Origin of the sequence: Rubrobacter aplysinae, assembly GCF_001029505.1 — a bacterium.
GTDB lineage: Bacteria > Actinomycetota > Rubrobacteria > Rubrobacterales > Rubrobacteraceae > Rubrobacter_A > Rubrobacter_A aplysinae.
On record NZ_LEKH01000004.1, the window covers coordinates 114,667 to 170,642 of the forward strand.

59 protein-coding genes (1 of these 59 running past the window's edge) are annotated in these 55,976 nt (G+C 66.0%); 28 read left to right on the plus strand and 31 right to left on the minus strand.

Features of this window, described 5'->3' with window-relative positions:
• The 9 genes from ABD53_RS05825 to sufU all read left to right on the plus strand — a co-directional run.
• Positions 1–1,494 carry the 3' portion of a xanthine dehydrogenase family protein molybdopterin-binding subunit gene (locus ABD53_RS05825; protein ID WP_047864817.1) on the plus strand. It extends 876 nt beyond the left edge of the window, so the window shows 1,494 of its 2,370 coding nt (coding positions 877–2,370); the start codon falls outside the window, past its left edge; the stop codon is at positions 1,492–1,494.
• Complete coding sequence (locus ABD53_RS05830) at positions 1,494–2,345, plus strand: FAD binding domain-containing protein (RefSeq protein ID WP_047864818.1); 852 nt, start codon at positions 1,494–1,496, stop codon at positions 2,343–2,345. Before ABD53_RS05825 ends, ABD53_RS05830 begins: the two co-directional genes overlap by 1 nt.
• 16 nt (positions 2,346–2,361) lie before the next feature.
• Entirely contained in the window at positions 2,362–3,321 is a 960-nt protein-coding gene (locus tag ABD53_RS05835; RefSeq protein ID WP_053057736.1) for an AAA family ATPase, read from the plus strand.
• A complete protein-coding gene (locus tag ABD53_RS05840) occupies positions 3,314–4,486 on the plus strand; it encodes a vWA domain-containing protein (protein WP_047864819.1) in 1,173 nt (390 codons plus the stop codon). Before ABD53_RS05835 ends, ABD53_RS05840 begins: the two co-directional genes overlap by 8 nt.
• On the plus strand, positions 4,483–5,610 hold the full coding sequence (locus ABD53_RS05845) for an XdhC family protein (RefSeq protein WP_047864820.1): 1,128 nt from the start codon (positions 4,483–4,485) through the stop codon (positions 5,608–5,610). The genes ABD53_RS05840 and ABD53_RS05845 overlap by 4 nt, the downstream gene beginning before the upstream one ends.
• Positions 5,603–6,160, plus strand: coding sequence for a nucleotidyltransferase family protein (locus ABD53_RS05850; RefSeq protein ID WP_047864821.1), 558 nt, complete (start codon positions 5,603–5,605; stop codon positions 6,158–6,160). The genes ABD53_RS05845 and ABD53_RS05850 overlap by 8 nt, the downstream gene beginning before the upstream one ends.
• Positions 6,161–6,184: 24 nt before the next feature.
• Positions 6,185–6,640: an SRPBCC family protein gene (locus ABD53_RS05855; RefSeq protein WP_053057737.1), complete on the plus strand. Its 456-nt coding sequence runs from the start codon at positions 6,185–6,187 to the stop codon at positions 6,638–6,640.
• A 111-nt stretch (positions 6,641–6,751) separates the two neighbouring features.
• Positions 6,752–7,516 carry an SRPBCC family protein gene (locus tag ABD53_RS05860; protein WP_047864822.1) on the plus strand — a complete coding sequence of 255 codons (765 nt, stop codon included), beginning with the start codon at positions 6,752–6,754 and terminating at the stop codon, positions 7,514–7,516.
• Positions 7,517–7,520: 4 nt separating this feature from the next.
• On the plus strand, positions 7,521–7,940 hold the full coding sequence (gene sufU / locus ABD53_RS05865) for a Fe-S cluster assembly sulfur transfer protein SufU (RefSeq protein ID WP_047864823.1): 420 nt from the start codon (positions 7,521–7,523) through the stop codon (positions 7,938–7,940).
• Positions 7,941–7,950: 10 nt separating this feature from the next.
• Here sufU and ABD53_RS05870 read toward each other — a convergent pair whose 3' ends face one another.
• From ABD53_RS05870 to ABD53_RS05895, 6 genes are read right to left on the minus strand one after another with little or no spacing between them, the layout of a single operon-like run.
• On the minus strand, positions 7,951–8,772 hold the full coding sequence (locus ABD53_RS05870) for an urease accessory protein UreD (protein ID WP_047864824.1): 822 nt from the start codon (positions 8,770–8,772) through the stop codon (positions 7,951–7,953).
• Positions 8,744–9,394: an urease accessory protein UreG gene (gene ureG / locus ABD53_RS05875; protein ID WP_268778272.1), complete on the minus strand. Its 651-nt coding sequence runs from the start codon at positions 9,392–9,394 to the stop codon at positions 8,744–8,746. The genes ABD53_RS05870 and ureG overlap by 29 nt, the downstream gene beginning before the upstream one ends.
• 38 nt (positions 9,395–9,432) lie before the next feature.
• On the minus strand, positions 9,433–10,122 hold the full coding sequence (locus ABD53_RS05880) for an urease accessory protein UreF (protein ID WP_047864826.1): 690 nt from the start codon (positions 10,120–10,122) through the stop codon (positions 9,433–9,435).
• Entirely contained in the window at positions 10,122–11,828 is a 1,707-nt protein-coding gene (ureC, locus tag ABD53_RS05885) for an urease subunit alpha (protein WP_047864827.1), read from the minus strand. Before ureC ends, ABD53_RS05880 begins: the two co-directional genes overlap by 1 nt.
• Positions 11,828–12,202 (minus strand): urease subunit beta, encoded by a 375-nt coding sequence (locus tag ABD53_RS05890; RefSeq protein WP_047864828.1) that lies wholly within the window; start codon positions 12,200–12,202, stop codon positions 11,828–11,830. Before ABD53_RS05890 ends, ureC begins: the two co-directional genes overlap by 1 nt.
• A 37-nt stretch (positions 12,203–12,239) precedes the next feature.
• A complete protein-coding gene (locus ABD53_RS05895; protein WP_047864829.1) occupies positions 12,240–12,542 on the minus strand; it encodes an urease subunit gamma in 303 nt (100 codons plus the stop codon).
• Positions 12,543–12,802: 260 nt separating this feature from the next.
• Here ABD53_RS05895 and ABD53_RS05900 point away from each other — a divergent pair, with 260 nt between their 5' ends.
• Complete coding sequence (locus tag ABD53_RS05900; protein ID WP_047864830.1) at positions 12,803–13,804, plus strand: aldo/keto reductase family protein; 1,002 nt, start codon at positions 12,803–12,805, stop codon at positions 13,802–13,804.
• Positions 13,805–14,023: 219 nt separating this feature from the next.
• On the opposite strand, the gene ABD53_RS05905 is transcribed toward ABD53_RS05900, so the two are convergent.
• The 3 genes from ABD53_RS05905 to ABD53_RS05915 form a co-directional block, all read right to left on the minus strand.
• A complete protein-coding gene (locus ABD53_RS05905; RefSeq protein ID WP_047864831.1) occupies positions 14,024–14,236 on the minus strand; it encodes a hypothetical protein in 213 nt (70 codons plus the stop codon).
• A gap of 154 nt (positions 14,237–14,390) precedes the next feature.
• Positions 14,391–15,254: a metallophosphoesterase family protein gene (locus ABD53_RS05910; RefSeq protein WP_047864832.1), complete on the minus strand. Its 864-nt coding sequence runs from the start codon at positions 15,252–15,254 to the stop codon at positions 14,391–14,393.
• Positions 15,255–15,325: 71 nt separating this feature from the next.
• Positions 15,326–16,123: an alpha/beta fold hydrolase gene (locus tag ABD53_RS05915; protein ID WP_047864833.1), complete on the minus strand. Its 798-nt coding sequence runs from the start codon at positions 16,121–16,123 to the stop codon at positions 15,326–15,328.
• Positions 16,124–16,251: 128 nt separating this feature from the next.
• Between ABD53_RS05915 and ABD53_RS05920 the strand changes: the two genes are divergently transcribed.
• Both ABD53_RS05920 and ABD53_RS05925 read left to right on the plus strand, forming a co-directional pair.
• Positions 16,252–17,124 (plus strand): DMT family transporter, encoded by an 873-nt coding sequence (locus ABD53_RS05920; RefSeq protein ID WP_047864834.1) that lies wholly within the window; start codon positions 16,252–16,254, stop codon positions 17,122–17,124.
• 251 nt (positions 17,125–17,375) lie between these two features.
• The gene (locus ABD53_RS05925) at positions 17,376–18,122 is read left to right on the plus strand and encodes an iron transporter (protein WP_053057738.1); all 747 of its coding nucleotides are present in this window, start codon (positions 17,376–17,378) and stop codon (positions 18,120–18,122) included.
• 110 nt (positions 18,123–18,232) lie between these two features.
• On the opposite strand, the gene ABD53_RS05930 is transcribed toward ABD53_RS05925, so the two are convergent.
• The 3 genes from ABD53_RS05930 to ABD53_RS17220 all read right to left on the minus strand — a co-directional run bounded on the left by ABD53_RS05930 (position 18,233) and on the right by ABD53_RS17220 (position 20,226).
• Entirely contained in the window at positions 18,233–18,868 is a 636-nt protein-coding gene (locus ABD53_RS05930; RefSeq protein WP_053057739.1) for a YqaA family protein, read from the minus strand.
• A gap of 125 nt (positions 18,869–18,993) precedes the next feature.
• A complete protein-coding gene (locus ABD53_RS05935) occupies positions 18,994–19,815 on the minus strand; it encodes an ion transporter (RefSeq protein ID WP_047864835.1) in 822 nt (273 codons plus the stop codon).
• Positions 19,816–20,022: 207 nt separating this feature from the next.
• A complete protein-coding gene (locus ABD53_RS17220) occupies positions 20,023–20,226 on the minus strand; it encodes a DUF2795 domain-containing protein (RefSeq protein ID WP_160309636.1) in 204 nt (67 codons plus the stop codon).
• A gap of 183 nt (positions 20,227–20,409) precedes the next feature.
• Here ABD53_RS17220 and ABD53_RS05945 point away from each other — a divergent pair, with 183 nt between their 5' ends.
• Together ABD53_RS05945 and ABD53_RS05950 are read left to right on the plus strand one after the other, a co-directional pair.
• A complete protein-coding gene (locus tag ABD53_RS05945; protein ID WP_047864837.1) occupies positions 20,410–21,006 on the plus strand; it encodes a cysteine hydrolase family protein in 597 nt (198 codons plus the stop codon).
• Between the two features lie 437 nt (positions 21,007–21,443).
• Positions 21,444–22,148: a TerC family protein gene (locus tag ABD53_RS05950; protein ID WP_047864838.1), complete on the plus strand. Its 705-nt coding sequence runs from the start codon at positions 21,444–21,446 to the stop codon at positions 22,146–22,148.
• A gap of 41 nt (positions 22,149–22,189) precedes the next feature.
• Here the strand turns inward: ABD53_RS05950 and ABD53_RS05955 are convergent, their stop codons facing one another.
• Positions 22,190–23,539 (minus strand): putative sensor domain DACNV-containing protein, encoded by a 1,350-nt coding sequence (locus tag ABD53_RS05955; protein WP_053057740.1) that lies wholly within the window; start codon positions 23,537–23,539, stop codon positions 22,190–22,192.
• 197 nt (positions 23,540–23,736) lie between these two features.
• Here ABD53_RS05955 and ABD53_RS05960 point away from each other — a divergent pair, with 197 nt between their 5' ends.
• From ABD53_RS05960 to ABD53_RS15785, 4 genes are all read left to right on the plus strand, one after another.
• On the plus strand, positions 23,737–25,326 hold the full coding sequence (locus ABD53_RS05960) for a lactate racemase domain-containing protein (protein ID WP_047864839.1): 1,590 nt from the start codon (positions 23,737–23,739) through the stop codon (positions 25,324–25,326).
• A 72-nt stretch (positions 25,327–25,398) separates the two neighbouring features.
• Positions 25,399–25,707 (plus strand): hypothetical protein, encoded by a 309-nt coding sequence (locus ABD53_RS05965; protein WP_047864840.1) that lies wholly within the window; start codon positions 25,399–25,401, stop codon positions 25,705–25,707.
• Between the two features lie 86 nt (positions 25,708–25,793).
• The gene (locus ABD53_RS05970; RefSeq protein ID WP_047864841.1) at positions 25,794–26,591 is read left to right on the plus strand and encodes an SDR family NAD(P)-dependent oxidoreductase; all 798 of its coding nucleotides are present in this window, start codon (positions 25,794–25,796) and stop codon (positions 26,589–26,591) included.
• A gap of 61 nt (positions 26,592–26,652) precedes the next feature.
• Positions 26,653–27,267: a hypothetical protein gene (locus tag ABD53_RS15785; RefSeq protein ID WP_053057741.1), complete on the plus strand. Its 615-nt coding sequence runs from the start codon at positions 26,653–26,655 to the stop codon at positions 27,265–27,267.
• 25 nt (positions 27,268–27,292) lie between these two features.
• Here ABD53_RS15785 and ABD53_RS05980 read toward each other — a convergent pair whose 3' ends face one another.
• The 4 genes from ABD53_RS05980 to ABD53_RS05995 form a co-directional block, all read right to left on the minus strand.
• On the minus strand, positions 27,293–28,342 hold the full coding sequence (locus ABD53_RS05980; RefSeq protein WP_235401385.1) for an LLM class flavin-dependent oxidoreductase: 1,050 nt from the start codon (positions 28,340–28,342) through the stop codon (positions 27,293–27,295).
• A 198-nt stretch (positions 28,343–28,540) separates the two neighbouring features.
• Positions 28,541–30,139, minus strand: a complete 1,599-nt coding sequence (locus tag ABD53_RS05985; protein ID WP_047864842.1) for a solute symporter family protein — start codon at positions 30,137–30,139, stop codon at positions 28,541–28,543.
• Between the two features lie 6 nt (positions 30,140–30,145).
• Positions 30,146–30,478: a DUF485 domain-containing protein gene (locus tag ABD53_RS05990; RefSeq protein WP_047864843.1), complete on the minus strand. Its 333-nt coding sequence runs from the start codon at positions 30,476–30,478 to the stop codon at positions 30,146–30,148.
• 200 nt (positions 30,479–30,678) lie between these two features.
• Positions 30,679–32,877 (minus strand): molybdopterin oxidoreductase family protein, encoded by a 2,199-nt coding sequence (locus tag ABD53_RS05995; RefSeq protein ID WP_235401402.1) that lies wholly within the window; start codon positions 32,875–32,877, stop codon positions 30,679–30,681.
• 294 nt (positions 32,878–33,171) lie between these two features.
• Between ABD53_RS05995 and ABD53_RS06005 the strand changes: the two genes are divergently transcribed.
• Positions 33,172–34,587 (plus strand): L-lactate MFS transporter, encoded by a 1,416-nt coding sequence (locus ABD53_RS06005; protein WP_047864845.1) that lies wholly within the window; start codon positions 33,172–33,174, stop codon positions 34,585–34,587.
• A gap of 77 nt (positions 34,588–34,664) precedes the next feature.
• Positions 34,665–34,775, plus strand: coding sequence for an MFS transporter small subunit (locus ABD53_RS17925; protein WP_407690107.1), 111 nt, complete (start codon positions 34,665–34,667; stop codon positions 34,773–34,775).
• A gap of 54 nt (positions 34,776–34,829) precedes the next feature.
• Here ABD53_RS17925 and fdhD read toward each other — a convergent pair whose 3' ends face one another.
• Positions 34,830–35,648, minus strand: a complete 819-nt coding sequence (fdhD, locus tag ABD53_RS06010; RefSeq protein WP_047864955.1) for a formate dehydrogenase accessory sulfurtransferase FdhD — start codon at positions 35,646–35,648, stop codon at positions 34,830–34,832.
• Positions 35,649–35,870: 222 nt separating this feature from the next.
• A complete protein-coding gene (gene fdhA / locus ABD53_RS06015) occupies positions 35,871–37,082 on the minus strand; it encodes a formaldehyde dehydrogenase, glutathione-independent (protein WP_047864846.1) in 1,212 nt (403 codons plus the stop codon).
• A gap of 575 nt (positions 37,083–37,657) precedes the next feature.
• On the opposite strand from fdhA, the gene fdh reads away from it, so the two are divergent.
• Genes fdh through nrfD form a run of 4 tightly spaced genes read left to right on the plus strand, consistent with a single transcriptional unit; the run spans position 37,658 to position 43,026 of the window.
• Positions 37,658–40,726, plus strand: coding sequence for a formate dehydrogenase (gene fdh / locus ABD53_RS06025; protein ID WP_456114848.1), 3,069 nt, complete (start codon positions 37,658–37,660; stop codon positions 40,724–40,726).
• Positions 40,723–41,106 (plus strand): hypothetical protein, encoded by a 384-nt coding sequence (locus ABD53_RS16850; RefSeq protein WP_152670613.1) that lies wholly within the window; start codon positions 40,723–40,725, stop codon positions 41,104–41,106. The genes fdh and ABD53_RS16850 overlap by 4 nt, the downstream gene beginning before the upstream one ends.
• Entirely contained in the window at positions 41,103–41,942 is an 840-nt protein-coding gene (locus tag ABD53_RS06030) for a 4Fe-4S dicluster domain-containing protein (RefSeq protein ID WP_047864957.1), read from the plus strand. Before ABD53_RS16850 ends, ABD53_RS06030 begins: the two co-directional genes overlap by 4 nt.
• A gap of 7 nt (positions 41,943–41,949) precedes the next feature.
• Positions 41,950–43,026: an NrfD/PsrC family molybdoenzyme membrane anchor subunit gene (nrfD, locus tag ABD53_RS06035; RefSeq protein WP_084709357.1), complete on the plus strand. Its 1,077-nt coding sequence runs from the start codon at positions 41,950–41,952 to the stop codon at positions 43,024–43,026.
• Between the two features lie 15 nt (positions 43,027–43,041).
• Here the strand turns inward: nrfD and ABD53_RS06040 are convergent, their stop codons facing one another.
• The 4 genes from ABD53_RS06040 to ABD53_RS16855 form a co-directional block, all read right to left on the minus strand.
• Positions 43,042–43,434, minus strand: coding sequence for a (R)-mandelonitrile lyase (locus ABD53_RS06040; protein WP_047864848.1), 393 nt, complete (start codon positions 43,432–43,434; stop codon positions 43,042–43,044).
• 88 nt (positions 43,435–43,522) lie between these two features.
• Positions 43,523–44,704: an MFS transporter gene (locus tag ABD53_RS06045; protein WP_160309637.1), complete on the minus strand. Its 1,182-nt coding sequence runs from the start codon at positions 44,702–44,704 to the stop codon at positions 43,523–43,525.
• Positions 44,697–45,278 carry a TetR/AcrR family transcriptional regulator gene (locus ABD53_RS06050; RefSeq protein WP_047864849.1) on the minus strand — a complete coding sequence of 194 codons (582 nt, stop codon included), beginning with the start codon at positions 45,276–45,278 and terminating at the stop codon, positions 44,697–44,699. Before ABD53_RS06050 ends, ABD53_RS06045 begins: the two co-directional genes overlap by 8 nt.
• A gap of 74 nt (positions 45,279–45,352) precedes the next feature.
• Entirely contained in the window at positions 45,353–46,180 is an 828-nt protein-coding gene (locus tag ABD53_RS16855; RefSeq protein ID WP_152670614.1) for a hypothetical protein, read from the minus strand.
• A gap of 255 nt (positions 46,181–46,435) precedes the next feature.
• Between ABD53_RS16855 and ABD53_RS16860 the strand changes: the two genes are divergently transcribed.
• Positions 46,436–47,179, plus strand: a complete 744-nt coding sequence (locus ABD53_RS16860) for an LCP family protein (protein ID WP_053057745.1) — start codon at positions 46,436–46,438, stop codon at positions 47,177–47,179.
• A gap of 19 nt (positions 47,180–47,198) precedes the next feature.
• Here ABD53_RS16860 and ABD53_RS06065 read toward each other — a convergent pair whose 3' ends face one another.
• Positions 47,199–47,909, minus strand: coding sequence for a DUF2225 domain-containing protein (locus ABD53_RS06065; RefSeq protein ID WP_047864851.1), 711 nt, complete (start codon positions 47,907–47,909; stop codon positions 47,199–47,201).
• Between the two features lie 163 nt (positions 47,910–48,072).
• Here ABD53_RS06065 and ABD53_RS06070 point away from each other — a divergent pair, with 163 nt between their 5' ends.
• Both ABD53_RS06070 and ABD53_RS06075 read left to right on the plus strand, forming a co-directional pair.
• Entirely contained in the window at positions 48,073–48,291 is a 219-nt protein-coding gene (locus ABD53_RS06070) for a hypothetical protein (protein WP_047864852.1), read from the plus strand.
• 135 nt (positions 48,292–48,426) lie between these two features.
• Positions 48,427–49,044, plus strand: a complete 618-nt coding sequence (locus ABD53_RS06075) for a LexA family protein (protein ID WP_047864853.1) — start codon at positions 48,427–48,429, stop codon at positions 49,042–49,044.
• Between the two features lie 21 nt (positions 49,045–49,065).
• Here the strand turns inward: ABD53_RS06075 and ABD53_RS06080 are convergent, their stop codons facing one another.
• Together ABD53_RS06080 and ABD53_RS06085 are read right to left on the minus strand one after the other, a co-directional pair.
• Positions 49,066–49,464 carry a DUF3037 domain-containing protein gene (locus ABD53_RS06080; RefSeq protein ID WP_047864854.1) on the minus strand — a complete coding sequence of 133 codons (399 nt, stop codon included), beginning with the start codon at positions 49,462–49,464 and terminating at the stop codon, positions 49,066–49,068.
• Entirely contained in the window at positions 49,461–50,282 is an 822-nt protein-coding gene (locus ABD53_RS06085; protein ID WP_047864855.1) for a HipA family kinase, read from the minus strand. The genes ABD53_RS06080 and ABD53_RS06085 overlap by 4 nt, the downstream gene beginning before the upstream one ends.
• Positions 50,283–50,464: 182 nt before the next feature.
• On the opposite strand from ABD53_RS06085, the gene ABD53_RS06090 reads away from it, so the two are divergent.
• Entirely contained in the window at positions 50,465–51,400 is a 936-nt protein-coding gene (locus tag ABD53_RS06090; RefSeq protein ID WP_053057746.1) for a hypothetical protein, read from the plus strand.
• Here ABD53_RS06090 and ABD53_RS06095 read toward each other — a convergent pair.
• The 5 genes from ABD53_RS06095 to ABD53_RS06115 are packed head-to-tail and all read right to left on the minus strand — an operon-like array spanning position 51,390 to position 55,900.
• A complete protein-coding gene (locus ABD53_RS06095) occupies positions 51,390–52,265 on the minus strand; it encodes a CoA transferase (protein WP_235401390.1) in 876 nt (291 codons plus the stop codon). The genes ABD53_RS06090 and ABD53_RS06095 overlap by 11 nt on opposite strands.
• A gap of 3 nt (positions 52,266–52,268) precedes the next feature.
• Positions 52,269–53,012 (minus strand): 3-hydroxyacyl-CoA dehydrogenase, encoded by a 744-nt coding sequence (locus ABD53_RS06100; protein ID WP_047864857.1) that lies wholly within the window; start codon positions 53,010–53,012, stop codon positions 52,269–52,271.
• Between the two features lie 8 nt (positions 53,013–53,020).
• Positions 53,021–54,163 (minus strand): thiolase family protein, encoded by a 1,143-nt coding sequence (locus ABD53_RS06105; protein ID WP_047864858.1) that lies wholly within the window; start codon positions 54,161–54,163, stop codon positions 53,021–53,023.
• Between the two features lie 52 nt (positions 54,164–54,215).
• A complete protein-coding gene (locus ABD53_RS06110) occupies positions 54,216–54,977 on the minus strand; it encodes an ABC transporter permease (protein ID WP_047864859.1) in 762 nt (253 codons plus the stop codon).
• Positions 54,974–55,900 carry an ABC transporter ATP-binding protein gene (locus ABD53_RS06115; protein WP_047864860.1) on the minus strand — a complete coding sequence of 309 codons (927 nt, stop codon included), beginning with the start codon at positions 55,898–55,900 and terminating at the stop codon, positions 54,974–54,976. The genes ABD53_RS06110 and ABD53_RS06115 overlap by 4 nt, the downstream gene beginning before the upstream one ends.
• Positions 55,901–55,976: the final 76 nt, after the last annotated feature.

Consider the following 55,976-nt stretch of genomic DNA (forward strand, 5'->3'; position numbering starts at 1 on the left):
GAGCTAGCTGCGACCAGTGAGGGCCGCCTCCTGGGCATGCGGGTGAACCTGCTGGACGACATGGGCGCGTACCTGCAGCTACTGACGCCCGTGATCTCGGTCAGCGGTGCCGGGATGTTCCCCGGCGTCTATACTTTCGGCGCTTTCTCCTGCCGCCTCCAGGGTGTGTTCACCAACCTCACCCCGACCGACGCCTACCGCGGCGCGGGAAGGCCGGAGGCCGCCTACGCCATAGAGCGCGCGATGGACGCTCTGGCCCGCGAGACCGGGCTGGATCCTGCGGAGGTGCGGCGGCGGAACTTCTACGAGCCGTTCCACGAGCCGACCGCCACCCCGGCGGGCCTGGAGTACGACTCCATGGACATGGAGCCCGCGCTCGACAAGGCCCTGCAACACGCAGGCTACGACGACCTGCGCGCCGAGCAGCAGCGCCGCCGCGACAATAACGACGTCGTCCAGCTCGGCATCGGGCTCTCGACGTACACCGAGATCTGCGGCCTCGGGCCCTCACAGGTGCTCGCCGCGCTCGGCATCGGCGGCGCGGGCTGGGAGTGGGCAAACGTGCGCATGCTCCTGACCGGCAAGGTCGAGGTCGCTACCGGCACCTCGCCCCACGGCCAGGGCCACGAGACGAGCTGGTCCCAGATAGTCGCCGACGCGCTCGGGGTGTCTCCCGACGACGTGGAGGTTCTGCACGGGGACACGGCTATCTCCTCCTACGGCCGCGACACCTACGGCTCCCGCAGCCTTGCTGTCGGCGGCATCGCAGTGTGGCACGCGGCGAACAAGGTGCTCGACAAGGCCAAGAAGATAGCCGCCCACATGCTGGAGGCATCAGAAGAGGACATCGAGTTCGACCGGGGCAAGTTCAGCGTCGCGGGCTCGCCGGACCAGAGCGTGACCATCCAGGACGTCGGCGGCACGGCATACCTCGGTGTTAATCTCCCCGAGGGGATGGAGCCGGGCCTGAACGAGAACATGGTCTTCGACCCGCCGAACTTCACGTACCCGTTCGGGGCGCACGTCTGCGTCACCGAGGTGGACACCGAGACCGGCAAGGCCCGGATCCGGGACTACATCGCGGTCGACGACTGCGGGCCGGTGATCAACCCGATCATCGTCGACGGTCAGCTACACGGCGGGCTCGCCCAGGGCATCGCCCAGGCCTTGTACGAGGAGGCCATCTACGACGAGGACGGCATGCTCGTCACCGGCTCGATGGTGGACTACATGATCCCAGGCGCCCCGGAGCTACCGAACTACACGCTCGACCGCACGGAGACCCCGTCGCCGTCCAACCCGCTCGGGGTAAAGGGCGTCGGCGAGGCTGGGACCATCGGCGCGCCGCCGGCGGTGATGAACTCGATCATCGACGCGCTCTCGCCGCTCGGCGTGACCAACATGCAGATGCCCGCCCTGCCGATGCGGGTGTGGGAGACGATCCGGGCCGCGCAGGGTAACTCAAACGGCAACTCGAACGGAGGTAACGCTTAATGTACCCGGTTCCCTTCGACTACGAGGTAGCCGAGTCCACCGACCACGCGATCGAGCTCCTCGGCCAGTATGGCGACGAGGCGAAGCTGCTGGCCGGTGGGCACTCCCTGATCCCGCTCATGCGCCTGCGGCTCGCCGACCCGGCTGTCCTGATAGACATGGACCGCCTCGAAGACCTGCGCTACGTCCGGGATGCTGGAGACAAGCTTGCGATCGGGGCGCTAACGCGCCACCGCGACGTGCTAAACGACCCGCTGGTGCAGGAGCACTGCGGCATCCTCTCGCACACCGCCGGGCTGCTCGGGGACCCCTCCGTGCAGCACCGGGGCACTCTGGGCGGTACGCTCGCCCACGGCGACCCCGCCGGTGACATGCCGAGCGTGATCTCGGCGCTCGAAGGCGAGATCGACGTCAAGGGCCCGAACGGCGAGCGCACCATCTCCGCGCTCGACTTCTTCGAGGACTACCTGATGACGACGCTCGAAGAGGGTGAGGTGATAACCGAGATCCGAGTCCCCAAGCTCGGCCAAGATACTGGCTGGGCCTACCACAAGTTCTCCCGCCGCTCCCAGGACTGGGCCATGGTCGGCGTCGCGGCCATAGTAGAGCGGTCGAACGGCAACATAGGCTCGGCGCGCATCGGGCTCACCAGCATGGGCTCGACCCCCATAAGGGCGCGCACCGTCGAGGATGCACTCTCGGGCGCAAGCTCCGACGGCGTAGAGGAGGCCGCGAGCCACGCCGACGAGGGCACCAGCCCGGCCTCGGACGCGGCGGCCTCCGAGGATTTCCGGCGTCACCTCTCGCGGGTCATCACCCGCCGCGCCGTGGAGGAGGCGCTCTCGCGTTGATCGCGCCGGGGCTGCTTTGAGCGAGGCACTAAACGGAGACCGGGGGGCACTGCCCCCCGGCGTCTCCCGCCCGACCGAGCTGCGGGAAACCCTGGAAAAGGACGGCTACCTCTCCGACGAGGGGCTGTCCACCGCGATCTTCCTGGCTCTCAAGCTCGGACGCCCGCTGTTTCTGGAAGGCGAGGCCGGGGTTGGCAAGACCGAGGTTGCGAAGACCCTATCGCGTGTACTGGATACGCCCCTGATCCGGCTGCAGTGCTACGAGGGCATGGACGCGAGCCAGGCCGTCTACGACTGGGACTACGCCCGCCAGCTACTGCACATCCGCACCACCGAAGCTTTCGGTGAGGACGAGGACCGCAAAAGAGTCGAGGACGAGCTGTACACGCGGGAGTTCCTGGTCGGCAGGCCGCTACTGCAGGCGCTGGAGCATCACGGCGAGAACCCGCCGGTGCTTCTAATAGACGAGGTTGACCGGGCCGACGACGAGTTCGAGGCGTTTCTGTTGGAGGTGTTGTCGGAGTTCGCGATCACCATCCCCGAGCTCGGCACCGTCGCCGCCGCCCGCCCCCCGATAGCCGTCATCACCTCCAACCGTACCCGCGAGGTACACGACGCCCTCAAGCGCCGCTGCCTGTACTTCTACATAGATCACCCCACGCTCGAACGCGAGGTCGAGATCGTACGCCTCCGAGTACCCGGCGCGGACGAGCGCCTGGCCCGGCAGGTGGCAGAGGCCGTGCAGAGCCTGCGCGGGATGGGCTTGTACAAGTCGCCGGGTGTCGCCGAGGCGCTGGACTGGACCGAGTCGCTCGTCGCCCTCGGGGCGAAGGAGCTGGACGAGGGCCTGATCGAGGCTACACTAGGCTCGGTGGTCAAGTATCGTGAGGATCAACAACGCACACTCGGATCAAGCCTCTCCGCGATCATGGGAGGAATGGGAACCGCGGGCCGCTCCGGGAGCGGCGGTGCCTGAGAGCGCCGGCAACGGCCGACCGCCCGTGCTCGCGGCGGCCACCACTTTCGGGCGGCTGCTGCGCCGCGCCGGGCTGAACGTCGGGACCGACCGCACCGTGGAATTCGTCCGCGCCCTGGAGGAACTGGACGTAACGAGCCGTGAGGAAGTGTACTGGGCCGGGCGCGCCACGCTGTGTTCCAAGCCTGAGGACAGGGAGGTCTACGATAGGGCGTTCCACGCTTTCTGGGAGGGCGAGGCGAAGCCCGCCGGACGCGGCATACCGGGGCCGAAGATCGAGCTTCCCCCCGTGGAGGACTCCGTGCAGCCTGCGAAGAGGAAGGCGGAGCGCGACGAGGCCGGGGAGGAGGAGGTCCGGCTGCGCTACAGCCCGGTGGACGTGCTACGTAAACGGGACTTTGCGCGTTGTACGCCGGAGGAGCTCGCGGAGATGAACCGGATGTTCGCGCAGGTAAGCCTCGCCGGGGCGATGCGGCGCAGCCGCCGCCCCGAGCCCGCCCACCGGGGCCGCCACGACATGAAGCGTACCCTGCGCCGCGCCATGCAGACCGGCGGCGAGCCGATTCGGCCTCACTTCCGGCGCGCCCGGCAGAGGCCGCGGCGGGTCGTGACCCTCTGCGACGTCTCAGGCTCGATGGCCCCGTACAGCCGGGCGCTGCTGCGCTTCGTTCACGCGGGCGTCGCATCCGGCGAGCCTGTCGAGGCGTTCGTGATGGGGACCCGGCTAACGCGCGTCACCCGTGAGCTCGGCACCCGAGATCCGGACCAGGCGCTCGCGGCCGCTTCTGCCGCCGTCGAGGACTGGTCTGGCGGTACGCGGCTCGGCGACACGATGAAGGAGTTCGTGGACCGCTGGGGGCAGCGTGGCATGGCGCGCGGCGCGGTGGTCGTGGTGCTATCCGACGGCTGGGACCGGGGGGACACCGGGGTGCTGGACGAGCAGATGCGGCGTCTTGGCCGATTGGCTCACAAAGTGATCTGGGTAAACCCCCTCAAGGCATCCCCCGGCTACCAGCCCCTGGCGCGCGGGATGGCTACCGCGCTGCCCCACGTGGACGAGTTCCTGCCGGGTAACAATCTGGAGTCGCTTGAGGAACTCGCCCGGGCCGTCTCCCGGTCGGGCGCCGGACGGGAGCCCCTGGTAGTCGCTGGAGGTGACGCATGAACCCGGTCGTGGAGAAGGTGGCGGCCTGGAGTGAAGCCGGCAAGAAGGCCGCGCTCGCCACCGTGGTAAAGGTCGAGCGTTCCGGGCCGCTCGGTCCCGGCACGATGATGGCCGTGAACGAGGACGGGCAGGTCGTGGGCTCTGTTAGCGGCGGCTGTGTCGAGCCCGCAGTCTTCGAGGAGTGCATGGCCGCCATAGAGGGCGGCGGCGCGAAGCTCGTTACCTACGGTATCTCCGACGACGAGGCCTTCGGTGTGGGGCTGACCTGCGGCGGCATCATCCACATCTTCGTCGAGCCGGTGGCGGACGACGGTCAGGCGGAGACGTTGCGGCGGGCGCTCTCGGAGCAGTCCCCGATAGCCGTCGCCACGGTTATACATACCGCCGAAGAATCCGGCGTTACGCCCGGCGGCCGGCTGCTGGTCACGCCGGAGGCCCACGACGGAGAGCTGGACGACGAGGAGCTCGAGAGGGCCGTCGCCGACGGGGCGCGGGGGATGCTCGAAGGCGGCCAGACCGGGCAGCGGCACTACGGCCCCCGGGGACAGCGCCGGATGGAGGACGTGACCGTCTTCGTAAACTCGTTTGCGCCGCCGCCCCGGATGTACGTCTTCGGGGCCATAGACTTCGCCGGGGCGGTCGCGAAGATGGGCAAGTTCATGGGCTACCGGGTCACTGTCTGCGACGCCCGGCCAGTGTTCGCCACCCGCGAGAGGTTCCCGAGCGCCGACGAGGTAGTCGTGTCGTGGCCCGACGACTTTTTGCAGACGGCGGAGGTAGACGGGCGGACCGTGATCTGCGTCCTCACCCACGACCCGAAGTTCGACGTGCCGGTACTAAAGGCCGCGCTCGACACCGAAGCCGGATACATCGGCGCGATGGGCAGCCGCCGCACCCACGAAGACCGTACCGCCCGCCTGCGAGAGGAGGGCGTTACCGACGAGCAGCTCTCGCGCATAGCCAGCCCCGTCGGCCTCGACCTCGGCTCTCGCACCCCCGAGGAGACGGCGGTGGCGATCTCGGCCGAGATCATCGCGCTGCGAACCGGCCACGAGGGTGGGCGTCTCGCCGACCGCTCCGGTCCTATCCACGCCGCTGGCTTCGAGGAGGCTAACCGTGGATGATGGCTCGTCGGGCATCTCGCTCATACTGCTGGCCGCCGGAGGCGGGAGCCGCTTCGGGGGCGACCCCGGGGACAAGCTCTTCGCCGACTACGGCGGCCTGCCCCTCATACAGGCGACCCTCTCGGGCATGATAGAGGCGCCGGTAGACGAGATCGTGATCGTCGCCGGGGCGCGGGCCGGCGAGGTGCGTGAGGCGTGCGAACTCTATAGGGCGCGGGATTTGAAAGTGGTGGAGAACCCGGAATGGAGGGCCGGGATGTCCACCTCAGTCAGGCTCGGGATCTCGTCGTGTGCCTCAGGGGCGCAGGCGGCGGTAGCCACCTACGGCGACGAGCAGCGGAACCCGGCGCTCTTCGCGCGCGGGCTGTGGCCGATGTTGGCCGAGAACCTCTCCGGCGACGCCGGGGCCCGGTCGGTGCTACGGGAGCGGCAGGATCTCGTCACCGAGGTCCCCTGTGACGGCGTAGCCGACCCCGCCGACGTGGATACGGGTGAGGATCTGTGGCGGCTTGAGAGTATGATGTATCCCGCAACTGGTAGGGAAAGATAGGGAAACAGGGGAAAGGAGCAAGGCATGAAGCTGGAGAACGAGTTTACGGTAGACGTGCCCGTCGAGCGCACCTGGGAGGCGCTGATGGACATCGAGCGGGTCACGCCCTGCCTGCCCGGCGCCGCGCTGACCGAGCAGGTCGGGGACGAGTACAAGGGCGTTATGACGGTAAAGATGGGGCCCGTCTCCCAGAAGTACAACGGTACCGTCCACTACGAAGAGGTGGATGAAGAGAACCGCCGCGCCGTACTCCGGGCCGACGGCAAGGACGCCCGGGGACAGGGGACCGCCTCGGCCACGATCACCTCCACGCTGCACGACGAGGGCGGCTCCACGCGGGTAACCGTGGAGACGGAGATGCAGATCACGGGCAAGGCCGCCCAGTTCGGCAAGGGCATGCACAAGGAGGTCGCCTCGAAGGTGATGACCCGGTTCTCGGAGTGCCTGGAGCAGGAGATCTCCAGCGGCGTCAAGGCATAGAGCGGCTCGCTACCCGCAAACCGCGCCCTCAGATGTTAGCGGTCGGCTATCAGTGAGCAAAGAGCCAACGGCTGACGGCTAATAGCTGAATGCTATACGAAAGGAGGCCGCTTGAAGCTCGAAAACGAGTTCACCGTCGAGGCACCCGTCCAAGAGGCGTGGGACGTTATGCTGGATCTCGAAAGGGTCACCCCCTGCCTGCCCGGTGCCTCTCTCACGGGCGAGTCCGGGGACGAGTACGAGGGCGTTATGACGGTACGGATGGGGCCCGTCTCCCAGAAGTACAACGGCACCGTCCACTACGAAGAGGTGAATGAAGACAACCGCCGGGCGGTCTTGAGGGCAGATGGTAAGGACGCCCGGGGGCAGGGTACGGCGTCGGCCACGATCACCTCCACGCTGCACGACGAGGGCGGCTCCACGCGGGTAAAGGTGGAGACGGACATGCAGATCACGGGCAAAGCAGCCCAGTTCGGCAGAGGCATGCAGCAGGAGGTAGCGACCAAGATCTTCGACCAGTTCGCCGACTGCCTGGAGCGGGAGATCATGGGCCAGAACGTCCGCGAGGAGCCGGTCGCAGCCGGTGTCCAGGCTGACCTGGCCAGTGGAACGGTGGCCAGCGGTACGACGGCCAACGGCGCCTCTTCGGGCACGAGCGTCGACAACGGCTCCGAAGGCTCCGGCGTGGGTTCCGAGACCACGGAGGAGCAGCCGCGGCGCAGGATACTCAACCAGGATGCCCCGGAGCCGGAGCCGCTCGATCTCGGCGAGGCCAGCCGGGACGCGGTGGTAAAGCGCCTCGTACCCGTGGTCATCGGTGCTGGCGTGCTGGCGGCCGTGATCTGGCTCTGGAGCCGGAGACGCGCTGTAAAATAGCATCATGGACGGGATGCGGGACCTGCACGCGCAGGTAATAATGGACCACTCCGAGCGTCCCCGTAACCGGGGCGCTCTGGATAACGCTGACCTCGAAAACCACCTGCTAAACCCGCTGTGCGGCGACGAGGTAACGGTATACGCCGCCTTCTACGGCGACACGGTCTCGGAGGTCCGCTTCACGGGCCGGGGCTGCTCCATATCCCAGGCCTCGGCGTCCATGATGACCGAGCGTCTCACCGGTAAGAGCCGGGAGGAGGCCGAGGCCGAGATAGCGGGCTTCAAGTCCCGGATGACCGGTGACGGCGAGTTTTCCGACACCGAAGAGCTGGCCGCGCTCGGCGGCGTGATTCGGTATCCCTCGCGCATCCGGTGCGCCACCCTGGCCTGGACGGCGTTCGAGGAAGGTCTGGAAGGCTCCTGAGCCCGGGTAGCTACCGGAGGTCGCGTACCGGAGGCGACAGGCCCAGGTAGCGCCGGATCACGCGCCTGCCGCCGTTCAACGCCCGGTACAGGGCGGGCGCGTTCCGGGCGAGTACACGTCCCGTGCACAGCCCACGCTCCGGGGCGCTCGCGGAGGCCAGCGTTCCGGGCAGCGCGTCGAGGAAAGAGTGCAGCTCCCCGGCCAGCCCCCCGAGTTCCCCCGGCGAACAGACGTAGAGGGTGGAGGTGTAGTCGTACCCGGCGAACGGTTCGCCCCCGCCGGGGAGATCCAGGCCGTCTACTATCAGGGGGAGGCCGTCGCGTGTGATGCGCGTTCTGGCACATAGGCGGTCGAAGGCGAAACGCTCACCCCGGGAGATACGCCCGGCGGAGTGGGCTTCCCACGTGATCAGGGTCGAGCCAGCGGAGAGGCGAAACTCGTTCTCGGACTGATAGTGCGAGCCCGCGAACGGGATCAGGTGGTGCGGCAGATATTCCAGGCACGCGCCATCCTCCACGTGGAAGAGGGCGTGCTGGCTCGCCGGCGGGCCCCGATAGATACGGTTCGCGCCCTGGCTCAGGAGGGTGGCGGAGGAGCCGGGGCCGAGGTTTATCTGCATCTCGTAGGCGTCCCCGCCGAGCACGCCGCCGGCGGGGTTCGTGATCTGGAGCTCCGCCGTCCCGTCCTGCCCGGGGTGATTGGCCCACACCGGACCGAATGGCGCGCTCCAGTAGCGGTCCCGCAGCGCGGTGCGATCCCCTCGTTGCGCGAGCTCCAGGCGCAGCTCGCCGCGCTGGCCGACTCTAGTGATCGTGGGCGTGGTCGTGCTCATGGCTGCCGTCTCCCCGGATGGTGGACTCGGCCGGGATCCACTCGCGCTCGTCTACGGCGGCTCGGATCCAGTCGGCTATCTCGGGGACACCGTCTCCGTGTAGCACCGCCGCCGGTATCGTCGGGGCGTCTCCGCGTAGCTCGTGTGCATCGTGTTGCATCACTGATACATCAGCACCGACGAGCGGGGCGAGGTCGGTCTTGTTTATAACGAGAAGCTCCGAGCGGGTCACGCCGGGGCCGCCCTTGCGCGGTACCTTCTCGCCGCCGGCGACGTCCACGACGTAGATCGAGGCGTCAACAAGCTCCGGCGAGAACGAAGCCGCCAGGTTGTCGCCGCCGCTCTCGACGAGGATGAGATCCAGGCCCGGCAGGTCCACCTCTAGTCCCTCGATCGCCTCCAGGTTCACCGAGACGTCGTCGCGGATGGCGGTGTGCGGGCAGCCGCCGGTCTCCACGCCCACGACCCGGCCTTCCGGCAATACGGCGGCCTTTTGCAGGGCCTCGGCGTCCTCGCGGGTGAAGATGTCGTTGGTGACGGCAGCGATCTCGTACTCCCCCGAGAGCCTGCGGCAAAGCTCGGCCACGAGCGCCGTCTTGCCGGAGCCTACCGGGCCACCCACACCTATCCTGAGTGCTGCTTTCTTGCCCTCCCGCGCACTCACGAGACGAACAGCCTTACTCTCTGACGCTCGTGCTGCATCGAGCGCGCGTCCACCAGTGGTGCGAATGTGTACATGTCCTCTACCTCCAGTCGTTCGCTGTCCTGTACCGCTGTCTGTATTTTCCCGCGAAGCTCGAAGAGCACGCGTTGGGCGGCGCCGCCGCCGAGTGGGATCAGCTTCTGTCCCGCGGCGACCAGCGCGGCGGCGCTCGCGTACAGATACGCGTGGAGCGCCTCCTCCACCCCGGTCCCGAGCGCCCGGGCCGCCACCCCGTGGGCCACGGCGAGGCTGCCGGGCGTGCCGCCCTCCCGCGAGAGCCCGGCGAACTCCCGGAGCAACTCATCCTCCACCCCGAGCGCCACGACGCTGGCCGCAAACCTCCGGCCCGTTGCGGCGCTGGCCTGCCGCAGCTCGCGGGTCGGCCTGGTCGCCGCGAGCAGGCGGTCTGCGTGTACCAGCTCCTCCGAAGAGCCCGCCGTGCGGGCGGCCCGCAGCGCGACGCAGTCCGAGGTCGCCATCGGCTCCAGATGCAGGCTCACGGCCCGTGCCAGGTGCTCCTTTCCCTCTAGCTCCCCGGCCGCCTGGAAGGCTTCGAGGCCGAGGGAGTGGGCGAAGGCTCCGGTGGGGAAGGCGGAGTCCGAGATCTGGAGCAGCCCGAGCAGCGCCTGCGGGTTCAGGCTACCCACTAGAAAAGGAAGTACCGCTGGTTCATGGAGATCTCGGAGGCCGGCTCGCAGGTTATGTACTCGCCGTCCACCTGGACCTCGTAGGTCTCCGGGTCCACCTTCACCTCCCCGACGTAGTCGTTGTGGATCATGTCCGACTTGCCAAGGGAACGGGTATTCCGCACCGGGGCGAGGCGCGTGCCCAGCCCGAGCCGCTCTGTGAGGTCGCTCTCCGCCGCCTGCCGGGAGACGAAGGTGAGGCTCGTGGCGTGCTTGACCTTGCCGAAGGAGCCGAACATCGGGCGGGAGAGTACGGGCCCGGGGCTCGGGACTGAGGCGTTCGGGTCTCCGAGCATGGCCTGCGCCACCAGGCCGCCCTTTATGACGTAGGATGGCTTCACGCCGAAGAACGCCGGCTGCCACACCACGAGGTCGGCCATCTTGCCCTCCTCGACGGAGCCCACGTGCTCGGAGATTCCGTGGGTTATGGCCGGGTTTATGGTGCATTTTGCGAGGTAGCGCTTCACGCGGTGGTTGTCTTGGTAGTGGGTGTCCTCGGGTAGGTGGCCGCGCTGGCGCTTCATCTTGTCCGCCGTCTGGAAGGTGCGCTGCCACACCTCGGCCGCCCGGCCCATCGCCTGCGAGTCCGAGGACATCATCGAAAGCGCCCCGATGTCGTGCAGCACGTCCTCGGCGGCGATGGTCTCGGCCCGGATGCGGCTCTCGGCCAGCGCCACGTCCTCAGCGACGTTGGGGTTGAGGCTGTGGACGACCATCACCATCGGCACGTGCTCGTCCACGGTGTCGGTGGTGTAGGGGCGGGTCGGGGAGGTCGAGCTCGGCAGCACGTTCGGCAGCCCGGCGAGCGCCATGATGTCCGGCGCGTGGCCGCCGCCCGCGCCCTCGGTGTGGAAGGTGTGGATGGTACGGCCCTCGAAGGCGGCGGCCGTGTCCCCGACGAAGCCCGCCTCGTTCAGGCTGTCGGTGTGGATCGGGACCTGCATGTCGGTCTCGTCGCCGACGGAGAGGCAGGTGCGGATCGTCTGCGGCGTGGCGGCCCAGTCCTCGTGCAGCTTGAGGCCGCAGGCCCCGGCGGCGACCTGCTCGCGCAGGGCCTCGGGGCGCGAGGAGTTGCCCTTGCCGAAGAAGCCCAGGTTCAGCGGCACCTCGTCGGCGAACTCCAGCATCCGGGACATGTTCCACTCGCCGGGGGTCGTGGTGGCCGCCACGGAGCCCGTTACGGGGCCGGTGCCGCCGCCGAGGCGGGTGGTTATGCCGGAGGCCAGGGCGTGCTCGGCCTGCTGGGGCTCGACGAAGTGGACGTGCGGGTCAACGCCGCCCGCGGTGACGATGGATCCCTCGCCCGCGAGAACGTCGGTGGAGGCCCCGATCTTTATGGTCACGCCCTCCATCGTGTCGGGGTTGCCGGCCTTGCCTATGCCGGCGATGAGGCCGTCCTTTATCCCGACGTCCGCCTTCACTATCCCTGAGTGATCCAGCACGAGCACGCCGGTCAACACCAGGTCCACGGCACCCTCGTCGCGGGTCGCGGTGCCCTGGGCCATGCCGTCGCGGATGGTCTTGCCGCTGCCGAAGACCGCCGCCTCGCCGTACACGGTCTTGTCCTCTTCCACCTCTACGATGAGCTCGGTGTCGGCCAGGCGCACCCTGTCGCCCGTGGTCGGCCCGATCTGTTGGGCGTGCTGCCGCCTGTCTTGCCGGGCCATTAGCCGTCCTCCCTTATGAAGCCCTGTTCCCGGGCGCTCCGCAACGCCGCCTCCTTGACCTGCGGGTCGTCCAGCGGGCCCTCCACGAGGCCGTTGAAGCCGTGTACCACCCGGTTTCCGGCGAAGGCTGCGAGCTCCAGGTCGTGCTCGTCGCCCGGCTCGAAGCGCACGTAGGAGCCCCCATGCAAGTTGAGGTGCATACCGTACGCTTTCTCGCGGTCGAAGGAGAGCGCCTTGTTCGCCTCGAAGAAATGGTAGTGGCTGCCGACCATTACGGGCCGGTCGCCGGTGTTGGTCACGCTCAGGCTCACGGTCTCGCGGTCGGTGTTGAACTCCAGGTAGCCCTCTTTTGGCATGGACTCACCAGGTATCATGCGTATCTCCTCGGGTTATTTGCCGTTTTTGAATGATTCAGGTGATCGGGTTGCGGACGGTTACGAGTTTCGATCCTGTCGGGAAGGTGGCCTCGATCTGGATCTGGCTCACCATCTCCGGAACCCCGTCCATCACGTCCTCGCGCGAAAGGATGTTCGCGCCGAGGCTCATAAGCTCGGATACGCTCTTACCATCGCGCGCGCCTTCTAAGATGTCGGCGGAGATGATCGCCTCCGCCTCCGGGTAGTTCAGCTTCAGTCCCCGCTCCCACCTCTTGCGGGCAACCTCCGCCGCGGTAAAGATCATGAGCTTCTCTTGCTCCCTGGGCGAGAGCTGCATGGCGCCCCTTTCCGGTCCTCGCGCAGCGACCTGCGTAACCTGCATACCATCCGCGTACTATTATCAGAGCGGTAAGTACCCGGGACACCAGCCGGCTAATCCGAAGAATTCAAATAGGAGAGGCCGCGCGAGTCAGAATCCACGTTGATGTATGACCGATGCGTGGATCATGGCGGACCGGGAAAGCTACGGTACGGGTCTGTAACCGGCCCGGATAGGCAAGCGTCGACGATAAAGCCACTCGGAGGAGGGAAGCGGAGATGCGTTATAGGAAATTGGGTTCATCGGATCTGGAGGTCTCGGAGATAGCTCTGGGCTCCTGGCTCACGTACTCGGGCGGTGTGGAGTTCGATCAGACGGAGGCCTGTACGGAGGCGGCCTTCGAGGCCGGCATCAACTTCTTCGACACCGCCAACGTCTACGGCAGGGGCGCGGCCGAGGAGGCGTGGGGCAAGATACTCTCGAAGAGGCCCCGCGACTCCTACGTGCTGGCAACCAAGGTCTGGGGCCAGATGTCCGACGACCCCGCGGAGAAGGGACTTTCAGCGGACCAGATAGGTAAGCAGATAGACGCCTCGCTCAGACGGCTACAGACCGACTACGTGGACCTCTACCAGGCCCACCGCTTCGATACGGGCGTGCCCATAGAGGAGACCATCGAGGCCCTGCAGCAGGTCGTCGAGAGCGGCAAGGCCCGCTACCTGGGCTTCAGCGAGTGGACGCCGGAGCAGATCCAGGCCGCGATAGACATTGCGGGCCCCGACCTCTTCGTCTCGAGCCAGCCCCAGTACTCCATGCTGTGGCAGGCTCCGGAGGCTGAGGTGTTCCCCCTGACCCAGGAGAACGGCCTCTCCCACATAGTGTGGTCGCCGCTCGCCCAGGGTCTTTTGACCGGCAAGTACCGCCCCGGCGAGCCCCTGCCCGCGGACTCCCGGGCGGCCAACGAGTCCATGAACGAGTCCATGAGCGTCGTAATGAGCGACGAGGCCCTACAAGCCGTGCAGAGGTTACTACCGGTAGCAGAGGACGCCGGGCTTACGATGCCCGAGCTCGCGCTGGCGTGGGTGCTGCGCCGGACGGAGCTCGCATCGGCGATCATCGGGGCCTCGCGGCCCGAGCAGGTGCACGCGAACGCGGCGGCTTCCGGGGTCGAGCTATCCCGTTCCACCCTCGACGCCGTAGACGAGGCGCTCGGCGACGCGCCGATGAAGGGCCAGACGCTGGCTCCACTGGCTAAAGAGGGCGTGCTACACAGAGAGTAGCGAGAGAGCCAGGCTAGCTTGAGCTAGCCCGGTATGTAAGTGTATGCAAGCGTATGGAAGCGGCGGCGGCTATCCCGGCTGTCGCCGCTTTTGCGCCGGTAGCTTGATGGGGTGATCCAGCCACGGAGTTGTGAGCTACCTGGTGGAACGTCCACGAGCCCGGTATCGTGCACGAGTTGTTTCTCTATTTCTCGACGCGAGGCTCGTCGTGGCTCGCGGCTACTTCTTCTCGTCACCTAGGATGGAGTAGATCTCGTCTATGAGAGCCTGGCGCTTTTCGGGCGGTAGGTCGCGGGGGTGGATGGTCTGCTTGTCGGACTGGAGGTTCCTCAACTCCGCCTCTTCGGAGAGGTACTGGTCTATCAGCCGTACTATGGCGTCTACCTTCTCGCGGGGTAGACCGTCGCCGCCGCGGGTAAGCCTGCTCCACATCTGTCGCTACCTCCCTCTTGGCCCCTCTTGGCGTGGCCCTCGTCACGGATTATACCAACCCGCGCGCACCGGCCCGCCGGAGAGGCGTACCCCGCTATGACGCAGAGCTCCTAGGCCAGATTGCCCCATGATTTACCAGAGAAGCTCTAAAGCTCTAGACGCGGCCGGAGGCGGAGGCCCTGCGGAAGACCCGTTGCTTTGAGGGCCGGAAGGCTCCGGTCTTCCAGGAGTAGGTCGTGATCCCCATATCTTGCTCCGTGGTCTCTACGAGGTTGAAGCTGGACGGCCTGCCGGCCCTGACGCGGTTGGAGATGGTGCCGGCGGTCGAGATCACGAGCCCGGGCGCCGTCTCCTCCAGGCTTTCCAGGGTGTGGATGGCCTCCTGATGGTCGTGGCCGCACAGCACGAGCTCGGCTCCGAGCTCCGAGAACGAGCGCAGCGCCTCTTTGGTGTTCGCGAGGCCGTGGCGTCCGGTTCTCTCGCCCTTGACCGGGTTGTGGTGGATCATGACGATGCGCGCCGCATCCGGGTCCGCCTTCTCGAAAGCTTTTGCAACCTCCTCGACGTCCCGGCGCTTGACGTGCCCGATGACGCCGAGGTCCCTGAAGCGGCGGGTCAGCGAGCCCCGGCTTATGCCGTGCGCCGTGTTGATCCCGGCTATAACCGCGCCGGGCACCTCCAGTGTCGGGCTGAGGTCCTTCGATATGTAGCGGAAATACCGGGAGTACTTGAACTCGTGGGCCTGGCGTCCGAATAGCCCTAGGTTGCGGGCGACGGCCCCGAGCCACCGGATGTCGTGGTTGCCGGGTATGACCAGCACCGGCGCGATCTCCCGCATCCGCTCCAGATAACTCCGGGCTTGCTCGAACTCCGGGGCCGAGCACCGCTGGGTGAGATCCCCGGAGACGGCTATCGCGTCGGGCGTGAGCCCCCGGACGCTCTCCTCCATGCAGTCTAGCTGCTCGGATACCGAGGGCCTGCCGAAGTGCAGGTCGGAGGTGTGGACTATCCGCGTCACAGAGACCGATTCTAACCGAAGCGCCGCGTCTCCGGTGAGACGAGCGATAACCCTCCTCCGGTTTCCTCCGGTTACGTCTCTTCCAAGAACCCCGAGAGCGCGGCGCTGAACTTCCCGGGGGACTCCAGGTTGGAGAGGTGACCGGCCTCGGAGAGCACGACGTGGCGGGAGTCCGGTATCGCGTCGGCCATGCCGGCCATCGTCTCCGGAGGGGAGAGGGCGTCTTCCTCGCCCCCGACGACGAGGGTGGGCACGCGTATCTCCCCGAGCAGCGGCGTGGAGTCCGGGCGCTCGCGCAGGGCCCCGAGCGCGGCGACCACCCCGTCGGGGGAGCTATCCAGCATCATCTGCTGAACCCGCTCGACGGTCTGTGGGCTCTCGCGGCGGGTGTGCTCCGAGAGCAGCCGCTCGGTGAGCAGGCCCGGTAGTATCCCGACCCCGCTCTCGGCTATGAGTGCGGCGGTCTCGTTGCGGCCCCGGCGGGCCTCCTCGGTGTCCGGGGCGGCGTTGGTGTCGGCGAGGATGAGGCCGGAGATCCGCTCGGGGAAGCCGCGCAGCGCGGCGAAGGCCACGTAGCCGCCCATCGAGATGCCGCCGAGCACGACCCGCTCCAGACCCAGACGGTCGAGCAGCTCCCGCAGGGCCTCGGCGTAGTAGCCCATCTCCGGCACCGCCGGGACCGGCTCGGAGGCGGCCCGGCCGAAGCCCGGGTAGTCCGGCAGGATCACACGCCGCGACTCCGCTAGCGCCTCTAGCTGAGGCTCCCACATCCCGCCGTGCAGCGGGAAAGCGTGCAGCAGGACGAGCGGGTCTTTGGAGCCTCCGTATCCGGTGCCCCCGCCTTCTGGGACGTGTTCCGTATAGGGCATCCGTCTCCCCCCGGTCGGAGCGTTATCCGACATCTTTACCTCCCGTATCTTCCTGCGTTGCTCTTGGTGGATCTTGCTGGTTTCATTCTTCCCCTCTAGGCCCCGATGTACTCTAGAATGCCTGTCCTATGAGGCTACTCTACACGCTGGCGCTCGTCGGGGTAACGATGGTGTGGGGCTGGACGTTCGTGGTGGTGCAGGATGCCATAGCGGTGTACGGCCTGTTCGCGTTTCTGGCGGTGCGCTTCGGGCTCGCGGCGGTTGCGATGTCCCCATTCTTCCGCCGGATGACGCGCCGCACGCTCGCCGTCGGTGGCGGAATCGGGGTGGTGCTCGCGCTCTCGTACCTCTCCCAGACCGCGGGCCTGCTGTATACGACGCCGACCAACGCCGGGCTCATCACCGGCCTGTTCGTCGTGTTCGCTCCTATAATGGACCGCCTCCTCTTCGGGGTACGGATCTCACGCCAGATCGGACTGGCCATAGCCGCGAGCGTCTTGGGCCTCTTGTTTTTGGCGGGCGGGAGCCCGACCGAGGCGCGGCTGGGGGACGCTCTGGTACTCCTGTGCGCCGTCGCGCTCGGCACCCACATAGCACTGCTCTCGCGCTACTCCCGGGAGTTCGACGCCTCGGGGCTCGCGGCGGCGCAGATGCTCTCGGTGGCGGTGATCTTCCTGGTCGCGTGGCCCCTTTTCGAGCCCGTTACCCTGCCACCCGGCGAGGTGGTGTTCGCGCTGCTTTTGACCGGGCTCGTCGCCTCTGCCGGGGCGTATTACATCCAGACCAGCGTGCAGCGTCACATACCGGCGGCCCGCGCGGCCATCGTCCTCACGATGGAGCCGGTGTTCGCCGCCTTCTTCGGCTACTGGCTCGCCGGAGACCGGCTGAACGCCGTGCAACTCGCGGGCGCGGCGCTCGTGCTCTCCGCTCTGGTGGTGGGGGAGATCCTGCCGGTGCTGCGGCGGGAGCGCAAGAAACCTTCGAAATCCTCGAAATCCTAGAAAACCTCTAGAAAGCCTCCAGAAGAAACCTGAGCGATCCCGCTCGCCCGAGATGCTCGCTATCCTGGCGTTTTCCCGCGTGTTTGATCCGGATCACAGACCTGGATCACACCCCGTTTGAATGTCTCCTCTCTTGTCGGTAGCTTGCAAATGGTACTGAGAAGCATGTGCAATAAAAACCACCGGTGCGCACGATGCAGGGGGTAGAGTCCCCGGACTCCGGGGCGCGCCGGAGAGACGGGAGGTAGGTTTTGGCGGAGGCGAGGCTGTTGCGGGCGCCGGTTCTACTGGCGGCGCTTCTTGCGCTCTTGCTCGTGGCGGGTTGCGGGCAGAGCGCGGTCCAGGACACGAGTCAAGAATCGAGCCAGGAGGCAGCTGCGGAGGAGAGCACTACCGGGGCCGGGGAGATGGGTCAGACGAGCGCCGCGAGTGAGGCTGGTGGGACGACCTCCGGAGGTCCGGGGACGATGTCCGGCACCACGGGAGAAAGCACGAGCGCGGAGGGTGACTCGGGGCTATCCGCCGTCACCGGGGCTTACTCGGCGGCCCAGGAGGAGATCGAGGAAGCCGGTGGGGAGAAGGTGGTCGACGGGTACAGGGTCGGCTACATCGTCGAGGACGCGGAGAGCTGGTGGGAAGGCGAGCCGGGTAACCTGCGGTGGCGCGAGCCGGCCCCGGACGAGACCAACCACATAGAGATACTCCCCTACGACCGTGAGAGCGGGCAGTTCGTCCCGTACATGGATGTCAGGTTGACCGTGCTCGACGAGTCGGGCGAGGCTGTGGACCGGCACGATCTCGGCTTCTACTGGTCGACTTTCAAGCACTACTCCAACAACTTCAGCGTCCCCGAGACCGGCACCTACACGCTGCGTGCCGAGCTACAGGCCCCGGACTTCTACGGCCGCCACCAGCTGGAAGGCAAGAGCCGGGAACAGAGCAAGGTATTCACAGAGCCCGTGACCGTGGAGTTCGAAGGTGTCGAGATAGGCGGCTAGCAGAGCGGGGAGAGGGGAGAAAAGAGGAATATAGCCACATAGCCACAGACTCCGCCGGGGTCCGCGACCATCGCGGGGTCCGGCGGAGCTTTATCCGATTTTGGCTGAGTTTAGCCGAGCAGCTTGCCCTTCTTGCCGCTCTCGGTGTCCTGGTTGCGGCGGTGGAGATAGGCGCCGCCGTAGCGGACGGCGACGAAGCCGAGGATGATGAGCGCCAGGAAGCCTATGGTGAGGAGCTCGAAGTACTGGTCGAGGACCCGCTGTATCGTGGGTCCGAAGAAGAAGACCGCGGCCCCGATGGCGAAGAAGCGGAGGCCGCGGCCGATCACGGAGGCCACGACGAAGCGTTTGAAGTTTACCCGGGCGAGGCCGGCGGTGATGGTAAAGACCTTGAACGGGACCGGGGTCATCGCGGCGGCGATAACGGCCCAGGCGTCGTAGCGCCGGTAGAGACCGGAGGCCGCGTCGAGCCTCTCTTGCTTGAAGAGCCGCTCGGCTATCGGGCGGCCGCCCTTGAGGCCGATCAGGTAGCCGAGCATCGCGCCGAGCACCGAGCCCACCGTACAGATTGCGGCGTACCACAGCGCGGACTCGGGCTTTCCGACGGCCATCGCTATGAGGAGCGGGTCCGGCGGTAGCGGGAAGAAGCTCGACTCCCAGAAGGCGAACACGAACAGCGCCGCCAGCGCGTAGGGGGAACCGGCGAAGGAGATCATCCAGTCTACGGCGGCGTGTACGAGCTCCAACTTCTCACTGCTTTCCTGGTGGTTACTCCGGGTCTTTTTAGATCTTGCGAGCTTACGAGCCTCTAAAAGCCTCTACAAGGGCAAGAGTATAAACCACGCCGCGCCCGGCGCTACCGGTGCGGGACCTACCGCCGCTCGTGGCGGTCGAGTATGGCGCGCAGCGCCTCGACCTCGTGCTCTTCGAGCCGGGGCCCCGCTCCGGGCTCCGTGGCATCTCCGAGCTCTCTGGAGTCTGCGGGCCCGGTCTGCCGGGAATCCAGACCGACGAGTACGGAAGAGATGGAGGCGATGAAGTACGAGAAGATCCCGACGGCGTAGAGCATGAGCGAGAAGGCCAGGACGCGGCCGCCGGCGGTAACAGGCTCTATCCCGCTGCCGACCGTGGTCATCGTGGTTGCCGCCCACCACAGGGCGTCTCCGAAGTCCTCGATCCGGCTCCGGGGCGCGCCAGCCTCCAGGATAAAGACCAGCGCCGCCCCTATGAACACCACCAGCGCCGAGATTATGGCGAGCTGCCCGAGCCGGCGGCGCTTGAGGAGCACGAGCGCGGCCCCCGACCCCCGGCCGCCGAAGACCAGCAGCCGGAACACTGGCAGGGCGCGGGTTGCTCGCAGGACCCGCGCCAGCCGCAGGAACTTCAGGAAGGGCACGAGGACGGTAAGCGCGTCGAGCCAGTGGCGGCGCAGGTAGCGGCGCTTGTCCGGGGCGAGGACGAACTTCACGACGAACTCCGTCAGGAACAGCGCCCACAGCGCCCAGCCGAGCACGGCGAGCCGTCCCCGCCACGGCTCCCCGACCTCGCCGCCGAGCTCTATCAGGGCCAGCAATAAGAGCGCCAGGGAGGCGAGCGCGAGCGGCACGTCCGTGTAGCGGTCGAGCCGCTCCCGTAGCTCTTCCCTGTCGGTCCAGACTCCCGGCTCTTCCTCTGTGTCGTTTCCCGTTCTCATGTTTCTCTCCGTTATCCGCCCGCAACTCGCCCGCAACCTGGCGAGAACGGTACACCATGCAAAGGGGCGGAGGCGGTACCGGGGTCGATGCGGAGTACGAAGCCAAACGCTAATCTCCCCCGGTAATCGGCGAGATCTCCGCCGATTACCGGGGGAGAAGAGAACCCTTCAAACCCTTCACAGGGTTTTCAGAGGTTACGGGGGGTGTTACAGGAGGTTGCCAAGGGTCGACTGCAGGTCACCCAGGTTGGAGAACTCCTGCTTGTCCACGCCCTTGATCTGGTCCACTACCTCCTGCGGCGCGCCGTTTTCTTCGGCCTTGGAGGCTACCTCGTCCTTCTGGGCCGGAAAGTTCAGGTCTCCGACGTACTTCTGCAGGTCGTCCGGGTTCAAGTTTCCACCTAGTGCCATGCTCCTACCTTTCCCGAGCTTGCTTAGGGTCTTCCACGTCGGAGCCACGTTACCCGGGGACTTGCCACGACAAACCTCTCCTGGATTTTCCCGTCTCTCCGGCCTACCCCGGGTAGACTCTGGACGGAACAGAAGAAACATAAAGAGACGGAAGAGGGAGCAAGAGAAAGCAGAGGAGGCGCGATGGCCCGCACGCTAGAAGTACCGGAGTACGAGGTACACGCGGGGGTGGATCTCGACCCCGCCCGTACGGCCTTGATAGTCGTGGACATGCAGAACGACTTCGTGAAGGACGGCGGCGCGCTACAGGTGCCCGACGCGGAGGCCACGATACCCCGAATACGGGAGCTACTCGAAAAGGCCCGCGCATCCGGCGCGAGGGTGGTCTTCTCGCAGGACACCCACGACGAGGGCGACCCGGAGTGGGAGATCTGGCCCGAGCACGCCCGCAAGGGCTCCTGGGGCCACCGGATAGTCGAGGAGCTAGCACCGCGCGGCGACGAGACCGTGATCCAGAAGGTCCGCTACGACGCCTTCTACGGCACTCACCTGGACCATTTTCTAAGGCTCTGGGGCGTGGAGTCGCTCGTGATCTGCGGCACCGTCGCCAACATCTGTGTCCACTACACCGCCGCGAGCGCCGCCCTGCGCTGGTACGACGTGGTGATACCCCGGGACGCCACGAGCGCCCTCCACCCGTTCGACCTGGAGACGAGCCTGCGGCAGACCGCTTTCCTGTTCGCCGGCAGGATCACCGAGAGCGCGGGTGTGAGGCTCTAGCGGGGGCGGTGCGGGCGTAGGACAAACACGGAGCGTTGACAGCGGGACGTTACAGGCATATATTCCCGGTCTGTAAGCAGGGGAGTAGCCGCCCGCGATTCTCGAATCGTACTACCGAGTAGCGCGGGAGCGGCCGGTCGTCAATACGGAGTGTGGGGTAGTTCCAGCTCCCGGTCGGTCGCGGGCGAGGGTGTGGCCTTGAGCTCATCAAGGTGCATCCGGCGCGACGGGCGAGACCACGACGTGTCCAGTGCTGGTCGTGGTGAGACGTGGCGAGGTCTGGTGAAATCCCCGGCTGTCATCCGCGGCCTCTCCTCGAAAGGAGTAGGGCCATACTCGGTATCGAATGTATAACGCGTAAGGTGTATGAGACGTGTGAGGCATATCCTGTGCCCCGGTGGGCAGGGGACTCGGCCCCCGGAAGGAGGCTTCGCTAGATGGACTTTCTAAGCGGGGAGCTTCTGGTCCGGTTCCTGGGGATCGTGGCTATAGACTTGATCCTCTCCGGCGATAACGCGGTGGTGATCGCGCTGGCCGTCCGCAATCTGGAGGGCAAAACCCGTAGACGGGCGATCTTCCTCGGCACCTTCGGTGCGGTCGCCTTGAGGCTCCTTTTCGCCGCCGTGGTAACGTTTCTACTCCAGATACCGTTCCTGCAGGTCGCGGGCGGTCTGCTCCTGTTGTGGATAGCCTGGAGGCTCGTGGCCGACAACCACTCCGAGCACGAGGATGTCTCCGCCGGCACGAACATCTGGCAGGCGGTCAGGATAATCATCGTGGCCGATGTGGTGATGTCGCTGGATAACGTGGTCGCGCTGGTCGGGGTCTCGGGCGGGAACCTGTGGTTACTCCTGTTCGGCATCGCGCTAACCATCCCGCTAATAATCTACGGCAGCCAGCTACTCTCTAACCTGATGAACCGTTTCGGCTGGATCGTGTACGCCGGGGCCGGGGTGCTCGTGTTCGTGGCGGTGGAGATGGTCTTCAAGGACCGTGTGATAGCTGGCCTCACCGGCGAGACGCTACACCTGCTGGAACGCCCGATAGCCCTCGTCGCCGCGCTGGCTTTCGTCGCTGCGGTCTGGGTCTGGAGCTCGCGCCGTTCGAGAGGCTCCAAGGGAGGCGCGGACCGCGTTAGCTAGAGCCGGCTTCGTGGAGCCGTCTCTGGCGCGCCAATCCGGATCTACTGCTCCCAGTAGACGACCCGCCCGTCTCTGGAGGAGACGAACTGCACGCCGCCGTCCTGGGAGACGACGATTATGAGGACGCCCGGCAGCGCGCCCGCCAGGCGGTAGGCGGAGCGGTGTCGGGTGCCGCCGTCCTCGGAGGCCTCCTCCCGGAGCTCCGCGCCTTCGAGGTCGAGGGCCTGCCAGACCGTGCGCACCTCGGGCAGGTTGCCGGAGATCTCGGCCCCGAAGCCGAGCAGCTCGTGGTGCTTGTCCATTACCACCGCGCCGTCGGCCGCGGCCAGCCCGGCGATAAGGTGCGCTATCTCGAAGAGGCCCTCGTCCAGGGTGGCTATCTCGCCGTCTGTGGTGGTCTCGAACTCCTCCCAGCGTACGGGTCCGGGGTCTTCGGGCGACTCCAGAGCGTGGATACGGGCCATCCGGTTCATCAGGCCCACGGTGAGGTCCCGGAAGCGGACGGTAGGATCTCCCGCTTCGAACGGGTACTTGACCTCCATGTAGGGGTTCTCCCCGCACAGATCGCCCGTCATGTCCCGGGGGATGAAGATCAGGGTCCCCCCGTGCCGGGACTCCCGGGCCACCGAGATGACGCGCTTTAGCTTGCGCTCAGCTATCCTGCGGTCGAGCTCCGGCTCCAGGGGAGGCCACGCCTCGCCCAGGGACCGGAGCGCCTCCTCCCGCGCCTCCTCGTGCAGCGCGACGAACTCTGCTCTTAGGCCGTGAAACTCGGCCTGCAGCCACTCCGACTCGAAGAGATCCACCTGGGAGCCGGTCAGCCTGCCGGCCTCTAGCTTGCCTACGAGCTCGTGACCCTTGCGGGCCTCTATGCTGCCGGGCGCTATGACGTGGACCGTGGGGACGGGGGGCAGCGCGGCGCCAACCCTTCTACCTCCGTGGGAGTCCCGCATCCAGCGCGGCCCGGTCTGTAGCAGACCCCAGATCCTGAGCCCGTCCTCCTCATCCAGCCTTACCCCGATCATGGACCGGTGGAACTCGGCGGCGACCGAGAGGCGCTTCAGCTCCCGGGCGTTGAACGGCCTCGGGTCCGGGAACTCCAGCCTGTGCAGGCCGTCCGGCGGACCTCCGGACGTGTCGAAAAGCCCAGGGTCGGCGAGGATAGCCCGGAAGGCGACCTCCTGTTCCTCTTCCCGCAGGAGGCTCGCCTGGTAACAGCCCGAGAGCAGCGCCCCGAGCACCGCCTCGTCGAGACCCGGGTGCCCGGGCCCGCAATACACGCCCTCTATCGGGGTCTCTCCCCAGTTCTCCCTTACGAACCGGGTGAGGTCTCCGGGGTATGCGTGCAGCGCTTCCCCGGCGAGCGGCGAGCGGTATTCGTCTATAGACATTCTGCCTCTCTGCCTCCTGCTCGGCTCTCTCCGGTCGCGCCGAGTATAACCCGGCCCGCCGGAGGTTCGGGTGCCACCTCGAGCCGGTTTTGACACCCGTTTGGGGTTCAAATACTATCAATGGGCGACGGCGCGGGCCGTCTCCGGGACGGACGAGCCCCGGCGGATGACGGGGTTTCAAAAGGGAGGTAGCTAGGATGAGCCAAGAGCAAACCGGAGGCGGGCGGATCATAACCCTGGACCGGAATAGCCCGCCGATGATGTTCAACGCGGGGGACGGGTTTCACTACGAGAAGCTCCCGGAAGGGACACGGGTGGTGTATCCGAAAGACCCCGTGCCCCCGCTCGAAGACCCGAACGCCGCCATCGAGCGGGCGCTCCTGGAGCCGCTGGGGATGGAGCCGCTGCACGAGCTCCTCTACCCCGGCATGAAGTTGACCATCGTCTTCGACGACGTGTCCTGTCCGCTGCCGCCGATGAAGCCGCCGGACAACCGTCAGCTCGTCATAGAGAAGGTTCTCGAGAAGGCCTCCGCGAAGGGTGTCGAGGATATAAACCTGATCGCGGCTCTCGGGCTGCACCGGCGCATGACTGAGAAAGAGCTGCGCTGGGCGCTGGGGAAGAAGATCATGTCCGGCTACTACCCCGAACGCCTGTACAACTACGACGCCGAGGACCCGGAAGGCAACACGGTCATCGGGCACACCGAGCGCGGCGAGGAGATCCGCATCAGCCGCCGGGCCGCGGAGAGCGATCTCGTCGTGTACGTGAACATCAACCTCGTAACCATGAACGGCGGCCACAAGTCGGTCCACACCGGCATCTCGCCGTACTCCTCCATCCGGCACCACCACAACGCCGAGACACTGAGCAACGCCCGCTCGCTGATGGACCCGCCGAACTCGGCGCTGCACGGGTCGGTGAACCGGATGGGAGAGATACTGGAGGAGCAGGTCAAGGTCTTCCACATCGAGACGACCCTGAACAACGAGGCCTTTCCGGGAGCGTTCGACTTCCTCTCCAAGCCAGAGCCCGAGTGGGGGCCCATTACGAAGGCGAACTTTCTGGCGAACCACAAGGCGACGCAGCTAATGCCGCGAGCCGCCGCCCGCAAGGTCTTCCAGTCTATCGTCGCCCCGCACGCGATGACCAGCGTGCAGGCCGGGGCCACCGACCCGGTCCACGAGGAGACGATGGGGCACCTGCACCATCAGCAGGTCGTGCGGGTCGAGGGGCAGTCCGACGTGCTGCTGCTCGGCGTGCCCTACGTCGGGCCGTACAACGTGAACTCCATAATGAACCCGATCCTGGTCCACAACTACGTGCTCGGCTACCTGTTCAACCTCTACAAGGGCAAGCCGCTCGTGCGGGAGGGCGGGGTCATCATAGCCACCCACCCCGTGCCGAACGAGTTCGACGACAAGGCCCACCCGAGCTATCGGCTCTTCTTCGAGGAGGTTCTGGCCGAGACGACCGACCCGCACGAGGCTGAGCGGCGCTTCGAGAAGGATTACATATACGACCCCTGGTACAGGACGCTGTACCGCAACGCCTACGCGTACCACGGCTGGCACCCGTTCACGACCTGGCAGTGGGGGACCCACGCCCTGGACCACCTCGGCGGCGTGGTCTTCGTGGGCGGCGATCCCTACACGACCTCGCGCATGGGCTACAAGCGGGCCGACACCATCCGGGAGGCGCTTGCCATGTCCGAGGACAAGGTCGGTAGCTCGCCGAGCATTACCTACATGCACATACCGCCGCTGTTTCTGGCCGAGGTGGTCTGACCGGATTCGCGGCGTGGTTGGGGACGGTTCACAGCGGGTATCCCTGAGTCAGACGAGACCGAGGAGGAACAGGTGAGCGTACGGGATCAGGAACGCAAGGAGCGCCAGGCCATACAGCGGGCGAATCAGGTCGAGCGCAGGATCCGGGAGCGGGAGCGCCAGGCCGACAAGCGTTCTGAGGAGGTCATAAGGAGGATCGAGAAGGGCGACACGACCCCGCGTGAGCTGCCCGGCAAGAGGGAGGACTCCGTCGGATCCATCGGCAACATGGGCTCCATGCAGAGCATGGGCTCTCTGGAGAGCGCGGACTACCTGGAAGTCTCCGAGGGTTCGGAAGTTTCCGAAGGTCCGGAGGATTCGGGAAACTCGGAGGATTCGTAAGAAGCTGCGGGGTCTCGTACCTGGCTCCTGGCCCCTGGGCCGCGACCGGTTGTTTTTAGCGACGTAGACCAATACCCTGCGGGGTCATGCTGTATAGAGGAAAGACGGCGCTCGTTACCGGAGGCTCTTCCGGGATAGGGTTGGAGTTCGCGCGGGCCCTGGCCGGTCGTGGCGCGAGCCTCGTGCTGGTTGCGCGTTCGGAGGAGCGGCTGCGGTGTGCCGCCGCCGGGATCGAGTCCGAGTACGGCGTGGGCGTGGAGACTATGGCCGCCGACCTTTCGGAGAAGGCATCGGTTGTGAGGGTCGGCGACGCCCTGGCGGGCCGGGAGCCCGGCGTGCTCGTGAACAACGCCGGCAACGGGCACTACGGGCGTTTCGTCGAGGGGCCGGGGGCCGAGGAGGTGTGGGACGAGGTCTCGCTGAACGTGGCCTCTGCGGCGGCGCTCACCCGGGCGTTGTTGCCGGGCATGATCCGGCGCGGAGAGGGGGCCGTGATCAACCTCTCCTCCACGGCCGCGTTCCAGCCCGTTCCCTACATGGCGGCCTATGGCGCGGGCAAGGCGTTCATGCTCTCCTTCTCCGAGGCACTCTGGGCCGAGTGCCGGGGGACCGGGGTCCGGGTGATGGCCGTGTGCCCCGGAGCCGTGGAGACCGGGTTCTGGTCGGACTGGGGAGGCAGAGACCCCCGCAGATACAACTACCTGACCGGGATAAGCCGCCCGGAGCAGATCGCCGAGGCCGGTCTCTCGGCCCTCGACTCCGGCAAGGTATCGTTCGTGCCCGGCGTCAGGGACCGGATACTGGCGCGCTCAATAGCCCTCGCGCCCAGGCCTTTCGTCGCCCGCGCCTCGGAGTGGGTGAACCGCCTCAAGCCCGGCCGCTGAGACCCGGCGAGGGCGGGCCGGTTCGTCCCGGAGGCCGCCTGGAGGTTAGTATGAACGGAGTATGGGAAAGCACGCGCTCCGTTTTAGAGGTGAGGGTGGGCAGCCTGGGGCCGGGACGCCGCTGGCCGCAACGCTCGGCGCGGTGCTCAACCCCTTCCTCCTCTTTACCGCGCTCTTCGCGGGAACGGCCTTCTCCTCCGCCGGTTCGTGGGAGGCCGCCGGATACGTGGCCGTCGAGATAGTCGCGGTGGTGGCGCTGGTGGCTTACCTGCTAGTACTGAAGAGCAGGAACGACTCCGGCTTCTGGTTGCCCGTACGGGAGGAGCGGCTGGTGCCGGCGCTGGTTCTGCTGATGCTCGGAGCCACCACGGTCGTTTTGCTGACCCTGCTCGACGCCCCCGCGGAGCTGGTGAGGCTGACCGTGGGGATGCTCGCCACGGCGTCGCTCGTGACGGCGCTGGTGGCCTGGATCAAGGCCAGCGCCCACGTCGCGGTCGCGTGTCACTGCGCCGTCGCCGGGGTGGCGGGCCTCGGGCTGGCGGGAGCCGTATTCGCGTTGGTGGTGCCCGCCGTTATGTGGGCCAGGGTGGCCGAGCGGGCGCACACGCCGGCCGAGGTAGCATTTGGCGCGCTTGCCGGTACCGTAATCGCCGCCGCCGGCGTGCTTGTGCTCTGAGCCGCCCCGGTGCGTGCGGGGCTCTCTAGGAAGCCCGCGCCGTCTCGCGGTCGGAGGCGAGCTCCGTGAGCCCCAACGCCTCCGCTAGCCGCTCGTAGGAGCGGAGACGCTCGGCGTGATCGTAGACGGCTGTGGTTACCATGATCTCGTCCGCCGAGGTCTTCTCCGCGAGGTCCTCTAGTTGCTGCCGCACGCTCTCGGGACCGCCGACGATCTGGTTGGCCCGGTGGGCCTCGGCGATCCTGCGCTCCGCGCCGCTGTACTCGCGGGCCAGCGCATCCTTGGGGCTCGGGAGCGGGGTGGGCCTGCCGTAGTTCATGCCGATCCACACGACCTCCATCGAGGAGGCGAGCCTCCGGGCGCTCTCGTCGTCCTCGGCGCAGATCACGGACGCCGCCACGATCCCCGATGGGTTCTCGAAGCTCTGCGATGGCGCGAAGGAGTCCCGGTAGGCCAGCATCGGTCCCTCCGGGTCTCCGGGCCCGAAGTGCGAGGCGAAGGCGTAGCCCAGGCCCATCTCTCCGGCGGCGCGCGCGGAGTAGCCGCTTGAGCCCAGAAGCCAGATCGGGGGCAGATCCACGTCGTCCGGCATCGCCCTCACGTTACGGAGGCGGTGATCCTCCGGGAAGCCGGGCTCTTGGCCGGCGAAGGCGAGCAGGTGGCTGAACTGCTCGGGGAACTCCTGGCCCTCGCCGGAGCGCCGGAGCGCCTGGGCCGTGACCGGGTCGGTGCCCGGCGCGCGCCCGATGCCGAGGTCTATGCGGCCCGGGTGCAGTGCTTCTAGCATCCGGAACGTCTCCGCGACCCGCAGCGGCGCGTGGTTCGGGAGCATGATCCCGCCGGACCCAACCCGCAGGCGCGAGGTCTCGGCGGCGACGCGCCCGATCATGACCTCGGGTGCGGAGCTTGCGACGTTCGGCAGGCCGTGGTGCTCGGCGAGCCAGTACCGTTCGTAGCCGAGCCGGTCGGCCAGCCGCGCGAGATCCAGCGTGTTCTCCAGCGTCTGTGTGGCACCGACCCCCTCGCTGACCGGCGAGAGGTCTAGTACGGAAACCTTGAAGTTCATGTCTTTCATATCTCGAAACTCCTCTTGAGCGCCTCGGAAAGCCTCCGTGCTCCTCCGGTGCGCCCCGTGTAGCCTGAAATCCCGCACAGTCTAACGCCGGCAGGCGGGTGTCAGACCGAGAAGAACGCGAAGAAGAGCAAAAAGAGGCCCCGTCAGAATATGCGCGGGGCCTCTCGGAGTACGGTCGTGCGGTTATTGCCAGGCTTGCTAGGCGCGGCTCTCCTCCTGCTCGCCCTCCCGGCGGGAGTTTTCGAGTTCCTCCTCGAGCGTGGAGAAGCCGGTATTGGCGCGGACGTAGATCTCCTCGTAGTTGGCCTGCCGGCCCTCGCGCTCCTCTTCCTCGGTGCTCTTGCCACCGAGCAGGGTGCCGACGAAGCAGCCGAGGAAGCCGAGCGGCACCGAGAAGACGGCCGGTGGCTCCTCCAGCGGGTAGATCGCAGCGTCACCCAGGATGTTCGGCGAGAGGAAGGTTAGCCCGACCGAGGCCACGAAGCCGGTGAGCATGCCCGTGATCGCGCCGATCGTGTTGAACCTTCTCCAGAAGATGGTAAGCAGGATAACGGGCACATTCGCGCTGGCGGCAACACCGAACGCCAGCGCCACCAGGAACGCCACGTTTAGGTCCTGGAATGCCAGAGCCAGGAGGATGGAGCCAACGGCGACCGCTCCCGAGGCTATCCGGGCGGCCCGGAACTGCTCCTGCTCCGACGCCTCGCCGTTGCGGAAGATGTTGTTGTAGACGTCGTGGGCGAACGCCCCGGAGGCGCTTATGACGAGACCCGCGACCACCGCGACGATGGTCGCAAACGCCACCGCCGAGATAAAGCCGAGGAACGCCGGACCGCCGATCACGCCCGCAAGCTGGGGCGCGGCAACGTTGCCCGAGGGGTCCTGGGAGGTGATGGTCTGCTGCCCGACCAGGAGCGTGGCGCCGTAGCCGACTATCGGGGTCAGGAGGTAGAAGCCGCCGATGATCCAGGTGGCGGTCACTATAGAGGAGCGGGCCGTCTTGGCGTCCGGGACGGTGAGGAACCGGATCAGGATGTGCGGCAGGCCCGCCGTGCCGAGCACCAGCGCCAGGAACAGGGAGACCGTGTCCAGACCCGAGCCGAAGCTCTCCGGCGCGGGCGGAATTACCATGTTCTGCGGCGTGCTCGCCTGCACCTCGTTCAGGATCGAGAATGGGTTGAAGCTGAACTGCGCCAGCACCGCGATGGTGAGCACCAGGGTCGCCAGGATCAGCAGCCCGGCCTTGACGATCTGGATCCAGGTCGTCGCGATCATGCCGCCGAGCACCACGTACACCGTCATCAGGACGCCGACGAGGATAATCGCCATCGTGGGCGGTATGAACGGCAAGAGCAGCCCGATCAGGGCGCCCGCCCCGACGAGCTGGGCGATCATGTAGAACGTGCTGATCATGATAGTGTTCAGCGCCGACGCCGCCCTCACTCCGCGCGCGTTGAAGCGGGCGGCGAGCATGTCGGCCAGCGTGTACTTGCCGAGGTTCCGCATCGGCTCGGCGACCAGCAAGAGGACCGTCAGGTACGCCACCAGGAAGCCGACCGAAAGGTAGAACCCGGCGAACCCTTCGAGCGCGATGGCCCCCGCGATACCCAGGAAAGAGGCCGCCGAGAGATAGTCACCCGAGATGGCGAGGCCGTTCTGCCAGCCTTTGATCTGGCCTCCCGCAACGTAGTGGCTGCTCGCGCCCGTGTTCCGCTTCGCGGCGAAGTAGGTTATTATCAGGGTCAGCGCGATAACGCCTATAAAGAATGATACGGCGATAATATCGTCGGTACTCAAAGCTCTCTAACCCTCCTCTCGCTTCTCACCCAGGTCCGAAGCCGCCTCCTCGCGCACCCGCTCCACGACCTCATCCCACTTATTGGCCCGGCTCACGTACAGGTGCAGCAGCGTCCAGGTCATGACGAACTGCGCTAGGGCATAGATCCAGGCCAGACTCAGGGCCCCGATCACCTGCACGTTTAGAACCGTCGTGAACCCGGCCAACACGGGTAGCCCCATGTAAAAGACGAAGAAGAAGATGGTCGCCGGTATGATAAATACCTTCTTCTTTTGCATTAAGTCCTGGAATGCGCTCGTCTGCGCAACCCGGGACCAGTACTCGCCCCTCTCCTCCATAAACCTTTCCTTTCCCCGTTTGCCGCTTCCCCGGAAGCTAGAGCGGCACCAGCGTAACATACTTGCCGGCGTATGAAGAGCCGAGTATCTCGTGCAAAGGTGTGGATACTGGCGCGGGCCCGAGCCACGAAACGTGGAGAGGCGCTAACCGGGATGGCTACGCCTCTCCAAAAGATTCCAACTACAGTTAAACAAGCCTTCTACGTGGCGGGCTCTACCTTTACCGCGCAGGCCTTTAGCTCGGCAGTGCCGGACTGTGGGTCGAGGGCGTTGATGGTCAGGACGTTGGTTGCGACCTGATCCGGGAAGCTACAGCCCATGAACACGAGGCCGCTCCGCACCCGGTCGGTTACGCGAACCCTGACCTCCGGTACCGTGCCCCGGCGGGAGCTTACGCGGGCGAGGCCGCCGTCCTCGAGGCCGAGTCTCTCGGCATCCTCCTCGGAGAGCTCCAAAAGCTCTTCTCCATCTTTGACCTTCTTGTAGCTCTGGGTCATCGTGCCCGTGTTGTAGAAGGCGAGGCGGCGGCCCGTGGTGAGCTGGAACGGGTACTCCTCATCCGGCTGCTCCACCGGACCCTCGTAGTCTACCGGGTGGAACGGGGCCCGCTTCTCCACCTCGTCCGCCCAGAGCTCGGAATGCAGGAACTTCGTGCCGCCGTTCGTGCCGAAGCGTGGATGTTCCCTGACCGCCGTCCCGGTGTCGTCGCCGGAGGTCTCGGTCTCGCCGACTAGCTGCTCAACGGGCGGGTTGTCGGCTATCTCCTCTAAGCTGCCGTCGCGGCAGGGCCACTGTATGCCGCCGTACTCGGCGATGCGGTCGTAGCTCACGCCGGCGAAGTTCGGGGCCAGGCGCCGGACCTCGTTCCAGATGTCCTCGGCGGTCTCGTACTCCCAGCCCGCGCCCAGGCGGTTTGCGACGTCGGTGAGTATCCACTCGTCGGGTCGGGCCTCTCCGGGCGGGTTCGTGACCCGGTGCCCGCGCTGGATGCGGCGCTCGCTGTTCACGAAGGTGCCCTCGGTCTCGGCCCAGCTTGCCGCGGCGGGGAGCACCACGTCCGCCATGCTGCCGGTCTTGGTGAGGAAAATATCCTGTACCACGAGGAAGTCCAAACTGCCGAATAGCTCTTCGTGATGGTTCTCGTTGGCGTCGGACTGTACCGGGTTCTCCCCGATCACGTACATGCACCGCAGCTCGCCGGCCTCTATCGACTCCATCATCTGGGCCTGGTTCTTGCCGATCCTGTCCGGTAGTGGCGTTCCCCAGACCTCCTCGAAGAGCTCGGCGGCCTCGGCGTCGTCCCAGTTCCAGCCGCCGACCAGGCGGTTCGGGATCGCGCCCATATCGCCGCCGCCCTGCACGTTGTTCTGGCCGCGCAGCGGGTTCAGGCCCGAGCCGTACTTACCGACGTGGCCGGTCAGGAGTCCGAGCCCTATCAGGGCGAAGACCGCCTCGGCCCCGTTGTGGTGCTCGGTGATGCCGAGCGTCCAGTTCAGCGTCGCCCGCTCCGCCGTGGCGTACATGCGGGCCACCTCGCGGATGTCATCCGCCGGAACACCGGTCACGCTCTCGGCGTACTCGGGCGTGTAGCCCGCGACCTTCTCCTTGTACGCCTCGAAGTTCTCCGTGGCGCGCTCGACGAACTCGGTGTTCTCCAGGCCTTCGTCGATGATGACGTTGGCCATCGAGTTGGCCAGGCAGATGTCGGTGCCGACGTTGACCGGCAGCCACTTGTCGGCTTTCTTCGTCTGATCTATGCGCCTCGGGTCCACGACGACCATCTTCGCGCCGTTCTTAATGCCGCGCCGCATGTGGTTGTAGATGATGGGGTGGCACTCCATCGTGTTGCTACCCCAGCAGATTATTAGGTCTGTATTCTCGAACTCCTCGTAAGAGGTAGTCGCCCCGCCCGCTCCAAACGTAGCCACCAGACCGGTGACGCTGGCGGCGTGTCAGGCGCGGTTGCAACTGTCTACGTTGCTGACCCCTAGCACCTGCCTCACGAACTTGCCGGTGAGGTAGTTGAGCTCGTTGGTCGAGCGCGAGGAGGAGAAAACCCCGAAGGCGTCGCCGCCGCTTTCGGCTTTGATCTCGGACATCTTGCTCGCCACGAGATCCAGCGCCTCCTCCCACGAGGCGGGCACGAGATCCCCGTCCTTTCGTATCAGCGGATGGGTCAACCGCCCCTCACTGTACACGTGACGCCAGCCCTCGCGGCCCTTGATGCACGCCTCACCCTTGCTCGAAGGATTGTCCGCTTTGCCCGCGACCTTGCTTATGACGCCGTCCTCGATCGTAACGCTCAACCCGCAACCGACGGCGCAGAAACCGCAGATCGTGCTTAACTCCCGCGTGGCCCCGCCGCTGCCGTCAGCCTTCTGTACCTCTGTCGCTGTCACCAATCAACTCACCCCTTACTGGTACTCTCCACACTCTCCAAAAACCCCTTGAAGACCTATCATCCCTATTGTAACCCGAGCATCTTATATACCGGCAACACGAACCAGACACAAACCGGGCTCCAGGCACTTTTACTGAGTCGACGGCCGTAAAGCCTCCCGCCTCCGTGTCTCTTGGTCGGTCGCCCCCACTGATTTATCGTTATACAGTCTGCTTTTTGACGGACAGTTTGCACGCGGTTAATATACGCCGCGTCGGATAGGGGTTTAAAAGGAAGGACGTACATCAGGGGTATGGCTAACGGTTTCTTTTCCAAGGAGCGGATAACCGTAGGGGGCGACTACAACCGGTGGGTAATACCGCCGGCGGCTCTGGCGGTGCATCTATCCATAGGGCAGGTATACGCTTTCAGCGTCTTCAACGAGCCGCTTTCGCGGATAATCGGGGTGACGGAGCAGGCGCCGCAGGACTGGAGCCTGGCTACGCTGGGTTGGATCTTCAGCATCTCTATTCTGGTTCTCGGGCTTACGGCGTTTATCGGCGGGGCGTGGCTGGAGAAGGTCGGTCCGCGGACCACGATGTTCGCGGCTGCCTGTTCGTTCGGCGGCGGGTTCCTGGTCTCCGCGCTCGGCGTGGTTACGCACCAGCTCTGGTTGCTCTACTTCGGGTATGGTGTGCTCGGCGGTATCGGGCTCGGGCTGGCGTACGTGTCGCCGGTGTCGGCGCTTATCAAATGGTTCCCCGACCGCCGGGGTATGGCGACCGGCATGGCTATCATGGGCTTCGGCGGTGGCGCTCTCATAGGCGCGCCGCTGGCGGTTGCGCTGATGAACTTCTTTAGCAGCCAGAACTCGGTCGGCGTCGCGCCGACGTTCGTGGTGATGGGTTTGATCTACTTCGCCTCGATGACGCTCGGTGCCCTGACCATCCGGGTTCCGTCCGCGGACTGGAAGCCGGCCGGGTGGGAGCCGCCCGCAGCCTCGGAGCAGAGCGGCATGATCGCCACCAACGACGTGCACATAAACACGGCGCTCAAGACGCCGCAGTTCTGGCTCCTGTGGGCGGTGCTATGTCTGAACGTCACCGCCGGTATCGGGGTGCTCGGACAGGCCGCCGTCATGATCCAGGAGACCTTTGGCGGGGCCATCACGGCTGCTGCCGCCGCGGGGTTCGTTAGCCTACTGAGCATATTCAACATGCTCGGGCGCTTTCTGTGGTCCACGGCTTCGGACTACATAGGCCGCAAGAACACGTACCTCATCTTCTTCGGGCTGGGCGCCTTACTGTACGTGTCGGTCCCGATAGTCGGCAGCAGCATCGGAAGCCTGTTCCTGTTCGTGGCGGCTTTCTGCATCATCCTGACCATGTACGGCGGTGGGTTCTCCACCATACCGGCCTACCTGGCCGACATATTCGGCACCCGGTACGTGGGCGGCATCCACGGCCGGCTCCTCACTGCGTGGTCCGCCGCGGGCATACTCGGGCCGGTGCTCGTGAACTATATCCGGGAGGCCCAGATAAACTCCGGGGTCGAGCCGGCAAACGCATACAACATAACCATGTTTATTATGGCTGGGCTTCTGGTCGTCGGCCTCATCTGTAACTCTCTGGTGAAGCCAGTGGACCCCAAGTACCACATGGACTCGGAGGAAGAGGAGCAGCGGGAGACGGTATCCAGCAGCACCAGCGGCCGTACCGCGGAAGCCTAGACGGACCCTGGAGTCCCTAGAGAGGAGAGAATCCGGTGGCGCAAGAGCAGACGAGTCAACAGCAGGAGAGACACCCGGTGAGCAACAGTACGCCCCTGATCATACTGTTCTGGGCCTACGTGAGCATACCCCTGATCTGGGCGCTCTACAGGACCTTCGGGAACATCGCGGCCCTGTTTACGGGCTAGCGCGGAGAGGGGGGAAGACGGAGGATGGGCCGGCCGCAGTAGCCGGCCCGGCGTTTACCGGGGGGCTATCCTCTCATTACCGGAGTATACGTTGAAGCGTTCCCCGCGCAGGAAGCCCACCAGCGTCATCCCGAACTCGCGGGCCACGTCTGCGGCGAGGCTGCTGGGGGCCGAGATCGCGCACACCACGGGCACCCCGGCGGTGAGACACTTCTGTAGTATCTCGAAACTCGACCGGCCGCTGACCATGATGATGTTCTCCGAGAGCGGCAGCCTGTTCTCGAGCAGCGCCCAGCCCACGAGCTTGTCCGTGGCGTTGTGCCGGCCCACGTCCTCCCGCAGCGCGACCAGCTCGCCGCCCGGGTCGAAGAGGGCGGCGGCGTGCAGGCCGCCCGTGGCGTCGAAGAGGCCCTGCGCCTCTCGCAGCCGGTCCGGGAGCCTGTAGATCGTCTCCGGCGAGACCTCCGGGCCGGGCGGTACCACCGGGCACCCCCGGAGCTCTAGCTGCTCCAGGCTCGCCTTGCCGCAGACCCCGCAGGCGCTCGTGGTGTAGAAGTGACGTTCGAGCGCCGGCAGGTCATAGTCCCGGCTGCCGCCGGCGACCTCGACGTTGACGATGTTGTACTGTTGATCGGCGTCCACGTCGCGGTCCACACAGTAGCTGATCCTTCTTATCTCCGTCGGCGAGGACACGATACCCTCCCCGTACAGAAAGCCCGCCGCCAGCTCGAAGTCGTTGCCGGGCGTGCGCATGGTGACCGCCACGGTGCGGGTCTCGTCCGCGGTAACGAGCCGGATCTCCATCGGTTCTTCCGTCGCCAGGACGTCGGACTTTAGCCTGGAACGCCCTTCCTCGACCGTGCGGATCCTCATCTTGGTCTTGCTGCCGCGCCGCGTTCTGCCCTGTGCGCCGGTCCCGATCTCCACCGCCTACCGCTCCTTCCGCTCGACGCTAGATACGGTCCACCCTATCGAACACGACTAATTGTAACCCCTGCCGGCCGGATGCCCGCCCGGCTAACACGGCCACACGAGCACGAAAAAGGAGGCCGGTCTGAAACCAGCCTCCCTGGATACCCCGAGCCGTCTCCGCGTTTAGGAGATCATGCCGTGCGGGTCGAGGACGAACTTCTTGGCCACGCCGGAGTCGAACTGCTGGTAGCCGTCGGGGGCCTGATCCAGCGGTAGCACGGTGGCGTTGACCGCCTTGGCGATCTGGGCCTTGTCGTGCAGGATGCTCATCATCAGGCCGCGGTTGTACATCATCACGGGGCACTGGCCGGTGTGGAAAGAGTGGCTCTTCGCCCAGCCGAGGCCGAGGCGTACCTTGAGCGTGCCTTCCTCGGCGTCCGGGTCCGGCGCGCCCGGGTCGCCGGTCACGTACAGCCCCGGGATGCCGAGCTCACCGCCGGCGCGGGTGATGCTCATGATGTCGTTCAGTACCGTGGCGGGCTGCTCTTCTGCGTCCGCGCCGTGGCCGCGGGCCTCGAAGCCGACGGCGTCTACCGCGGAGTCCACCTCCGGGGTGCCCAGGATCTGCTCGATCATGTCTCCCGGTGAGCCCTGGGTCAGGTCAACGGTCTCGCAGCCGAAGGACCGGGCCTGCTCAAGGCGCTCGGGGATCATGTCGCCCACGATCACGACCGACGCGCCGAGTAGCTGGGCCGAGTGCGCCGCCGCGAGGCCGACCGGACCCGCGCCCGCGACGTACACGGTCGAGCCGGTGGTCACGCCGGCCTTGTAGCAGCCGTGGTAGCCGGTCGGGAAGATGTCGCTGAGCATGGTGAGGTCCAGGATCTTCTCCAGCGCCTGATCCCGATCCGGAAACGGCAGCAGGTTGAAGTCCGCGAACGGGACCATCACGTAGTCGGCCTGACCGCCGGTCCAGCCGCCCATGTCAACGTAGCCGTAGGCCGAGCCAGCCCTCGCCGGGTTAACGTTCAGACAGATCCCCGTCTGGCGCTCCTTGCAGTTCCTACAGCGCCCGCAGGCGATGTTGAAGGGGACCGAGCAAATGTCGCCCTCCTTGATGAACTGTACGTCCTCGCCGGCCTCGACGACCTCGCCCGTGATCTCGTGTCCCAACGTCTGCCCGACCGGAGCGGTCGTCCGCCCGCGAACCATGTGCTGGTCCGAGCCGCAGATGTTGGTGGAGACTATCTTGAGTATCACGCCGTGCGGCGCCTTCTGGGTCCTCATGCCCATCGTGCTGGCTACGTCTTCCGGTACCTCTAACTTCGGGTAACCGATGTCCTCTACCGCCGTCTGCAGTGGACCCTTGTAGACGACGCACCTGTTGTCAGCCATAAGCCCTTTCCCGTCCTATCCGTCCTAGATTGGGATTCTCGCTCATCCCGCCCGGAATAAGCATCCCGGACCCTTACTAGTAGACCCGCTAAAAGTCTCCTGGCCGTCCAGATATCCTCCTTCTATTCCTATACCCCTGGCCGTGTATACACGACGATATAACCATAGCAAAAGGCGTGTGCCCGCACAATCCATACGGAGTTTCCGAAATAAAAATCTGGATTATAGTGACGAATAACGGTCCGCATTGTAGTGTAGGGTCAGATAGCCAGAGGTCCCGTGAGCGCGGGGCGAGCCTCCGTCTCCAGGGTCCCGCCGGGCTGCACGGTAGCCGGTGTTTCCGGTGCTTGGATGAGCCTGGACAAGGTCGGCGGGGGGTTTAGCGGTCCTTGTGAAAGGCTAGAATCTAATGCGGAGGTCCAGGGCGCTGTGTGGAGCCTCTGGAGCCGTTACTTGGAGGCGGGGTCACGCGAAGGACTCGAAGGGGAGCTCGTACCCGGAAAATCCCCGGGAAAGCCGAGAAAGGAACTGGATTGTTTCTAAAAGTCACGGAAGAGGAAGGGCTCTGGAAGAAGATCAAGAGCCACGTCGGCGTCAAGGTCGAGCATCCGGTAAGCTCCCAGACGCGGGAGCTCGGCCCGCGCATCCACGATGAGGGCGTGCAGAAGACCGAGAGCGTGTGCCCGTACTGCGCCGTCGGCTGCTCGACGCTCGTGTACCACCGCGACGGACGCATCATGGATATAGAGGGAAATCCCGACAGCCCCATAAACGCCGGGACCCTGTGCCCCAAGGGCTCTGCCTCGCTCGGGATGCACGTCTCGCCCCACCGCTGGACCACCGTCAAGTATCGTAGGCCGTACTCCTCGGAGTGGGAAGAGCTCCCGCTGGAAGAGGCGATGGACATGATCGCCGCCCGCGTAAAGAAGGCCCGCGACGAGAACTGGCAGGAGGCCCAGGAGAGCGGCGAGCCGCTAAACCGCACGATGAGCATGGCCTCCATCGGCGGTGCGGCGATAGATAACGAGGAGAACTATCTAATAACCAAGCTGTTTCATAGCTTAGGGATGGTGCGGATTACGAATCAGGCCCGAATATGACACTCTTCCACGGTGTCCGGTCTGGGCATCACGTACGGCAGGGGCGGGGCGACCACCTCCCTCAACGACCTGCAGAACTCTGACTGTGTACTGATAGAGGGCTCGAACATGGCCGAGGCCCACCCGGTCGGGTTCCGGCATCCCATGATCGCCAAGGAGAACGGGGCCAAGATCATCCACGTCGACCCGCGCTTCACGCGTACCTCGGCGATGGCGGACATCTACGCTCCCATAAGGCCCGGCACGGACATAGCCTTCCTCGGCGGCCTCATAAGCTACGTAATAGAGAACGAGCGGTACTTCGAGGAGTACGTAAGGGAGTACACCAACGCCCCGACCCTCATAACGGAAGACTACGAGGATATGGACGCCTCCGGCATCTTCGCCGGCTGGAACTCCGAGACGGGCAAGTACGACGAGAACTACTGGCGCTACGAGGGGATGCCGGTCACGCCGGCCGTCGGCGGCAGCGAGGAGGCGCTGACCGGCGAGGCGTTCACCGACCGCGTGGCGAGCTACGCCGAGAAGGACGGATTCCCCGAAGACGAGATGCTGCAGCACCCGCGCTCGGTGTTCCAGATCCTCAAGCGCCACTACGAGAAGTACACCCCGGAGATGGTCGAGCGGATCACGGGCTGCCCGAAAGAGGCGTTCCTGAAGGTGGCCGAGACCATCTGCGAGAACTCTGGGCGCGACAAGACCACGGCGCTGTGCTACTCGGTCGGCTGGACCCACCACTCCAAGGGCTCGCAGCTGATCCGCACCGCCGCCATTTTGCAGCTCCTGCTCGGCAACATCGGGCGTCCCGGCGGCGGAATCCTGGCGTTGCGCGGCCACGCCACCATCCAGGGCTCGACCGACATAGCGACGCTTTACGACCTCTTGCCCGGCTACGTCGCCATGCCCGACGCCAACCGGGGCCACGAGACCTGGGAGGACTACGTTCAGGGAGAAGCGGCCCAGACCGGATGGTGGTCGGAGTTCCCGGCCTACGCGACGAGCATAATGAAGGCGTGGTACGGAGACGCCGCCCACTCCGGCAACGGCTACCTCTACGAGCACTTCCCGCGGCTGAACGGGGATCACTCCTACTATCCCACGATCATGGACATGAAGAGCGGGAGCGTGAAGGGCTGCTTCGTGTTCGGGCAGAACTTCGCCGTTGGCGGCCCGCACGGAAAGCTCGCCCGGGACGCGATCCGCAATCTGGACTGGTTCGTCGTCCTCGACGCCTACCCGATAGAGACGAGCGAGGCGTGGAAGCTCGACGACGTGGATCCCGCCGAGGTCGGCACCGAGGTCTTCGCCATCCCCTCGGCGCTCGTGGCCGAGAAAGAGGGGAGCTTCACCCAGACCCAGCGCATGGTGCAGTGGCACGACAAGTCCGTGGACCCGCCGGACGACGCCAAGAGCGACGCCTGGTTCGTCTACAATCTCGGCCGGCGGCTAAAGGACCTTTACGCCGACTCCGGCGAGGAGCGCGACGACCTGATCCGGGCCATGACCTGGGACTACGGCGACGCCGACGGGGACGGCGAGCCCGAGCTCGAGGAAGTCTTGAAGGAGATCAACGGCTACAAGGTCTCCGACGGCGCGCCGCTAAACACGTTCCTGGAGCTGGAAGACGATGGATCTACTGCCTGTGGGGCCTGGATCTACTCGGGCGTATTCGCCGACGGTGTGAACCAGGCCCGCCGCCGCGAGACGGGTGAGTATCCCCACCTCGAATGGGGCTGGGCGTGGCCCGCAAACCGCCGCATCATCTACAATCGCGCCTCCGCCGACCCCAGGGGCAGGCCCTGGTCCGAGGAGAAGAAGCTCGTGTGGTGGGACGAGGAAGAGGAGAAGTGGACCGGCTACGACGTGCCCGACTTCCAGGCCACAAAGCACCCGGACTACCGCCCGGACGTGGAGGCCCGGGGTCTCGAAGCCCTGCCCGGCAACGGGCCGTTCATCCTGAACGCCGACGGCAAGGGCTGGCTGTTTGCCCCGACCGGCCTCAAGGACGGGCCGCTGCCGGCCCACTACGAGCCGCTGGAGTCGCCGGTAAAGAATCTCCTCTACGAGCAGCAGTACGATCCCGTGGTCAAGCGCTTCGAGCGGCCGGATAACCCGTACAACACGCCAGAGAACCCCATGTACCCTTACGTCATCACGACGTACCGGCTTACCGAGCATCATACGACGGGCGCGATGTCGCGCTGGATCCCGTGGCTAAACGAGCTCCAGCCGGAGTCATTCTGTGAGATCTCGGCCGAGCTAGCCGGGGAGAAGGGTGTGGAGAACACCGACTGGGTTACGCTCTCCACGACCCGCGGTAAGGTCCACACCCGGGCGCTCGTCACCGACCGCATCCCGGTGTACGAGTTCGAGGGCAAGAGGCTCCACACCATCGGCCTGCCGTATCACTTCGGCCCGAACGGACCGTCGGACCTGCAGAAATCCGACATCGCGAACGACCTGATGCCGGTAAGCCTGGAGCCGAACGTCTCCATCCACGAGGCCAAAGCGTTCTCCTGCAACCTAGAGAAGGGGAAGGTGTGAGCGATCCGAGAGAAGGAGTGAGCCGCGATCCCCACATAGCGGAGGCCGGGGGCCGCGCCGCCAACACGGGGCCGGATACCATACCGGGCAGCGCGACCGCCAGTTCCCAGACGAGCCGCCGGGAGTCCATGCACGGACGGCTCATGGAGCTCGCGGTGTGGCTCTCCGAGCATCCAAAGGAGGCGCGAAAAAACCTCAAGGCCATCCGCCGGGGCAACCCCATAGATCCCGGGGTGTACTACAACTCCGGGCTGCGCATGATCGAGCGCCTGTACCGCCCGCAGCACGTGGCGCTCGGCAACAAGATGCTCCGAATCTCCACCGACCCCGCCGCTCCCGTCGAGGAGATCCGGCGCAAGGTACTAGAAGGGAAGCGATAGTGGCGACGGGATTCCTGACCGACACGACCGTCTGCATCGGCTGCAAGGCCTGCGAGGTCGCCTGTAAGCAGTGGAACCAGCTACCCGCCGACGGCTACGAGTTTACCGGCGACTCCTACGACAACACCAAGCAGCTCTCCGGCACCACCTGGCGCCACGTCGCCTTCGTCGAGAACCCCAAAAAGAAGAAGCTGACCGGCGACGTTGACCTCACCGCGCTGGCCGAGGACGTGCGTGAAGAGCTGCCCGGCGGCGCGGAGCTCGACGGCCTCGGGCGCTGGACGTTCATGAGCGACGTGTGCAAGCACTGTGTGGAGGCTCCCTGCCAGCAGGCGTGTCCGACGGGTGCGATCATCCGCAACGAGTTCGACAACGTCTTTATCCAGCCCGACGTCTGCAACGGCTGCGGCTACTGCGTCCCCGCCTGTCCCTACGGCGTCATTACCTCGGTGCCGCACGACGGCCGCGCCTTCAAGTGCACCCTTTGCTACGACCGGCAGAAGGACGGCCTCGAACCGGCCTGCGCAAAGGCCTGCCCGACCAACTCCATCATGTTCGGCGAGGTCGAGGAGTTGCAGAAGCTCGCCGACGAGCGCGTCGAGGCGCTCAAGGCAAAGGGCTACACGGAGGCCTACGTCTACGGCACCCCCGAGGTCGGCGGCACGGGCGGCATCGGCGGCAACAACTCCAAGTTCATTCTCATGGACGAGCCGGAGACCTACAACCTGCCGCGCCACCCCTACATGCCTCACGACAAGGTCGCGCCGGCCGTCGCCGCCAGCGCCGTCGCTGCCGGGGTGCTATCCGCCGTCGTCGCGTTCGCGTTCAGAAAGTAGGGGAGAGATGAGCGACGCCACGCAGGATACGCTTGGATTGCAGGGCGAGCCCGGCCGCAACGGCAGTAGCGCCGAGACCTCTCACCACACCAAGGAGGACGAGAAGCGCCAGCAAAAAGAGTCCGGCTACTACGGTATCCCCCCGATAAAGAAGCCGCACTGGACGTGGCAGGTGCCGCTGTACCTGTGGCTCGGCGGGATTGGCGCGGGGTCGCATCTCATTGCGACGCTGGTGCGATTCATGAAGGACGGAGACCCGGCGCTGCTGCGGGCGAGCCGGTACACGACGCTCGTGACCATGATCCTCTCGCCGATACTCCTGATCTGGGACCTCGGGCGTCCGGAGCGTTTCCTGAACATGCTGCGCATCGTCAAGCTGCGCTCCCCGATGTCCACCGGGAGCTGGTCCATCTCCATCTTCGGTGCCATGAGCGGGCTCATAGCCACCCATCAGGCCGCCGAAGATGGTCTGCTCGGGCGAGATAACCTCGTCGCGCGCGCCGCGAAGCGGTTCATCCCGGATCGGGTACTCACGGTAGTAACGTTGCCGTTCGGGCTGTACGTCGGGGCTTACACGGGGATACTCCTCATAGCTACCAGCGTGCCGATGTGGGCGAAGAACTGGATGCTCATGGGTCCGACGTTCCTCTCCTCGGGTTTCTCCAACGCTCTCTCTGCGATGTCCCTGATCCTGAACCTCGGACGCTGGGGCGAGCACAGAACCCACTCCATGCTCCGCCGGGCCGAGAAGGCCACGCTCGTTATCGAGGCCGCGCTCGTGCTCGGCTCGCTCTACAAGATGGGCCGCTGGGGGAGCCCGCTGCGCTCCCGGAGGCTCGCGCCAACGTTCTTCGGCGGCTCGCTGCTGGGAGGCATACTGGTGCCGTTCGCGCTGCTCTCCGGTCTATTCGGCGAGCAGAGCCGCAAGAAATCCATGCTCGCCTCGGCCCTGGTGCTCGTCGGTGGCCTGCTCTTCCGCTTCGACATGGTGCTGGGCGGCAAGATGTCCGCCGACGACCCCGAGGCGACCTTTACCTTCGCCCAGCCGGAGAGAGACTCCGGGGAGCGAGGGACGACGCCGTAGACTCCGGGGCGGCTCCTACGAGAGGTAATCCTCGTCCGCCACGGGCTCCTGCCACTGCGTCGCGCCGTCGGATTCTAACGCCGGGCTGACGGCGACATGCACCATGAAGGTGTCGGGGGCCGCGCCGTGCCAGTGTCTCTCGTTCGGGGCGATGTAGACGGTGTCGCCGGTGTTTATCCGCTGCACCCCTTCGCCCTCTCTCTGGGCGCGGCCGGTGCCGGTTACTATGTAGAGGAACTGACCCTCCGGATGGGTGTGCCAGTTGGTGCGGGCGCCGGGCTCGAACAGCACCCGGAGCATCGCCGCTCCGGGTTGGGGGATCGACGTTCCGTCCATCCAGACGGTGCCGGTGAACCACTCCTCCGGGCCGCGGCGGGTCTCCGTGTCTGCCGGTGAGATCACCCTCATACAGCCTCCTCGTAGTCGATTATGAGCGCGATTCTAAATGAGGATGAATGAGGAGACATGAAGAGACGTCGGTGGCGTTCCGGTGTGTCTAACGAGGCCGTACGATCACGGTCAGCGCCGCTATGGCGCCGCAGATCAGGAACACCGTCTGGTAGCCGAAGGCCCCGGCTATGAGGCCCATCGAGGCCGGAGCCAGCACGCTGCCGACGGCCAGGGCTATCAGGGCGGCGCTGAAGCCCGCCGAGGGGCCTTCCGGGAAGACCCGCGAGCTCCATACGGCGAGCAGGGCGCTGATCATCATTACGTAGGCGCCGAACAGGGCCGCCGAGAGGATCGCCGCCGCCAACGAGCCCGGAGCGACGCCCAGAAGCACGGTCGAGAGGGCGGCCGAGAGCAGGATCACGGCCAGCACCCTCCTCAGTCCGAGCCTGTTTATGGCGTCGCCCGTGAAGAACCCCGCCACGCCCGCCGCGCCGAGCACCACGAACATCAGCGGTCCGAGCGGGGCTCCCAGCGGCAGCGTGAGATCCCCGTTGCGCGAGACGTGGTCCACGGCGAAGGAGTAGTAGACCGAGCTGACCACGCCGAAGGACGTGGCCACGACGAACAACGGTACCGCATCCCCCCGGAAGAGCCAGCGCACCCCTGTAAGGCCCGCCTCCTCTCCTCCGTCCGGGCGCCCGTTACCGGAGGGCAAGACGGCCGCATTGCAGACCAGCGCCACCACCGCCACGACGGAGAATGCCACCCATCCGATGCGCCAGCCGTCGCCGGTGACTAGGGCCGTAACGCCGGCGCCGGCTATCCCGAAAGTCGTGCCCGTGCTGACCACGGAGAGCACCCGGGCTCGGAGGGCGGGCTGCACCGCGCGCTCGGCCGCGTCGTTGTAGGGCGACCACACCCACCCCGCGCTGCTCGCGGCGAGCGCCACCCCCGCCGCGAGCACCAGCGCGTTCGGTGAAAGGGCTATGAGCATCATCCCCAAGGCGGCGGAGATGGCGCCCGCGACCACCGGTAGCCGGGGCCCTAGCCGTGTTGCTATCGCACCAACGGCGAATAGCGCCGCGAGGTGTCCCGCGTAGCCCCCGCTGGCGATCAGGCCCGCGACCCCGGTGGAGATCCCGAACTCCTCCCGCATCCACGGCAGGAACAGACCGTACCCGTTGCGCGCCGGACCGAAGGCCACGGCGGTCGCCAGGGCACCGGCGATGGCGAGCCGGGCGCTGGCGGGCCTCACGGCGCCGGACTCCCCGGGCTTCGCCTCACCCAAGCCGAGGGCCCGGCCTATCCTCTATTAACGACTCCGCCAGGAGCCGCGCCCGGCCGATGCCTCGTTCGTCTCCCTCCAGCGCGCCGGTAACGTAGGCGCCTTCCAGAATGAAAAACAGGTGCTCCGCCAGCTCTCCGGGCTCCTCGGAGCCAAGACCCGAGACGAGATCGGCGAGGAGCCCGCGTACCCCCGCCTTATGCCTCTCGACCACGGTCCTGCCGGGATGCTCCCTGTCGGGAAGCTCCGCGGAGAAGTTTACAAAGCCGCAGCCTCTTAGCCTCCCGGAGACGAGCCAATCGCGGTAGGCGTCGAAGACGGCCAGCAGCCGCTCCTCCGGCGTCTCGTATCGTTCCAGCGCCTCATCCAGGTACTCCCACCAGCGCCGGTCCCTCTCCTCGAGGTAGGCTGCCACGAGCTCGTCCTTGGAGCCGAAGTGCGCGTAGAGGGTCATCTTCGTCACCCCGGCATGCCCGGCGATTGCCTCTATGCCGCTGGCCCTGATCCCCTCCTCGTAGAAAAGCTCCCCGGCGGCCGCGATGAGCCGTCTGTGCGTATCCTCTGCTCTCTGGCCCATGACCCGAGTATACTGACCGGTAAATATATAATCAAGATAGAATGGGCCATGCCGGGGGCGGGTTTCCGGGGTCGCTACCGGCGGTGGAGGCCGACGTGTATGCGGCGGGAGTCCTCGTAGTCTCGGACGGCGTCCCAGAGCTTACCCTCGGGGACGGTCTCGTGCCAGCGGTCGGTGCGGTATCCGTAGCGGCGTTTCAAGAGGCGTACGGAGGCGTCGGTGTAGCGCCGGGACCAGAGCAGCCTGGAGGTCCGGTCGGGCTGGCGGGGCAGGAGGCCGAGCCGGCTCTCGCGCCACCAGGTGATGTCCGGGAGGGAGGCGGCGTCGAGATCCCCGGCGAGCAGCAGGTTCGTCTCCCACTCCACGCGCAGCGCGTTCATCTCGAAGGTATCCGGCAGGGTACTGAGCGGGCCGAGCTCGAAGGCGTCCCCGGCCTCGAAGCCGAAGGTGCGCTCGAAGCGCCTTTTCAGGCTGCCCTCTCCGAGGCCCTCGTAGCGGGCCCGGAGCGCGAGCATTTGCTCGTCGGGGTAGGCCCGCAGGCCGCCGAGCGTGGGGTGCAGGGGATCCAGGCCGGCTTTCTCCAGCCTCCGGGCGGCCCGGGAGTAGGAGTGGGCGCTCAACGCCATCCACACCGCGTACCCGGCGGTGGAGATCGCCGCCCCGAGCGCCATCGTCCAGTAGAAGGCGGTGGGCGGCACCATGACGCCCTGGCCCTCTATGTAGCGCGGCCCGAAGAGGTTGTAGAAGAGCACCACGCCAGTCATCAGGGCTATGAAGGCCGTAAAACCGACCGCCGCGAACGACCCCAGACGCCGCAACGGCGGGGCGCAGGCGGAGGCGAGCGACTCCCAGTGCTCCCGTTCCTCCTCGATGCCCGGGGGCTCTGTACGCAATCGGTCCATAGCGTCGGATTATATAGGCTACTACCGCTTCCCGGATGGGTGAGATATTACCCCTCGAATCGTCTCGTACTAGATAAGTTAGATAAAGGTCGTCAACTGTGCTTTCATTCCGGCGTGCAGCACGAGAGAAGAGGAAGCTTTGAGACCCGGCGCCGCCCCGCTCATGGACGGGGCCGCGGAGGGTACTCGGGATACCGGGGTTATCGCCGGAGGCCCTATCGTGGGAGGATTTTCGCCGCCGTACTAGTCGCGCTGTTGGCGCTGCTGGCGTTGTACCTGATCTTCCCGTTCGGGACGCAGCGGGCCGTGCTCCTCGGTAGTGACGCCCGGGCCGACGAGGCTTCGCGGTCGGACACTATACTCGTGACCGCCGCCGGCTGGCACGACGGGATGCTCGCCGTGCCCCGCGACACCCTGCTGGAGATACCGGGCGTGGGAGAGGACAAGGTGAACGCCGCCTTCGCAAGCGGAGGGCCGGATCTCACGGTCCAGACGCTGGAAGGTTTCCTGGACCGCCGCATAGACAACTACCTCGTGATCAAGTTCGATGGTGTTGGCGACATCGTGGACGCCATGGGCGGCGTGACCATAAACGTCGAGCAGCAGATAGACCCCGTGGAGGCCGGCGGACCTGCTATATCGCCGGGCGAGCAGACCCTGAACGGTGAGGAGGCCCTGACCTACGTCCGGTACAGGGGAGGGCCAACCGCAGACATAGGACGCGCCGGACGCCAGCAGGAGTTCATGCAGGCCGTTATGAGCCAGGCTTTATCTCCGGCCAACCTGCCCAGGATGCCCGCCACCGCGGCCGCCATCCTGCGCAACGTGGACACGAACATGAACCCCCTGGAGGCGGCGAGATTCCTCGTACAACTCAAGCTCGCCGGCGAGAGACAGACGGCCACGTATCCCGGCACGCCACAGTACATAAACGGTATCTCATACTGGGTACCGGACAAAGCCTCCGGCGAACAGGTAATGCGAGACACCATAGGATAGAGGAGGGCCGGCTACGGGACTACGCGGCCTCTTCCCGGGCTAGCTCCCGCTGGCGGCATATGAGCCGGTCGAGCCAGGAGAGGTCTCTGGCTTCGGTGGAGCCTGTTTCACTCTGGGTCAGGGCGCGCTCGGCGTTTACGTACCAGTTCAGGGCCTCCCGGTGGTGTCCGAGGCGGCGGTTGAGCTCCCCGACGAGGTAGGTGGTGACGGAGAGCTCGCGGTCGTCGAGGGGCTCGTCGTCCAGGGCCCGGATGTAGTAGCGGATCGCCCGTAGCTGGAAGGTGCTCTCGAAGGGCTGCTCGCGCTCGGCGCGGCACACCCACGAGCCCCGCAGGCACAGGTCTCCGAGCTCCTTGTAGTCGTAGCTGCGCTCCTTGCCGCAGAGGTCGGCGGCGTGGAAGGCGAGCCAGGATGGTTGGGCGGCGCGGAAGACCTTCAAAAGGCCGTCCTCCCGGAGTAGCTCCCGCAGCTCCTCGCGCTCGTCGGAGAGGAGGGTTATCTCCGCGAAGTCCTCGGCCGCGGCGAACGAGCAGGCCGGGCACAGGGTGACGCTGTTGTTCAGGCCGTTCTGGATCAGGCGCGCCGCGTCCGAGCGGCGTCCCGGAAACCCCGGAAACCTGGGACATAGGTCGGAGTCGCGGCCGACGGTGACGTAGGTGGAGGCGGAGGGCTGGCGGAACACGTAGCTACAGACGGGGCACTGAGCGTAGGCTCGTCTTACCTCTCCCATCTTCGCCCTCTCTAGCGTCTTACGGTATCAGCCCCGGAGACCCCGTAACCAGCGAGCAGGTCCGGAGGCTTCTTCCGGGCCTCTGGAAACCGGATCGGGATTGAGTCTACCATACCCCCCGCAGACCCCGACCGCCGCCGCGGACGGCGGCAGGAGGCTTCTATTGCAAGAGATACAGCACGGAAAACAGCCGGGAAAGAGCGACTCCGAGGTTGCCCTGGACCTCATGCGCCTGGTGCTGGAGCAGGCCGGGGGCCGCCGGCTCTCTCCGACCCGCACCCTCGCCCTGTACCACCTGTGCAAGGAGGCCGTCGCCTACAGCCCGGAAGGCGAGGTCTCGTCCGACTACCTGGAAGACGGCCTTAAGAGGCTGCTGCAGTAGACTATCCAAAGTACACCGGAAACCCTGCGGCACCGGCTGCGTACCCGGAGGCTTCACGAATCGAGAGACAGACCGAGACATGAACCGAGAGACCGATTATGAGCCGAGGGCTTGGGGAGGCTGGATACAGTGCGCATGGCGGAGCGGGTCGGATTCGAAGAGAGGAAGGCGCTGCGTTTTATCGCGCGCCGGGAGGAGCGGGGCGACCCTTCTCCCGGTGTGAGGGAGATCGGCTGCGCGGTCGGGTTGGAGAGCGTGCGGGAGGTCCAGGAGGTCCTCAGCCGTTTGGACGGGGAAGGGTATCTGCTCCGGGACTCGGGCTGGCGGAGGATGCTGGAGCTCACCGAGCGCGGCTGGAGGATCGCGCGGGGTCCCGAAGGAGCTTACGACTCCGGGGAGCCGGCGGAGCATATGGATTATATGGAAGGGGATGGGCTGCTCCAATCCCCGGACGGCGCGCGGCGGCGCATACTGCGCCCGGAGCCTGAGAGCCTGATGCGGGCCGGCATGTCCGGCGACGAGCTCGTGGTGATCGAGGAGGGCACGAAGCCCGGGGAGGGGGAGATGGTGGCCGCGCTCGTGGGAGGGGAGATCGTGTTGAGGAGGATCCACCGCGGAGAAGAGGCCGTGAGCCTGCTCCCGGTGTGCGATATTCCCGCGGACCCCAACGACGCCCCTGCACCCGGACCGCCGCTCCCGGCCCCGGAAGCCCGGATACAGGGCCGGGTCGTGTACGTGATCCGGCCTCTCTAGATAGGACGGAAGAGAGCCGGGCTACTCCCGCCCCGGTCTGTAGACCATCTCCCGCATTAGACGTTCTAGCTCCTCGTCCGGGTCCTCGCACAGCCCGGTGTGTACCGGCGAGGGTTGTATGACCGTGGAGCGCGGAGCGACGACCCGCCCGAAACGCTCCCGGCGCGGCAGGCTCCCGAGCGTCCCTGCCGGCTCTCCTCCGGCGCAGACCCGGCGGACGGCTTCCAGGTGCTCGTCTACCGCCGCCGCGTCCAGCTCCGGGTCCAGGGCGCGCAGCCGCTCGCGGTCCAGGTGGACGCGGGCCTCCAGAAAGCGTCTGTGGGGGCAGTAGAGGACCACGCCGGCGTTCATGGCCTCGCCGCGCTCCACCCGGGGCACGACGCGGAGCACGGCGTACTCGTAGGGATCATAATGGGTCATAGGCGCTGCTCACGCATCTCCTCACGCATCTCCTCACGCGTCTCCTCCAGCGCGCGGACCCACTCCCTCGGCCCTTCGAGCCGGGACGAGAGGTACTCCAGATACGCCGCGCGCACCTCTGCGGCGTCCGCGAAGCCGGCCTCCCCCGCGAGCCACTCGTCGGGGATGAGATCCAGCACCTCCCCGAGGGTGCCGGGAGCCAGCTTCGGGGCGAGCTCGGCGTCAGCCTCCCGTATATCCGCCGCCTGCGGCAACAGGACGTGCTCGCGGGCGGCGGCGAAAGGCCGCTTGCTGGCCCTCCTCCAGTCAGACCAGCTGTGATGGAAGTACAGCGCGGCGCCGTGGTCTATGAGCCAGACGTTCCCGTGCCACAGGAGCAGGTTGGTGTTGTGGGCGGTGCGGTCCACGTTCGTCACCAGGGCGTCGAACCACACGATGCGGGCGGCGAGCGCCGGGTCCAGGGTCCGGGCCAGCGGGTCGAAGCCAAACGCCCCGGGCAGGTAGTCCAGGGCAAGGTTCAGGCCCGCGCTCCAGCGCACGAGATCCTGTATCTCGGCGTCGGGCTCGGTGCGGGCGAGCTCGGCGTCCAGGTCCACGAAGACCAGCTCCGGGACCGGGAGGCTGAGCGTGCGCGCGATCTCTCCCGCTACCAACTCCGCTACGAGAGCCTTGCGGCCCTGACCCGCGCCCCGGAACTTGAGCACGTAGGTGCCGAGGTCGTCGGCCTCCACTATCGCCGGCAGGGACCCGCCCTCCCGCAGCGGCGTGACGTACCTGGTCGCCCGGACCTCCCTGAGATCTCTCGTGTCCTCCGTCATGCCACGCGCAAGCATACCGCAAAGCGTCCGGTCCTCCTCCCGGGAGCCGGAGCTGCCCGGTTACGGCGACTTGGGTTATCCTGTGGGTCTCGCAGTTACCCGGCATTTGGTATCACTGAGACCAAGAGGTTCGGTAGGCGGGGTGTAGAGGGGTGTAGAGGGTGTTTTAGAAGGGTGGTGGCTTGATGGGCATGAGGGGTGTGGCGGGTGAGACCGTTAAGGGAGCGTCGGGCTCGTCCAAGGTCGGCGTGTACGGGCGGTGGCTCGCGCGGCGGGCGTCACGGGGTCTGGGAGGCTTTGCCCCGCACGGCTGGCTCGGGCTGGCGCTCATCGCCGTGATGTGGCCCCTGAACTGGGGGCTCGGCATAGACGGTCTGCGCACCCACATACTGTTCTTCCCGCTGTGGCTCGGGTACGCGCTGGTGCTGGACGCCCTGGTGCTCAGGCGGCGCGGCACCTCGCTAATAACCCGCTCGGCCAGGGGGTTCGCGCTGCTTTATCTGGCCTCGATGCCGGGCTGGTGGCTCTTCGAGCTAATAAACTGGCGCACGGAGAACTGGAGCTACTCGGCCCGAGATCAGTTCGGGAACCTAGAGTACTTCCTGTTCGCCACGCTGTGCTTCTCGACCGTCATGGCGGCGGTCTTCGGGAGCGCGGAGCTCGTACGCTCGACGCGCTGGATCGAGCGCCTGCGCAACGGCCCGAGCATCGGCTCGGAGCGCGCCTGGGCCAGGACGATGCCCTTTGTCGGGGTGGCGGCGCTGGTGCTGATCATGATCTGGCCGAACTACTTCTACCCGCTGGTGTGGGGGACGGCGTTCTTCCTGATCGAGCCCCTGAACTACCGGCTCGGCAAGCCGACCTTGCTCGCCCCGCTCTCCCGTGGCGACTGGCGGCCCTTCGTGGCGCTCGCGCTGGGGGCTCTTTTGTGCGGCTTCTTCTGGGAGATGTGGAACTTCTACGCCGCGCCCAAGTGGTTCTACGACACCCCGGGCGTGAACTTCTTGCACGTCTTCGAGATGCCGATTCTGGGGTACATCGGGTACCTGCCGTTCGCCCTCGAGCTGTACGCGCTGGCGAACCTGATCCTGCCGCGACCACCGGCTCTCAAGCTGTAGGGTGTCCGGGAGGAGCCTCGCGCAGGGCCACTATCGGGAGCCCGCGCGCCGCGGCCCACTCTTCCCACCAGTGGGCCGGATGCTCCGCGAAGACGGCTTCTAGCCCGCCGCGATCCGCCTTCTCCAGCCCGAGCTCGGAGAGTAGCTTTCCCAGAAAGTGTTTCTCCAGGGCGGCGACCGCGATCCAGCCCTCAGAGGCTCGGTACAGCCCGTAGCCCGCCGTCTCGCCCCCGAGCACGCCTCCGGGGGAGGTGAGCCCGTGGACGAGCGGTTCCGCGAAAGCCTCCGCCGCCTCCGAGAGCGCGACCTCCGAGTAGCCCGGCCCCAGGCCTCGCTCCCTACCGAGCAGTAGCCCGAGCGCCGCGCTCACGGCCCGCTCGGCCCCGGCGAGGTCGGCGGTCAGGGTGCGCGGCAGGTCCGGCGGCGAGAGCAGGCCCCAACCGGCGAGATAGGTCAGGTCGTGGCCCGGCTCGTCGGCTCTTGGGGAAGGGTTGCCAACGATCGCGACCTGCGAAAGCCGGGGATATTCCGCGTGCAGCTCCTCCCAGGATAGCCCCAGACGGGCGAGTGAGGCCGGGCGGCTGGAGGTGAGGAGCAGGTCCGCGCCATCCAGAAGCGTGGCAAGCTCCTCGCGGCCACCGGCGGCTTTGAGATCCAGCCGCCGCACCTCCTGACCCGAAGCGAGAGATTCGTACCACGCCGGGCTGAAGTGAGCCAGAGGGTCGCCGCCCGACGGCTCGACCTTCGTCACCGTGGCGCCGAAAGCGCGCAGCCTGGACGCCGCGGCCGGTCCCGGCACGTTCACCGCGAGGGTGACCACGCCGATCCCCGAGAGCGGGGCGGGCTCTGCCACTCCTTCTGGCACCGCTTACCTCGGGGCCATGCGGATCGCGCCGTCTAGCCGGATCACCTCTCCGTTCAACATCGGGTTCTCGATGATATGCGTGGCCAGTGAGGCGTACTCCTCCGGGGTGCCGAGCCTGGAGGGGAACGGCGCCTGCTTGCCCAACGACTCCTTCGCCTCCTCCGGCAGCCCGGCAAGCAGCGGCGTGTCGAAGAGGCCCGGCGCGATGGTCGCCACCCGGATACCGTGCGCGGCCAGCTCGCGCGCTATGGGTAACGTCATGCCGACGATGCCGCCTTTGGAGGCGGAGTAGGCAACCTGCCCGATCTGGCCGTCGTAGGCCGCGACGCTCGCGGTGTTCACGATGACCCCGCGCTCCCCATCCCCGCCGGAGGGCTCCCGGCGAGACATCGCCTCGGACACGAGACGTATGGCATTGAACGTCCCGATGAGATTAACCTGCACGACCTTGGAGAAAGAGTCGAGCCCGTGCGGACCGTTCTTGCCGAGCACTTTCTCCGGCGGGCCGATTCCGGCGCAGTTGACCAGTCCGTCCGGCCCGCCGAGCTCTTCCGCCGCCTCCACCGCGCCGCGCAGGGCCTCCTCGTCCGTAACGTCGGCCTCTACGAACCGGCCGCCTTTCGGGGCCTCGCCCGCCAGGTCCGCGACCACTACCTTTGCCCCGGAAGCGGTTAGCCTCTCGGCGGTCGCCCAGCCGAGGCCCGAGCCGCCGCCGGTCACGATGAAGGTGCTGCCGTTTAGCTGCATTGGATACCTTAGATCCTCTCTATAACGGTGGCGGTCGCCATGCCGTGCCCGATGCACATGACCTGTAGCCCGAGCTGTCCGTCGGTGGATTCGAGCCCGGCGACCAGCTTCGCCATCAGGCCGCCGCCCGTCGCGCCCAGCGGGTGTCCGTGGGCTATGGCTCCGCCCCAGGGGTTGACCCTGTCCATGTCCGGCTTAAGCTCGTCGGCCCAGGAGAGGGCGACCGTGGCGAAGGCCTCGTTTATCTCGATCCAGTCCAGATCGTTTATGGAGATGCCGGCCTTCTTGAGCGCGGCTCGGGTCGCCGGGATCACACCCGTAAGCTGCAGCGCCGGGTCGTCACCGACCGCCACCCGCGAGAGGAACCGCGCCTTCGGCTTAAGCCCGTCGGCCTCGGCCCGCTCACGGTCGGCGACTAGCACGGCGGAGGCCCCGTCTGAGAGCTGACTGGCGTTTCCCGCCGTAACCACGCCGTCCTCGCGGAATACGGTATCCAGAGCCGCCATCTTCGAGGAGTCCACGCTGGGCCGGACTCCCTCGTCCACGCTCAGCTTTACCTCGTTGCCTTCCTTGTCGAGGCCGGTGGTTGGCAGGATCTCTGGCCACTCGCTTCTGCCACCCGCCCGCTGGTGACTGCTCGCCGAGAGAGAGTCCGCGTCCTCGCGGGTGATACCCCACCTGTCCGCGATCCGCTCGGCGCTCTCGCCCTGGTGTATGAGCTCCTGTTTTTCGAGCAGGTCCGGGTTCAGCTTCTCGAAGCCGCCACCGATGTCGGAGAACATCGGCGCTCTAGTCATGCTCTCCACGCCGCACCCGATAGCGTAGCTCATGTCCCCGGCGGCTATCGCCTGCGAGGCAAAGTGCACCGCCTGCTGGCTGGAGCCGCACATCCGGTTCAGCGTAACAGCCGGGACCTCGACCGGGAATCCGGCAAGCAGCACGCCGAGCCTGCCGACGTTCGCGCCCTGCTCCCCGGCCTGGGTGACGCACCCGGTCACGACATCCTCGACCTCAGTGTCGTCCAGCCCTGCGCGCTCTACGAGACCGCGCAAGGTACGGGCTAGAAGCGCATCCGGCCTCGTCTCCCGGAACGCGCCGCCCCGCTTGCCAAACGGCGTGCGCACCGCCTCCACGATCACGGCTTCGCCCATCTCGAACCTCCTCTACGCCACTTACGTACGGTTCCCCAGTACATCATTCTAACTATGTTTTGAGCCGGTACCCGGTCTTGAAGATCCACCACACCGCCGTCATACAAAGGGCCAGGAAGAGGACCGTCATGCTCAGGCTCAAGCCGACGCTCACATCGGCGATCCCATAGAAACTCCAGCGGAAGCCGCTGATCAGGTACACGACCGGGTTGAACAGGGTTACCGTCTGCCAGAATGGCGGCAACATGTCGACGGAGTAGAAGCTGCCGCCGAGGAAGATCAACGGCGTGACTATGAGGAACGGCACGAGCTGCAGCTTCTCGAAACCGTCGGCCCAGATCCCCAGCACGAAACCGAAGAGGCTGAAGGTCATGGCCGTGAGCAGAAGGAACGCGAGCATCCACACGGGATGCGCGATCTCCAGCGGCACGAACAGGCTTGCGGTAGCCAGGATGATCAGGCTCAAAACGAGCGACTTGGTCGCGGCTGCTCCAACGTAACCGAGGACGATCTCGACGTAGGATACGGGGGCCGACAGGATCTCGTATATCGTACCCGTGAACTTGGGAAAGAAGATCCCGAACGCCGCATTGGTGATGCTCTGCGTCAGCAGAGAGAGCATGATGAGGCCGGGCACGATGAATGCGCCGTAGCTGATCCCGTCTATGTTCTGTATGCGAGAGCCTATCGCCGCGCCGAAGACCACGAAATAAAGGGAGGTCGAGATGACCGGCGAGACGATGCTCTGCAGCAAAGTACGCCAGGTCCTAGCCATCTCGAACTTGTAGATCGCGCGTATCGCGTGAAAGTTCATTCTCCTTCTTTCACCAAGTCGACGAAGATCTCCTCCAGCGAACTCTGTTTCGTCTGGAGATCCTTGAACTTGACGCCCGCGCCGCCCAGGTCTGCGAGCAGAGCAGGAATGTCCGCGCGTCCCGTACCCGTGTCGTAGGTGTAGATCAACTCGCTACCATCCTCGGTAAGCTCCAACTTATAGTCGGCAAGCTCGCCTGGAATCGCTTCTAGTCTGTCGTGCAATTGTAGAGTCAGCTGCTTTTTGCCGAGCTTGCGCATCAGCTCGTCCTTGTCTTCGATCAGGATTATCTCGCCGCCCGCGATCACGCCTATGCGGTCGGCCATCTCCTCGGCCTCGTTGATGTAGTGGGTGGTCAGGATTATGGTCACGCCGGTCTCACGCAGACTGCGCACCATCCGCCACATGTCCCGCCTCAACTCGACGTCGACGCCCGCCGTCGGCTCGTCCAAGAAGAGGATTCGCGGCTCGTGGGAGAGGGCCTTGGCGATCATGACCCGGCGCTTCATCCCCCCGGAGAGCGTCATGATCTTGTCGTCTTTCTTGTCCCACAGCGAGAGGTCTCTGAGCACCTTCTCGATGTAACCGGGATCGGGACGTTTACCGAAGAGCCCCCGGCTGAAAGTACAAGTGGACCAGACGGTCTCGAACGCATCGGTAGTGAGTTCCTGCGGTACGAGGCCGATCAGGGACCTGGCCGTCCGGTATTCGGTGAGTATGTCATGGCCGTCGGCTAGAACGACCCCCTGCGTCGGATTGACGATCCCGCAGACGATGTTGATCAGGGTCGTCTTCCCGGCGCCGTTCGGGCCCAGCAGGGCAAAGATCTCCCCCTGACGGATCTCCAGGTCTACGCCCCCCAGCGCCCGGAAGCCCGAAGCGTAGGTCTTGAAGAGCCCGGATACGGAAACGATGGGTTGCAAGGTCAGGCTGCCACCGCTCTCGAACGCGGAGTCTTGGCTCCGGATTTCGCTTCGGGAAACGGATTGGAACCCGGCG

Excerpts from the sequence above, each read along its gene's own strand:
- ABD53_RS05830 (WP_047864818.1), top strand. The coding sequence starts at position 1,494 with ATGTACCCGGTTCCCTTCGACTACGAGGTAGCCGAGTCCACCGACCAC.
- ABD53_RS05845 (WP_047864820.1), top strand. The coding sequence starts at position 4,483 with ATGAACCCGGTCGTGGAGAAGGTGGCGGCCTGGAGTGAAGCCGGCAAG.
- ABD53_RS05855 (WP_053057737.1), top strand. The coding sequence starts at position 6,185 with ATGAAGCTGGAGAACGAGTTTACGGTAGACGTGCCCGTCGAGCGCACC.
- sufU (WP_047864823.1), top strand. The coding sequence starts at position 7,521 with ATGGACGGGATGCGGGACCTGCACGCGCAGGTAATAATGGACCACTCC.
- ABD53_RS05870 (WP_047864824.1), bottom strand. The coding sequence starts at position 8,772 with ATGAGCACGACCACGCCCACGATCACTAGAGTCGGCCAGCGCGGCGAG.
- ureC (WP_047864827.1), bottom strand. The coding sequence starts at position 11,828 with ATGGCCCGGCAAGACAGGCGGCAGCACGCCCAACAGATCGGGCCGACC.
- ABD53_RS05890 (WP_047864828.1), bottom strand. The coding sequence starts at position 12,202 with ATGATACCTGGTGAGTCCATGCCAAAAGAGGGCTACCTGGAGTTCAAC.
- ABD53_RS05895 (WP_047864829.1), bottom strand. The coding sequence starts at position 12,542 with ATGCAGCTCTCGCCCAGGGAGCAAGAGAAGCTCATGATCTTTACCGCG.
- ABD53_RS05900 (WP_047864830.1), top strand. The coding sequence starts at position 12,803 with ATGCGTTATAGGAAATTGGGTTCATCGGATCTGGAGGTCTCGGAGATA.
- ABD53_RS05905 (WP_047864831.1), bottom strand. The coding sequence starts at position 14,236 with ATGTGGAGCAGGCTTACCCGCGGCGGCGACGGTCTACCCCGCGAGAAG.
- ABD53_RS05915 (WP_047864833.1), bottom strand. The coding sequence starts at position 16,123 with ATGCCCTATACGGAACACGTCCCAGAAGGCGGGGGCACCGGATACGGA.
- ABD53_RS05920 (WP_047864834.1), top strand. The coding sequence starts at position 16,252 with ATGAGGCTACTCTACACGCTGGCGCTCGTCGGGGTAACGATGGTGTGG.
- ABD53_RS05935 (WP_047864835.1), bottom strand. The coding sequence starts at position 19,815 with ATGAGAACGGGAAACGACACAGAGGAAGAGCCGGGAGTCTGGACCGAC.
- ABD53_RS17220 (WP_160309636.1), bottom strand. The coding sequence starts at position 20,226 with ATGGCACTAGGTGGAAACTTGAACCCGGACGACCTGCAGAAGTACGTC.
- ABD53_RS05945 (WP_047864837.1), top strand. The coding sequence starts at position 20,410 with ATGGCCCGCACGCTAGAAGTACCGGAGTACGAGGTACACGCGGGGGTG.
- ABD53_RS05950 (WP_047864838.1), top strand. The coding sequence starts at position 21,444 with ATGGACTTTCTAAGCGGGGAGCTTCTGGTCCGGTTCCTGGGGATCGTG.
- ABD53_RS05955 (WP_053057740.1), bottom strand. The coding sequence starts at position 23,539 with ATGTCTATAGACGAATACCGCTCGCCGCTCGCCGGGGAAGCGCTGCAC.
- ABD53_RS05960 (WP_047864839.1), top strand. The coding sequence starts at position 23,737 with ATGAGCCAAGAGCAAACCGGAGGCGGGCGGATCATAACCCTGGACCGG.
- ABD53_RS05970 (WP_047864841.1), top strand. The coding sequence starts at position 25,794 with ATGCTGTATAGAGGAAAGACGGCGCTCGTTACCGGAGGCTCTTCCGGG.
- ABD53_RS15785 (WP_053057741.1), top strand. The coding sequence starts at position 26,653 with ATGGGAAAGCACGCGCTCCGTTTTAGAGGTGAGGGTGGGCAGCCTGGG.
- ABD53_RS05980 (WP_235401385.1), bottom strand. The coding sequence starts at position 28,342 with ATGAAAGACATGAACTTCAAGGTTTCCGTACTAGACCTCTCGCCGGTC.
- ABD53_RS05990 (WP_047864843.1), bottom strand. The coding sequence starts at position 30,478 with ATGGAGGAGAGGGGCGAGTACTGGTCCCGGGTTGCGCAGACGAGCGCA.
- ABD53_RS06005 (WP_047864845.1), top strand. The coding sequence starts at position 33,172 with ATGGCTAACGGTTTCTTTTCCAAGGAGCGGATAACCGTAGGGGGCGAC.
- fdhD (WP_047864955.1), bottom strand. The coding sequence starts at position 35,648 with ATGAGGATCCGCACGGTCGAGGAAGGGCGTTCCAGGCTAAAGTCCGAC.
- fdhA (WP_047864846.1), bottom strand. The coding sequence starts at position 37,082 with ATGGCTGACAACAGGTGCGTCGTCTACAAGGGTCCACTGCAGACGGCG.
- nrfD (WP_084709357.1), top strand. The coding sequence starts at position 41,950 with ATGAGCGACGCCACGCAGGATACGCTTGGATTGCAGGGCGAGCCCGGC.
- ABD53_RS06040 (WP_047864848.1), bottom strand. The coding sequence starts at position 43,434 with ATGAGGGTGATCTCACCGGCAGACACGGAGACCCGCCGCGGCCCGGAG.
- ABD53_RS06050 (WP_047864849.1), bottom strand. The coding sequence starts at position 45,278 with ATGGGCCAGAGAGCAGAGGATACGCACAGACGGCTCATCGCGGCCGCC.
- ABD53_RS16855 (WP_152670614.1), bottom strand. The coding sequence starts at position 46,180 with ATGGACCGATTGCGTACAGAGCCCCCGGGCATCGAGGAGGAACGGGAG.
- ABD53_RS06065 (WP_047864851.1), bottom strand. The coding sequence starts at position 47,909 with ATGGGAGAGGTAAGACGAGCCTACGCTCAGTGCCCCGTCTGTAGCTAC.
- ABD53_RS06075 (WP_047864853.1), top strand. The coding sequence starts at position 48,427 with ATGGCGGAGCGGGTCGGATTCGAAGAGAGGAAGGCGCTGCGTTTTATC.
- ABD53_RS06080 (WP_047864854.1), bottom strand. The coding sequence starts at position 49,464 with ATGACCCATTATGATCCCTACGAGTACGCCGTGCTCCGCGTCGTGCCC.
- ABD53_RS06085 (WP_047864855.1), bottom strand. The coding sequence starts at position 50,282 with ATGACGGAGGACACGAGAGATCTCAGGGAGGTCCGGGCGACCAGGTAC.
- ABD53_RS06100 (WP_047864857.1), bottom strand. The coding sequence starts at position 53,012 with ATGCAGCTAAACGGCAGCACCTTCATCGTGACCGGCGGCGGCTCGGGC.
- ABD53_RS06105 (WP_047864858.1), bottom strand. The coding sequence starts at position 54,163 with ATGGGCGAAGCCGTGATCGTGGAGGCGGTGCGCACGCCGTTTGGCAAG.
- ABD53_RS06110 (WP_047864859.1), bottom strand. The coding sequence starts at position 54,977 with ATGAACTTTCACGCGATACGCGCGATCTACAAGTTCGAGATGGCTAGG.